This window comes from Blautia sp. AF19-13LB (genome assembly GCF_003479105.1).
GTDB classification, from domain to species: Bacteria; Bacillota; Clostridia; order Lachnospirales; family Lachnospiraceae; genus Fusicatenibacter; species Fusicatenibacter saccharivorans.
Genome location: NZ_QUGO01000009.1, coordinates 57,672 through 115,342 on the forward strand (window position 1 = coordinate 57,672; position 57,671 = coordinate 115,342).

Genomic DNA, 57,671 nt, shown 5'->3' on the forward strand with positions numbered 1-57,671 from the left:
AAGTTATTAACAGTTAAATAAAAAAGAGTTGCCAGACAAATGAACACTATAAGTACCTTGCTACGAGTTTTATTTTCGTAGCAAAGTACAAGATAGTACAGAGATAAAAATATGTCTCATTTGTCGTTTAACTCTTTACATTGCGCTTTTATTTCTTCTATCGAATCCTTCAATAACTTTAATCTGGCAGGCTACTTTCTAAACAAAGTCGTCCCCATCCCACCCGCCTGTTCGGGTATTCGCTCTCGGATGCGATGGGTTTTGTGCCTGCGATGAGATAAGCTTTCAGCTTTTCACCATATAAAAACGGGTCATTTCCGCGCAGAATACCCCATTCCATCATAAGAGCGGCGCTTCCCGATACAAAAGGCGTGGCAAACGAGGTGCCGGTGAAGGAAGCATAGCCGCCGCCGGAACGGGGAGCTGGGATATTGACACCCGGGGCGGCGAGATCAGGTTTAATTTCGTGGAGAATACGGGTATAGCCGCGGCCGGAGAAGCTGGCATAGGAGGAAAGGCGGGGATCGTAGGCACCGACCGTGATGGCGGAGCGGGCGGTGGAAGGGATGGTGAGTGTGGTGTCGGCAGTGGGGGAGAAGAAGCGGGTCTGTGAACCGACGGCGTTTCCGCCGGGAAGCCAGAGGTCAAAGGAACCGGAGATCAGGCGGCCGGGGGTGAGACGCAAGGTCCAGATGCCGTTTTCGACGGACAGATGGTTTCCTGCGCCCTGAAAGGTCAGGTAAATTTCCTGCGCCTGGCTGTAGGGGGATGGCATGCCATAAAACAGGAGAAGTTCTGTCGGACCAAGCGTCAGACGCGCCGTGCCGAGGACAGGAGAGAGCGTGCCGGAGCGGATGCCGCCGGGGGAAATCAGTTCGATCGAGATTTCATCCCCATAAACCTTCCAGATCTGGAGACTGAACGAGGATTCATAAGCACCGACCTGAAATTCAACGGAGACAGCGCGGTCAGCCGTTGCCGAGACCGCAGACGTCGCAGCCGGATCAGATGTCGCACGGACTGTTTGCGTCTGACCGGACGACTTGCGATCCGACTTTAGGTTCCCGGCATAATGGCGTCCGGTATCCCCTTCATTTCCTGCCCCGATACAGATCACGTTCTGCCCTAAATTTGACACTGCATTCAAATACGTTTCAAGTAAGGAATCCCCGCTGTGCGAACCGTAATTATTCCCGAAGCTCAAATTAGTCACAAGCGGCCGCTCCACCAGAAGTGCATATCTTACGCAGAAATCCACCGCCTGCAGCAATTGCGATGTCCGCGGCAGATCCGCCGGATCAGGATTCCCAAGCTTTACGACCACGAGTGTTGCTTCCGGTGCCACGCCCCGCATGGCCGCATCTGCCGAGGATCTCCCATTTCCCGCTGCGATTCCGAGCACCGCTGTCCCATGCCCCGTCACATCGCGGGACGGCACGAGGGCAAACCGTTCTTCCGGCGTAGAAGATGCAAGTGCCTCATTGATCTGCTGCCGTGTATATACCGACCCAAGAGCATACCCCATCGGAGGATTCCCCGGAATCGTCTGATCCCATAAAATTGCAATTCGGCTTGTCCCGTCCGGTGCGCAGAAATCAGGATGCGCATAGTCCACGCCTGAATCAATGCATGCAAGCAGCACCCCATTCCCAGACAGACCCATAACCCCCTCCTGCACAGGCGTAATACAGGATATGCTCCGCACAAATGCATCTGCGAAATAAAGTAATTTCGGTTTCTCCAGATAGGTAATCTGCGGCAGTCCTGTCACGTAATCCATCAGGGACTCCGGAACCAGAAGAATGGCATACGAAAACAGCAGCAGCGTCACACGAACTCCCTGCTCCTCCAGAAAAGCCAGGTCTCCCTGATACTGTACAATTACTTCCCATGTTTTGCTGTAAGAGTTATAACCTGCCGAAAGCTCCGGCACACGCCGCCGTTCGACTTCCGTTGCGGCCAGCGCAAGGTTCAACAGGTTTTCCCTTTTTTGATCAATCATTACAAAAACTCCGTCCAAAATGTTGTTAAAATCTATTCCGCTTTTCCTGGAAATATGATATAATCGCCATCGTACAATAGGGGTACAGATCTGCTTTTTGGAGTGCATCGAAAAATGGTTTTACGATGCCGCCTGGCGGGTCTTTACTATTTTACGCGAAATGCTTTTGCATTGAAGGGAGAGAACATGAAAATTATCATTGTGGGCTGCGGAAAAGTCGGAGCCGCACTGACCGCCCAGCTGAGCCGCGAGGACAACCTTGTGACGGTCATCGACACAGACAGTATTGTCGTCCGCAACGTCTCCAACACCTATGACGTTATGGGAATTGTAGGAAACGGAGCAAGCTATCAGGTGCTTCAGGAGGCGGATATTGAGCATGCGGATCTGATGATTGCCGTAACCAAAAGTGATGAAATGAACCTGCTTTGTTGTGTCATCGCCAAACAGGCAGCAGACTGTCACACCATCGCCAGAGTTCGAAATCCGATGTATCGGGAGGAGAGAGAATTTATCCGTAAAAAGCTGGGTCTGTCCATGATCATCAACCCGGAGCACGCGGCCGCCATGGAAATGGCAAGACTGCTGCGGTTCCCATCTGCGATTGAGATCGACAGCTTTTCCCGCGGAAGAATCGAAATGCTGCGCTTTAAAGTGCCGGAAACATCGAAAATTGTCCATATGTCGCTGCGTGAGCTGGCCGGAGCGCTTCAGTACAGTCTGCTGGTCTGTGCTGTTGAGCGAAACGGCGAGGTTTACATACCGGATGGAAATTTTGTGATCCAGGCAAAAGACAGCCTTTCCATCATTACCACACCGCAGAACGCAGAGAGCCTGTTTAAGAAAATCGGTGTTCATACAAACAAGGTACACAATACGATGATTGTTGGCGGCGGTGAAATTACGTATTATCTCGCAAAATCACTGGCAAATATGAACGTCGATGTCAAGATTATCGAGAAAAATAAGGATCGCTGTGAGGTTTTAAGCGAAGCACTGCCAGATGCAACCGTTATTTACGGTGACGGAAGTGACCAGGAGCTCTTAAAAGAGGAGCGCATCCAGAATATGGATTCCTTTGTGGCCTGCACCGATATGGATGAGGAAAACATCATTCTGTCGCTGTATGCGAAAGAGAAGGTATCCTCAAAGGTTGTAACGAAAATCAACCATCTGGAATTTAATGATGTTATCCACAGCCTGAACCTGGACAGCCTGATCTACCCGAAACACATCACCGCAGAGTACATTCTGCAGTATGTCCGGGCAATGAAAAACTCCATCGGAAGCAACGTTGAGACGCTGTATAAGCTGATGGAAGACCGTGTGGAGGCTCTTGAGTTTATCGTGAACCAGAATTGCCGTATGATCGGCATCCGTCTGCAGGATATGAAAACACGGCCAAACCTTCTGGTAGCAGCGATTAACAGACAGGGAAAGGTCATCATTCCGGGTGGACAGGATTCCTTTGAGGCAGGAGATTCCGTCATTATCGTAACAACGGAAACCGGTCTTCAGGATATCCATGAGATTCTGGCAGAGTAACGGGGGAAGCGGATTATGAACTATAAAATGATTCGTTTTGTCATCAGCTGGGTGCTGAAAGTGGAAGGTATGCTGATGCTGTTTCCGGCGCTGGTCGGAGCCATGTATCAGGAAAAGACAGGCTTTGCGTATCTTATCTGGGGACTGCTCTGCATTGCGGCCGGTCTGATCCTCTGCTTCAGAAAACCGTCCAATATGGAAATCTATTCCCGCGACGGATTTGTCTGCGTTTCGTTAAGCTGGGTTGTCCTTGGTGTTTTCGGAGCGGTGCCGTTTGTAATTACGGGGGAAATTCCGTTTTATATCAATGCGCTGTTTGAGATCGTTTCCGGTTTTACAACGACAGGAGCCAGCATTTTGAGTGATGTGGAAGCCCTTTCACACGCCAGCCTGTTCTGGAGAAGCTTTTCCCACTGGATTGGCGGTATGGGCGTTCTTGTGTTCATTCTTGCATTGCTTCCGATGAAGGGCGGTTCCGTCATGAACCTGATGAAGGCAGAGAGCCCGGGACCGACCGTTTCCAAATTTGTTCCGAGAGTGCGCGGAACCGCTAAAATTCTGTATCAGATTTATCTTGGCATGACACTTTTTACCATTGCTGCCCTGCTGCTTTCCGGCATGAAGACATTTGATTCTGTCACACTCGCCATGGGAGCTGCCGGAACAGGAGGCTTTGCCGTGTTGAACAGCGGCTGTGCAGTGTACACACCACTGCAGCAGTGGATTCTGACAATCGCCATGATTGCGTTCGGTGTGAATTTTAACTTTTATTATCTGATGCTTTGCAAAAAGGGAAAGGCCGCCATTTCGTCCCAGGAGGTAAGAGCGTATATCCTGATTATTCTTCTGGCAGGAGGCGTGATTTCCTGGAATATCTATCCGATGTACCATTCCATCGGTGAGACAGTACGGACCGCCTTTTTCCAGGTCGGATCGATTATCACGACAACGGGTTATTCCACGACGGACTTTGATCTCTGGCCGGAGCTGTCAAAATGTATTCTGGTGATGCTGATGTTCATCGGAGCCTGCGCCGGTTCAACGGGAGGCGGAATCAAGGTTTCGCGAATCCTGATCCTCTTAAAAACCGTGAAAAAAGAGCTTGGTTCGATCGTACATCCGCGCAGTATCAAACGCATCCGTTTCGATGATCACCCGGTAGAGCATGAGGTTCTGCGGGCGATCAACGTATTTTTGATTGTTTATCTTGTGATCTACAGCTTTTCCATGCTGATCATCAGTGTGGATGGATTTTCCTTCGAGACAAACTTCACGGCAGTTGCCGCAACGCTGAACAACATCGGACCTGGTCTTGACCAGGTAGGACCGACCAGCAATTTCTTTGGATACGGTCCGGTTTCCAAGCTGATTCTGATTTTTGATATGCTGGCAGGCCGTCTGGAACTGTTTCCGATGCTGATTCTTTTCTATCCGTCTACCTGGAAGAAGAGAGGATAAAGCGGTTCACCGGGAAAAAGAGGGACTTTGCGTCGGCGGGAAACTGCCGGAGCAGAAGGAAAAGAAAAAATGGTTACGATTCACAGGGTTTTCCAAAAAAACAGAAAGACGGAATAAAGTCAGGGTGCATTTCCTGACCACAGGCAGAAAGGAAGGAACTTATGAGTAACTGGGAAAAGAATGTAAGAAAAGTTGTGCCGTATGTACCGGGCGAGCAGCCGCATGAGGCTGACATGATCAAGCTGAATACGAATGAGAATCCGTATCCGCCGTCACCAAAAGCCGCAGAGGCGATCAGACGGGTAGCAGAAGAGGATACCCTCCGTCTCTATCCGGATCCGACCGCGGCAGAACTGGTGCAGGCGATTGCGGATGTCTACCACGTAAGCACAAAGCAGGTTTTTGTCGGCGTTGGTTCGGATGATGTTCTGGCGATGGCGTTTATGACGTATTTTAACTCTGACAAACCGATTCTTTTCCCGGACATTACGTATTCCTTCTACGATGTCTGGGCGGAGGAATTCCGCATTCCGTACGAGCAGATCCCGCTCGATGAAAATTTCTGCATTGTGCCGGAGCAGTATTTTGCAGAAAACCATCCAAATGGCGGAATCGTGTTCCCGAACCCGAATGCACCGACGGGTGTGGAGCTTTCACTTTCTGCGATCGAATCGATATTACAGCACAACCCGGATGTGGTTGTAATTGTGGATGAGGCATATGTGGATTTCGGAGCAGCCACTGCGCAGCCGCTGTTGGAAAAATATGAAAATCTGCTGGTTGTGCAGACAACATCAAAATCCCGTTCGCTTGCCGGCATGCGCATCGGCTATGCAATCGGAAATGAGAAGATGATTTCGTATCTGAACGATGTGAAATATTCCTTCAATTCGTATACCATGAATCAGACCACGATCGCAGCCGGAGCCGCAGCGATCCGCGATGTGGAATATTTCCGCAAGACGGTGAAAAAAGTGATGGAAACGAGAGAGTGGTCGAAGGAGGAGCTGAAAAAGCTGGGATTTTCTTTCGAAGATTCGAAATCGAACTTTATTTTCGCAACGCACAAAAGCGTACCGGCCGGGAAGATTTTTCAGGCACTCCGGGAACGCCATATTTATGTGCGGTATTTTGAGAAACCCCGCATTGACAATTATTTGCGTATTACGATTGGCACGCGGGAAGAAATGCAGACGCTGTTTGATTTTTTGAAAGATTACTTAACCGAATCAAGCAAGTAGCGAAGCGGATTGCAAATATCCGCTTGCCAAGAGGGATGAAGCAGCTGAAAATATAAAACAGAAGAAGAGTATCTGCAGAGGAGCAGAAGAAAATTTTAAAGGGGGACTGCCGTCGGAATCAGCCATGAGATCCGGCGGCAGTTTTAGAAGGTATTTGGGTATGAACAAAGAGAAGAAAGAAGTAGTAAAGGTAAATCAGATTACGGAAGGTGTTATCTGGCAGCAGATTCTGATCTTTTTCCTGCCGATTCTGTTCGGAACGTTTTTCCAACAGCTTTACAACACGGCAGATGCCATGATTGTCGGACACTTTCTTGGAAAACAGGCACTTGCGGCGGTCGGCGGAACGACAGGTACACTGATCAATCTGCTGGTCGGATTTTTCGTCGGCCTTTCGAGTGGTGCGACAGTTGTTATTTCACAGCATTACGGAGCCAATAAAGAGGACAAGGTTCAGTGGGCAGTGCACACTTCTATTGCCTTTTCCATTCTCGGAGGTATTGTGCTGACAGTAGTCGGCATTGGCTGTTCGAGATGGATGCTCGATCTGATGAACACGCCGGATGACGTTGTAAACTATGCGCTGATTTATATGCGTGTCTATTTCCTTGGAACCATCGGAAACCTGATTTACAACATGGGTTCCGGTATTCTGCGTGCGGTCGGCGATTCGAAACGTCCGCTGCTGTATCTGATCATCTGCTGTATGACCAATATCGCGCTTGACTTTTTATTTGTTGTCGGTTTGCAGATGGGTGTTATGGGCGCGGCGCTTGCGACCATTCTGTCGCAGATCATCAGTGCGGTTCTTGTTATGGGCTCTCTGATGCGGACCAGAGATATTTACCGGCTTCATCTGCGGAAAATCAGCATTGACTGGATTATGCTGAAACGAATTATCCGCATTGGCTTTCCGGCAGGAGTACAGTCGATTCTGTACTCGGTATCGAACGTGATCATTCAGTCTGCTGTCAACTCGCTGGGAACCAACAATGTGGCTGCGTGGGCGGCTTACGGAAAGGTGGACGGTCTTTTCTGGATGATGATCAATGCGCTCGGTATTGCGGCGACAACCTTTGTCGGTCAGAACTACGGTGCGAAAAAGATGGATCGTGTACACCGCGGTGTGCGCACCAGCATGATCATGGCATTCCTGATGACGGGTCTGATGGTTGTGTTTATGTGGTTTATCGGTGATACACTGATTTCTCTGTTTACCACAGATACGGCGGTGCGTGAAATCTGTCACGGACTGATCCATTTCCTGGTGCCGACCTTCTTCACCTATATTTCCATCGAAATCCTTTCCGGTGCACTCCGTGGTGTCGGAGATGCATGGATTCCGATGTTTATCACCGGAATAGGAATCTGTGGAGTACGTATCGTGTGGATGACGGCGGTTTTGCCGCATTTCCACTCCTTAAAAGGAGCGGCCTTCTGCTATCCGCTGTCGTGGGTGATCACAACGATTGCGTACTTTATTTATTACCTGTTCTTCAGTCAGCTGAGTAAGAGGAAAGAATTGAGGAGTATCTAACAGAATGTTCAAACTGTATTAACAAAACTGTGCTATCATGAAAATATCAGTGTCAAAAGGTCAAAAAACCGATGCAGGAGGATTTTTGAACTCGGGACACGGCAAAAAATGAGTAAGTAGCCATTTTTCAAAGAAAAATGAGCGGATTACAAAGGAAAGACAGGTGGAACGTAAGATGGTAAGTGAAAAAGTAACGATTGTCAATCCGTCAGGTCTGCATCTTTTAAACGCGGTAAATTTGTCAAACAGTGTAAGCCGGTACAAATCTTCCATGTCGTTTACCTATGAAAACAACGGGATGCAGGGAACGGTTAATTTAAAGAGTATTTTGAGTATCGTAGCTGCAGGAATCAAGCAGGGAGAAACCATTGAGATCTGCAGCAGCGGGGAGGATGAAGAGGAGGCACTTCGGGCGGCTGTTGCCGCAATTAAAAGCGGGCTCGGAGAGACGCCGGAGTGAGGAGATAGGAACATAGAATAGAAATAAAGAAAAGGACCTCGCTTTTTGAAAAAACGGAATGGGAAACCGGACCGTATTTCAAAAAGCGAGGTTTTTTTTGTGGCGGCAGATAAAAGATTCCTGCCTTCGGGGGGGATTTCGAAAGCAGGGATGAAAAGATAAGCTGCGAAGCAGCTCTTCGGCTATGAGCAAGCAGCGAAGCGGATTGCTCATAGCCGTTTGACAACAGGAGGTATAAGGCCGGAAAAAAGTGTCTACACTCTGGATAAAGCAAAAATGCAGAGAAAAGGAGTGTAGAAAAAATGGCAAGGCAGAAGAAAATTGATCTGGAACATATGACGGAGAAGGAGAAAATGAAATACGAAATCGCAGGTGAGCTGGGGCTTTTAGAACGCGTGCTGAATGACGGCTGGCGATCACTCACGGCAAAAGAAACGGGACGGATCGGTGGCCTTGTGACACGGAGGAAGCGGCAGATGGCGGCGGAAGGAAAGAACGAAAACGAAGAAAAATAAGCGGTACCGCAATTTTTGCAATATCCTCAACAGTTTTGACCATAGATTTTTCCTGTGAAAGCGTTATAATAAAAACAAGGAATGGGTGGTGCCGCGCCAAAGTCCGTGTCTGCACGAGACCCGGCGACTGCCGCGATACCCTGAGAAACTCGCAGAGCGTGTTTCGGATCGTTTGGAGAAGTGAGGGAAAAGTTTATGGAAGCAAAAAAAGAGAAAAAGTATATGTCGGATATCCATCTCGAGGATTATACCGAACAGTACGAAACGGGATTTGCCACAGTGGACACGATGATATTTGAAGGGGGAAGAAGAGAGGAGCTGCTGAACGGCGGCTGGCATTATGCAGTCGATCAGTACGATACCTGTCTGCGCCAGAAATGGTACAAAGAGAGATACCGCGACGAAAAAGGCTTCACTGTGCCAATCGACTATTCCTTTGACGAGTGGCCGGTGATGCAGCTTCCGTGCAGCTGGAATACCATCGATCCGATGTATCTCCTGTATGAGGGAAGCATGATCTTTACGAGAAAAATTTCCTATATCGCAGAAAGAGAGGAAACAGTTTTTCTGAAGGTGGGCGCAGCCAATTATCTGTGCCGCGTTTTCTTAAACGGAAAATACGTCGGTATGCATCGCGGCGGATCGACACCGGCGTTCTGGAATATCACAGAATACCTGAAAGCGGAGAACCGCATCGTGCTTGCTGTTGACGGAACGAGACGGCCGGAGCAGGTGCCGACCGAGAATACCGACTGGTTCAACTACTGCGGCGTATACCGCGATATCGCACTGATCCGTGTTCCGAAATGCCATATCAAAACTTTTAAAATTGCGCTTGTGCCGGACGGAACATTTGGACATGTTATGGCGAAAGTGACACTGTCGGAAAAAATCACAGCCAAGGCAGAGCTTGTCATCGAGGAGCTTGGCGTGAGCCGGAAAATCCAGCTGGAAAACGGAGCCGGAGAAGTTGTTTTTGATGCAAAACCGGAGCTTTGGACACCGGAAAAACCGAAGCTGTATGATGTAAAAGTAACCTGTGGAACCGATACCGTCAGCGACCGGGTCGGCTTTCGTGAAATTCGCGTGAACGGCAGAGACATTCTGCTGAACGGAGAGCCCGTTTTCCTGCGTGGTATCAGTTGCCACGAAGACAGCGTGGAAAACGGAAAAGGCCTGACAAGAGAGGAACGGATCGAAAATATCCGCATTGCGAAAGAACTGGGATGCAACTTCATGCGCCTTGCACATTACCCGCATAACGAAGAAATGGCAAAACTCGCCGACGAGCTTGGGCTTCTTTTGTGGGAGGAAATTCCGGTTTACTGGGCAATTCGTTTTGAACGTGAAAAAACATATGAGGATGCCCAGAATCAGCTCCGCGAACTCATCAACCGTGACTGGAACCGCGCGAGCGTGATCATCTGGTCTGTCGGAAATGAGAATGCCGATACGGATGAACGGCTGAAATTCATGAGCGCACTGGCAGAATGCGCGCATCGGGAAGATGAGACGCGAATGGTGTCTGCGGCCTGCCTGGTTAATGCTGCGAAAAATAAGATTGAGGACCGTCTGATGGAATACCTTGACATCATCGGCATCAACGAGTACTGCGGCTGGTACACCCCGGATTTTGCGATGCTGCCGGCACTGATGGAAAACAGCCAGCCGGACAAGCCGGTTATCGTAACGGAGTTCGGCGCAGACGCGCTGCCGCATCACCATGGAACCATCTCGGACAAAGGAACCGAGGAGTGCCAGGCGGATGTGTACGAAAAACAGATTGCAACGCTGCGGAACATTGACTACATCAAGGGCATGACCCCCTGGATTCTCTACGACTTCCGCTGCCCGCGCAGAACAAGCCTGATCCAGAAATATTATAACCGAAAGGGGCTGCTCTCTGAGGACAAAAAGTACCGCAAACCGGCATTTTATGTGCTGCAGAAATTTTATGAAGAGCTGAAAAGAAAAGAACAGTAGGGGCAAGAGCTTTTCGAAAAGATCAGCCGACTTGCACGGTTGACGATATCAAACGGAACAGAGAAAAAAAGACAAGAACAGACAAAAACAGATGGTATGAAATCAGCTTTGAAGTCCGATTTCATACCATCTGTTTTTTTCACTGCAACAATCCGCCGTAGGCGGAGAATCCGGCAAGTGCTGTGTTATGCTTTTTTCTGTGCAGCCATCCACTCCAGAATCGGAGTCTCTTTTCCGTCCGTCATAACCGGTTTGCCGTCATAATCGAGGACACACTCATCGTTCAGCATCGGGATCCAGGACCAGTGGCCGATGTATTCGAATGGGGTGCCATCCGCATTTTTCTGTGTTCCGGTGTGATCGAGTACCTTGTCCCAGTAGGTGAAGTGTGCATTCGGGTTGACCTTTGCCAGACGCTCATAGGTTGGAACGACAAAATCATCCGGAACGACAACGGGGTCGGTTTTTGCGTGTGTAAACCAGATCGGCAGATCTTTGAGCTTCAGAATATCTTCATCGGAGATAAATGCATCCGCCAGAGCCTCGCAGACCGGATATGCGGCAGCGTAGCGGGACGGGTTGAAAATGATCTGTTTCATGGTCATAAAGCCACCGTTGGAGCAGCCGCCGATGTAGATGCGGGAGCGGTCAATCTGCGGATGGGCATCCACGAAAGCACCGATCAGGGCATCGAGAACTTCGGTATATTTGGAAGAACCGTCTTTGGTATATTCGCCGGTTCCGTCATCCATCCACATGGTTGGAGCCTGTGGAGCGAGCAGGTAGGTCTTGCCGCCGAAAATTTTCTGAACCTTTGGGGAAATCAGGTTTACAACTTTATTTCCGATTGCTGCAATCGGCGGTTCCTGTCCGCCCTCACCTGCGCCGTGCAGCCAGATGATCAGCGGGATTTTCTCATCCGCATCCATTTCCGGCTCGTAGTAAACGTAAGAGAGCGGAATCTGCGGATCCTCGTAGCGGTCTTCTTTGAGCCATTCACCGTAGATGACGCGGTTTCCGCCGTCTACGTCGAACGTCTGCGGAGAAATGGCATCATCGTCTGTTGCAATTTCAGAGACTTGTGTTACATCGTAAGCAACATTGACAAATACATTAAAATTACCGTTGAATTTGATGATGGAGCCGATTCCTTCCATGATGAAACACGGCAGCTCCAGCGTCAGACAGGTACCGTCCTCGCACGGTGCACCGGTTTTGTCAGAAACGTAAACGTTCGAAACGCGGCGTGTGCCGTCCATGGAATCATCCGGTTTGTCACCCATGAAATTCGGCCAGACAAAGTTCTCACCCTCGGTGGATGTACGGGTAACGTGTACCGTAAACTGCTCCGGAGATGGGGCCGCACCCGTCATGCTTTTGCCATAATCCAGAATTATTTTCGAAATATGCGGACCGAAATCAAAAACTTCGGTAATGGTATAATAAGTTCCGTTCATTTGTAAAAACCCTCCTTTTGTACGGAATGTACGCTCAGAGTCTTTCTGCATTTGCTTTTGCGACTGACAAAAATCATCTCACAAAATCAGGTACAGAAAAAGCTTGAGAGTACAGTTGTTTGCATGGGCAGAAAAGACGGTATTGGGAATGATAGATTTTTTCTGCCCTACAATACCAGTCTACTACAGACATTCCGAAAGAAAAAGTACAAATCAGAGATAAATTTGCACGGAGATGCTTTTTCGTTGCTGCTTACTCAGCAGTGAAACACTTGCTGTTTCGCTGCGTAAGAAAGTGATTCAGGCGTGAGCAGTCCTCCATTTGCGAAGCAAAACTTTAAATGAGGGCTGCGAATGTTACAGTTCGCCGGGCACCAGTGAACTGTAACGCTTTTTCTGCGTTTTTGTTTCCGGAACGGAAAAAGTCTGATCGAAACAGAAACAGCAGAAAAGTGTCAAAAAACAGCAGAATCGTTGTTTTTCGTATTGGAGCCGTATGGAATAATAAAATCATACAAGGAAAAAGGGAGGTTTTATGAGATGATTACAAGACTAGAGGAGATTCCGGTAACGAAAGAAAGCTATCCGTTTGCCAGTGCGGAGCGTTACCTGAAGCTGTCGGAGCGCGGCTATGTGGAGAAGGAATATTATATGTATGGAACGGCAAATGTCTACGAGACAGCCGACGAGCGCGGCGGCGTCTGTGTGCGCACTGCAGATGCACCATACACAAACCGCATCATCGTCCGCGCGCCGCAGGACACTGCAAAATGCAGCGGAAACGTTGTAGTGGAGATCATCAACCCAACGAGTTTTATGGAGATTGACCGCATGTGGATTCTCGGCTGGAAGAAATTTGTACGGGACGGCGATATCTATTTGGGAATCACAAGCAAACCGAATACCATCGCTAAAATGGTAGAGTTTGATGAAAAGCGTTACGGCCGTCTTTCCTGGGCCAACCCGACGCCGGATGTGCCGTTCTCGGAGCGACTGCAGGTCACAGGCGGACTCGGCGATCTGAATCATGATTACGAAACGGGTCTTTTCTGGGACATGCTGACAGACCTGGCGTGGCTGCTGCGCGGCGATGAGGAGCAGAATCCGATTCGGGAATATAAGAGAGAATACGTCTATTTGACGGGCTGGTCACAGTCGGGTTCGTATCTGTTCCGCTATCTGAACAGCTTTGCGTATCGTCCGGAGGTGGCACGCGGTGCGTGTGTATTTGATGGCTACCTTTCCGGAGGAGGAGTCCATTCCCTTGGTATTCCGGTCAACCAGTATGAAACCATGGCTCCGTACCATTACAGTCTGACACGTGTGGAAAAGGCGCGCGAGCCGTTTATCGCTGTGCAGACGGAGAGTGAAAACGGAAGAATGGAAGCATGGCGCATTGCCCAGCAGGACAGCGATGATCCGGAGTTCCTGTTCCGCCAGTATGATGTGACGGGTGCAAGCCATGACACTTCCTATAGCTATGTGGACTACTATCAGAACGATCCGGATCTGGTGCGGATCAACCATCTGCCATTCTATATGGGAAAAAATGAGGAAGGAAACGACTATCCGTCCCAGATTCTTTTTGCGGCAGCATTTCGGAATCTCTTTACCTGGGTACGGACAGGCGCAGCTCCGGCGCACTGTGACCGGATTGCGATTGACAGCGACGGAGAAAACAAAAAGGATGCGTTCGGAAATACGATCGGTGGACTGCGTACCTGCCTCCTTGACTATCCAACCGGAAGATACAGCAATACCAGCGACATTGAAAAAGGCCAGAATTTCCTGGATCCGGAATCGGAAAAGGAAGGATTGTTCGGTTATCAGCAGGCGTTTTCGAAAGAAATGATAAAAGAGCTGTACGGAACATTGGCACATTACCGGGAAATGGCGGAGAAAAACACGAAAGAGCAGGTAACGAAAGGCTTTGTCTGCCGCGAGGATGCGGCGGAGCTGGTTGAGATTGCCGTGCAGCTTGCAAAGAAACGCGGACTGGAATAAAAAACAATAAACAATAAACAGTTACAGTAAAATCAGATTCGAGGAGCGTGCCCGAAAAAAACCGGGCGCGCTCTGCGCAGATAAAGGAGAAAATAAAATGGGGATGAAAGCAGAACAGTGGCGACAAATTATTTTATCATTTGAGAGCAAGAAAACATACAACAATCCATTCCTCGATGTTTCCATCTGGAGTGTTTTTACGGGACCGTCGGGAAGAAGGATCAGAAGAGAAGCATACTGGGACGGCGGAAATACCTATCGGATTGCCTTTGCGCCGACCGAAACCGGAATGTGGAGTTATAGGTTGGAAGCACCGGAGGAGACGGGACTTTCCGGAGTGCAGGGAACGATCGAATGTATTCCATACGAAGGAAATCTTGCTATCTATCAGCACGGATTTCTGAAAGTGCATCCATCAGGAAGATATCTGACGTATGCAGACGGAACACCGTTTTTCTGGCTCGGCGATACGCACTGGGCATTTGCCTTTGGTGAGCGGTGGGACGAGTCGAACCATCCACAGATGACGAGCATGTTCCGCGGCATGGCGGACCGCAGGAAGGAACAGGGTTATAACGTTTATCAGACAAACCTTCGAAGCGACAGCTGGAAGGAGCACAAGAGCCGTTACTGGAAAACGGATGCCGCAGATGATGTGCCGGATGTGGCATTTTACCAGAACGAACTCGACCGCCGCATGCAGTATCTCGCTGACCTCGGCTTTATCAACGCGCTCGGTTTTGCCTGGTCCGGCTCGATCGAGCAGGGTGTGGAGCACCAGAAACATCTGGCGCGCTATATCATTGCCCGCTATGGTGCCCTTCCGGTTGTGTGGACGCTGGCAGGCGAAGTGGCAGGCTACTTCCCGGGAAAGCCGCGGGAAACAGCCATCAAAGGCTGGCGCGAGGTCGCAAAGTATGTGGAAAAAATGGACGGATATGGAACACTGCAGACCGCACATTATACGAATGAGCGTCCGTTTGCAGATTACTATTATGACGAATCGTGGTTTGATTTTGTGCTGAATCAGGCCGGACACGGCGATTTTCCGATCAATCCGTCCTGGTACCGTACCTATTGGAAGGAACACGGAACAAAACCGTTCATTGAAGGAGAGTCTCTGTATGAATACTGTTCCACACTGGAAGAAAACGGAACCCGGCTCTGCACCGATGCAATGCTGCGCCGCGTGGCATATATGGCAGTCCAGACCGGCGGCTGCGGCTATACGTACGGTGCGCAGGGAATCTGGGATAATATCTGGGAGGTAAGTGACATCAACCCGGATTTTAATGCATTCAACAAATTTGGCATCATCTGGGCGAAAGCCATTGACGGCCCCGGAGGCGCACAGATGGGATATCTGAAACGTTTCTATGAGGAACATCATTTTGAGGAGATGGTGCCTTACGATCCGGCAGAAGCAGAGGAGAGTATCAGCCCGTTTGTCAATAAGCTTGCGATTGCCACGATCAGCCGGGATAAAACAAGAGCACTGATTTATTACGGAGAGATGGATGGCACGAGTACACCGCTCGCAGGCCTTTGCGACGGAATCTATGCAATTTCTTGGTTTGATCCGAGAACGGGACAGACAGAAAAAGCAGAAATCCAGGTGGAAGTGCGTGGAAAGTCGTGCATTATGCCAAAGAAACCGGCGGCGGGAGACTGGATGCTGATAGCAGAATGCATAGAAAAAACTGAAAAGTGATCATAAACTATACAAAATGCGGAAAGAAACCGCAGAAAAGTGCAAATTCATCGCAGGATTGTTCTTTTTTGGAGGTAAGAAAGCAGATATAATAAGATCATCAAATGAGTCACGGCCGAAACTCAGAAACGAAATAAAGCAGCAAGACAAAAAGATAAAAAGCGAGGACGAAAGAATGAAAAAGAAAGTAGCAGCGATTTTCATGGCATCCATTATGGCATGCTCCATGGCTGCATGCGGAAGCAGCGGCGGAAGTTCAGATTCCGGAAAGACAGATTCTAAGGATAAGAGTACCGCATCCAGTACAGCAGAGAACGGAAGCGGAGAAGTGGAAAAAATCATCGTAAGCTTCCCGACCTGGACGGGTGCTCCGGCAGACACGGAGAAAGTACAGGAAGCCATCAATGATATCACAAGAGATAAGATTGGTGTTGAAATTGAGCTTTCCATTACTGATTACGGTTCCTTTAACCAGAACACGACGCTGGCGCTTTCCGCAAACGAGGAAGTCGACGTGCTTGTTTGTGTAGGATTCCCATATCAGACCGGAATTCAGCAGGGATATCTTTCCGATCTGGAAGAGAACGATCTTCTTGCAACGTATGGACCGGACATCGCAGAAGCAGTTGGACAGGATAACATTGATGCCTGCCGTGTGAACGGAGTTCTCTATGGTCTTCCAAGCAACCGGGACATTGCACAGGGACGTGGATGCGCAGCGATCGCAACCGAGTATCTCGATGGTATTGGCTACGAAGCAAACACAGACGATGAGATCGTAAAAATCAGTCTGGATGAATTAAATGACATTTATGCACAGCTGCATGAGAAGTATCCGGACAAAGAGGTTTATCGTCCGACAACAGGTTCTATGTCGCAGTTCTCTAACGTAGACTCCCTTGGAGGAAATGTGTTCGGTGTTCTGCTTGACTATGGCCAGAACCTTGATGTTGTAAATCTCTTTGAGAGCGATTTCTACAAGGATTATTGTGCAAGACTGTATGACTACAATCAGAAAGGCTATATCAGTGCCGATGCATCGACCGATACAACAGCAGTCGGAGAGCTTGTAAAAGCCGGAACTCTGATGAGCTATACCACAGGCGGAAAGCCTGGCATCAAAGCGCAGGAGACTACACTGACCGGTCGCGATATGACCATCTTCCAGACACTGGATGACTATATCAGTTCCACATCTGTGGCTAGTATGCCTTGGACCATTCCGATCTCTGCACAGCATAAAGAAGCAGCCATGAAATTCCTGAATGAGTGCTACACAAATGCCGATATCGCAAACCTTCTGGCATGGGGCATCGAGGGAACACATTATAAAATTGGCGATGACGGACTTGCTACTTATGCAGACGGTGTAGATGCATCCAACTCCGGATGGAATCATTCCATGGGATGGATGATGCCGAACCAGTTCCTGACCCATGTATGGGAAGGAAATGATCCGGATCTGTGGACAGAGATGAAAGAGTTTAACACCAATGCAAAGGTTTCCAAAGCAAGCGGTTTCTCCTTTGACAGCACAAATGTGGCAAACGAGCTCACAGCAGTACAGAACGTATACAACGAGTATCAGACCAGCGTAGAGTACGGCTTTGTAGACCCGGAGACCGGAATTGCTGAGATGAACGATAAGATGATGACTGCAGGCCTTCAGAAGATTATCGACGAGAAAAAGGCACAGCTTGCAGCGTGGCAGGAAGCAAACAAATAAAGTTTAAGAATTTAGATCAAAAAATGACTGCGCCGTCCCAAAAACAGGACGGCGCAGGTTGTAAGAAGAGAAAAATCTGTCAAAACCGGAACGCTTTGGGACCGGCTGCGGATAAGAAAAAAAAGGAGAAGGAAAAACATGGCAAGAGTGAAAAGTCAGAAGAGCCAGAAAAGACGAAAAACATTTGTACGTTTTCTGCCGATCTATATTCTGATGCTGCCGGGTCTCATTTATCTGTTTATCAACAATTACATGCCTCTGCCGGGTCTTGTGATTGCATTCAAACAGTACAATGCCGGAAAAGGCATCTACGGAAGTCCATGGGTAGGACTGAAAAACTTTGAATATCTGTTTACGACAAGCGATGCCTTTGTTATTACACGAAATACCATTCTCTACAATGTGGCATTTATCGTAATCAACACAACACTGGCAATCGCAGTAGCTATTGTCTTGAGTGAACTGGAAGGAAAACGGAAGAAAGTTTACCAGAGTGCAATCCTTCTTCCGAACCTCCTCTCCACCGTTATCATCGGATATCTTGTTTTTGCATTCTTCAGTGTAGAAAACGGATTCATTAACAACACGATTTTAAAGGCGCTGGGAAAAGATCCGGTTTCCTGGTATTCGGAACCGAAATACTGGCCGTTTATCCTGGTTTTTGTCAGTGCATGGAAGTCGGTTGGCTACAACTGTATTGTGTATCTGGCAACACTGATGGGATTTGATAAATCCTTCTATGAGTCAGCCAAGATCGATGGTGCAACGAGATGGCAGCAGATCAAATATATCACCCTGCCGCTTTTGCGTCCGACCATTATCATGCTGACCATGATGGCAATCGGAAGAATTTTCTACTCTGACTTCGGTCTCTTTTATCAGGTGCCGATGAACCAGGGAGCTTTGTATTCCACAACAAACACAATTGATACCTACGTATACCGCGGACTGCTTCAGATGGGCAATGTTTCGATGTCTGCCGCAGCCGGTGTTTACCAGTCGATCGTAGGATTTATTCTGGTGCTTGGCGCCAACCTGCTGGTACGTAAAATTGACCGCGACAGCGCGCTGATCTAGGAGGAACGGTATGAAAACAAGAGAAGATAAAATTTATAGCTTTTTCGGCCATCTGATCATGACAATCCTGACACTGCTCGCGATCATTCCGATTCTGCTGATGTTCATTTCCTCATTGACTGACAATGCAACCCTGCTACAGAATGGCTACTCTTTCCTGCCGGAAAAGTGGAGTACCTACGCTTATGAGTGGGTATTCACATCCAGCAGTTCCATGGTAATCAAAGCCTATGGAATGTCCTTTATCCTGACCGCAACCGGCGTTGTATGCAGCCTTGCACTGACAACCTGTCTGGCCTACGGCCTTTCGAAAAAGGGTCTGCCGGGACGAAATGTCCTGACCTTCCTGGTATTCTTTACCATGCTGTTTAATGGAGGCCTTGTACCGACTTATATCAATTACACGACCGTATTCCATGTGAAAGATACGTTCTTCGGGCTACTGGTTCCGTCTCTGATGATGAGCGCATTCAACGTTCTCCTGATGAAGAGCTACTTTGTCACCGGTGTGCCGGATGAAATTCTTGAGGCTGCCTATATTGACGGTGCAAACGAATTCCAGACTATGTGGAAGATCGCCATTCCGCTGTCCAAACCGATTATTACCACCGTTGCCATGTTCTCCGGTATCGCTTACTGGAATGACTGGAACAATGGTTATATCTATCTGACAAAGAGAACGGATCTCTACAGTATCCAGAACCTGCTGAACCGTCTGATGCAGAATATTCAGGCGCTGACGCAGAACGCCAACAACATGGCGCAGGCAGGCGAAGGCCTCTCCCAGATCCCATCCGGAACGGTTCGTATGGCGATGGCAGCACTTGGTATTCTGCCGATCATGATCATTTATCCGTTCATCCAGAAAAACTTTGTAAAAGGTATTACCCTTGGCGGCGTGAAGGGCTGATAAAAAAGTAAGTGAATCCAAAAAATCCGGCTTTCCGATATGCAAAAGGAAGGCCGGATTTTTTTAATTTCTAAACTGCCGTGGTGTCATGCCCGTCGATTTTTTAAACTGGCGGGAGAAGTACGAAATATTCTGGAAGCCGCAGGTGATGGCAATGTCGCGGATGCTCATTTCGCCCTTTGCGAGAAGCTCCTTGGAGCGCGCAATCCGGCGATCGATGACGTAGTTGATGAGAGAACTTCCCGTGTCTTTTTTGAAGAGATGGGACAGATAATCGGCGTTCAGGTATACCATGGCTGCAAGCGTATCGCGATCCAGCTCGTCGGAGAGGTGCGATTCGATATATGCTTTCACGGTGGCAACAGCCGTGTCCTGGGAAGCGGCTGCCTGACGGCTTTGTATGAACAGCAGAAGACTGTTGGAAATCCATTCTCGTAAAGCACCAAACGAGGAGAAGGTCTGCTCCGGGGAAGCAACGGTAATCTGGCGGCGGAAGGCTTCGTCTTCGCTGCCCGGATGATCCATCTGGCGGAACAGCAGCTGCAGGAACTGATAGTAAAAGCCGGTCAGAAATTCCCGTGTAGCAGTGCCGGAGCTTTTCGTCTGATTTAAGAAAGCGAAAACCTCAATCTGAAGCTGTTCCGTTTTTACGGATGTGAGAAGATCGGACCAGCGGTCAGATGGAATCGGCTGAAAAGGCGTCTGAACAGGAGCTTCGGTTTCAGCGGCAAGATCGAAAACGTGATTTTCGTAGGTGACGTTCTTTCCGGCGAAGGCTTTCATGGAAAGAAAAGCTTTTCGCAGGTCTTCCGGGAGACAGACCTTCTGATCAACGAAAAAGTTGATCGAGAACGGAAAATGTGTCACAAAGTCGGTCAGGGCCTGACGGCATCGGCCAATCACGGCGTCCCGAGAGTGTGTGGAGGCCGGGAGAAGCAGAAGATAAAAACCATCAAGCACACGGATCGTCAGCGGCAGCTCGCCGGGTTCAAAAAAATATTCCCGGGCAATATTTTTTAAGGCAAATTCATACAGGGTACGGTTGTCGGTCGGAGAAAAGGAGTTCGTCTGTCCGGTCTGGATCAGAAGCGGGCAGAAGGGCTGATGAATCAGTTTGACATCCAGACGGCGATAGCGGATTTCATCCATCACTTCGGGAGGAGCAGAGGAAATACTGCCATTTAACAGGTCGAGGAAAAACTGTTCCGCAAGCGGGAGCTCACTTTCCTTCCAGTAATTGGCATGAAGGGTGTTGACGTGGTCCTTCTGCTGCTTTTCACATTGCGCACAGGCTTTGTCAAGAGCTTCCAGAAGAGCATGGTCGTCCAGCGGCTTCAACAGATAGTCACTGCTGGAAAGCTTCATAGCGCGGGAAATATATTCAAATTTTGCATAGGCGGTCAGAAAAATGCAGACGGTTTCGTAGTGTGCCTGGCGGATCTGGTCCAGCAGTTCGAGGCCGGAACCGCCGGGCATCTCGATATCACAAATCATCAGATCAATCGGATGCGCGGAAAAGGCTTCCAATGCCTGTGTCAGATTGTAGGCACAGAAAATCTCAAAAAAGTCCGGGCGTAGTGTGCGGATTTTGTTGGAAATGCTTTCGACGGTATAATATTCATCGTCTACAATTAACAGGTTCATAATAACCTCCCAAAACATATTTTTAGCTGTTCCGGTTATCCGTCGATGCGGAAAAAGGGAACGTAAGGAAAATCAATGGTAATCTGAGCGCCTGCGCCGGGGCGGTTGCCAAAAGCAAAAGCTGCGTCGGGAAAAATCTGGCGGAGGCGGAGCACCACGTTTGTGATGCCGATGTGTTCCTGCTCGGAGTTTACATAGGTATCAAGCTTTTGCAGCACGGCAAGTATATCCTCGGAAAAACCGCATCCGGTATCCCAGATACAGATATGAAGACGGGTACACTGATTTTCTTCCTGCGCGGTGATATCGATATGCATGTCCAGCACTTTCCCCATAACGACCTCATATTTGATCGTGTTTTCCACAAAGTTCAGGAGTATAAGCGGCACAACCGTTGCATTTTGCAGCGATTCTTCGCAGGAAGGGAGCAGGCGCAGCGCGCCGGGATAGCGGATGGAGGAAAGCTCCACGTAGTTTTTTACAAGGTTTAGCTCTTCTAAAAGCGAGACGGTCTGGCCGGAGGAAAGCGTATAGCGCAGATGTACACTCAGGTTCTGAAGCATCTGCCGTGCCAGGTCCGCATGGTTATTTTCAGTCAGCTGATAAATGGTGTTCAGGCAGTTGATCATAAAATGCGGCGTGATCTGCTGCTTCAGGTAAAGCGCTTCCAGCTTCTGACGGGCGAGCTGTTTTTCGTAATTCGCGATTTTCAGATCATCGATCTCTTCGACCATATCGTTGAAAGCGGTCGTCATTTTCCGGAATTCGTCGAGCATAGCGTCATCCGGAATCCGCACCTTGAGATCACCGCCGCGGAGCTGTTCCAGCGCATGCGTCAGCATGTGAACCGGGTGAAGAACCCAGCGGTGCAGGGAAGCAGACAGGAGCAGCCAGATTACGAACAGACCGAGCGAAACGATCAGGGCGAGAAGATAAAAGCTGCTCTGATATTTGGTGTATTCCGAAGCCTTTAAAAGCAGGGTCAGCGACAGCGGTGTTTCGTTCAGTTCATGTGAAACAGCCATCCAGGAGGTTCCATCAATGTCGTAGGAAGGATATCGTCGCCATTTCAAGCGGGGAGCCTCCAGGCGGACATCGTTTGACGGGGTGCGCAGAAGAAGGGGACCATCGGAAAAATACAGAAGACTGTCCTGCGTTTTTGTATCGACCAGAGTGCCAAGGAGTGTATCCGTGGAAATGTACGCGCCGAGCAGATATCCGTTCAGGTTCAGAATACGGACAAGGTAATATTTCCCGTTGATTTCGTTGAGATTCCATACAGAGGACGGATCCTCTGTTTTGGCGATTTCACGGATATAGTTCCAGAGGAACGGTGTCGGGTTGGTGGTCTGGTCATAGAGGACCAGGGCATCTGTGGCTTCCTGATAGCAGAAAAAGCCGTCTACGGTATAGTTTGGCGTTGCGTTTTCAAAGCTTTTTTTGATTCGGTTTAATGTGATATACCAGTTGGTTGTCTGTGGTTCTGCTGCGCGGAGGGAAAGAAGATCGGCATCATTTAATGCGAAAACATAGAGGTAGGTTTCCGTGCGGGAAAGATTTTCATCCAGGCTTTTCTGGTACAGAACCAGTGTATTTTCCGAGTTCTCATGGATCCGCTCAAGCATCAGACCGAAAGCGGCTGTGTTGTTGTACGCGACAAGCGCGCAAAAAAGGACGATCATGACTGCAAGCAGAACAAAAATACGAAAACCAAGTGAGTGTATGGAAATTTTGGAAAAGCGTTTTTTCAAAGGACCATCTCCTCTCCTGTACATGTTAGATATATGCTGAATTTTGAGCCAGATAAAAAGAAAATGCCGGAACTGTTCAGCAAAAGGTCCGGCAGACTCTATGGGAAAGTTTACAATAAAAGTGAAAAAACGTCAATAAATACAAGGAAAAAAGAAATAGATATCGGCAAAAGTGATAAAAAAACAACTGAATTATTGTTTAAAAGTTTAATTTAAAAAGATTGACTATTCAAAATACATTTAGTAAAATTAAATTATCGCGATACGAAGCAATACTTATTTTAGAAAGGTGGAACGTATGTTACAGTCTTATACCGAATATGTAAAACGATATGGAATTGCAGAACTGGTTTTCCGGGGACCGTCCGAGGGAAATCCGTTTGCGGAGCAGTGGGTGAAAGGAACGATGGCAGGCCAGGCAGAGGAAAAGCGTGCCGAGGGCTTTTATGATGGAAACGGCGTATACAAACTGCGCTTTATGCCATCCTGCGAAGGAACGTATGAGATTACCGCAGTAACAAGCTGGGGCGATGAGGCAAAGGTGACGGTGGAGGTCAGCGCAGCCGATGAAAACTGCCACGGTCCGGTCCGGGTAGCAAACACCTATCATTTTGCTTACGATGACGGAAAGGAATACTACCCGTGCGGTACGACCTGCTATGTGTGGGAGCTGCAGAGTAAGGAGACTCAGGAGAAAACGTATGAAAGCCTTGCTGCTTCTCCGTTTAATAAGATCCGCTTCTGCGTTTTCCCGAAGCACTATGTCTACAATTTAAAAGAGCCGGCACAGTATCCGTTTGAAATTCGTGAAAATTCTCCGTGGTCTCCGTCTGACTTTGAGACAGAGAAGCTGGAAAAAGCGCCGCGCAATATGTTCGGCGGCATTGATGCCATGATCGAAAACCCGGATGAAGTATGGGATTATACCCGTCCAAATCCTTCTTATTTTGAACACATAGAAAATACGATCGTACGCCTTGGCACCATGGGAATCCAGGCTGATCTGATTTTGTTCCATCCGTACGACCGCTGGGGCTATTCACGCATGAATCTGGAGCAGCAGAACTTTTATTTAAGATACGTTGTTAACCGTTTCAGCGCATACCACAATGTATGGTGGGCTATGGCAAATGAATTTGACCTGTTCCGCTGGAAACCAGTATCCGAGTGGGAGTCCAATGCAGAAACCGTCTGCCGTCAGGATCCGTACCGCCATCTGCGCTCCATTCACAACTGTATGACCATGTACGATCATTCCAGGGGATGGATCACGCACTGCAGTCTGCAGAGAATCGATCTGTACCGTACCGCAGAAAATGTGGAAATCTGGCGCCCGCAGTATGGAAAACCGTGCGTACTCGATGAGATTGCATATGAAGGAAATCTTCCGTTCGGCTGGGGAAATATCAGCGGCGAGGAGATGACACGCCGGTTCTGGGAGGCATATACCAGAGGTGGATATGGCCAGCACGGCGAGACGTATGAAAATGAAAACGGTGTGATCTGGTGGTCACACGGCGGAGAGCTGAGGGGCGGCAGCCCGGCGCGTATTCAGTTCCTGCTGGACATTATGGAAGAAAACGGAGGCTATATGGAGCCGCTTCCGGCATTCTTTGATGAGACTTGCTGCACGAACGGCGCAAGCCATCCGAGAAAAGACTGTATCATGTACTATTTCGGAGCCAACCGCCCATGCCGTCGCCCGTTCCACATGCCGGAAGGCCAGGAGTTTGATGTGGAAGTCATCGACACCTGGAACATGACCATCACCCCGGCAGGCCGCCACAGCGAAGAATTCACGATCGACATGCCGTCAAGACCGTATATGGCTGTGCGACTGGTGAAAGTGAAATAAAAATGTGGGAGAGGAATCTTGAAATTCGGTTCTGCATATGATATACTTGCCGTAGGCAAAGCGAAGCTAAAAGGTTTCAACAACGAAAACCCCGGAGATGGCAGTCTCCGGGTTTTTCTATTCCGTAAAGCGGCTTAAACTTTTGGGCTGGTTGTCCTTCTAATCGTTTTCGTCCAACCATTTGCAGATGAGGTGGCAAATCACACCTGCCATAACGGAAACAATAAGCGAAGTAATAGGCTCCAACAACGTCACCTCCTTTCCAAGTTGCCTTGGTGTAGGTGAGACAACAAAATAAGTATAACATGATATGTGTAGAAACGGTTTGAAAAAACAGAACGTATATTTTGATGAAGTGTTACAGTTCACAGATTCCCTGCGAACTGTAACATTCGCAGCCCTCATTTAAAGTTTTGCTTCGCAAAAGGAGGGCTGCTCACTCCTGAATCACTTTCTTACGCAGCGAAACAGCAGGTGTTTCACTGCTGAGTGAACAGTAACGATGAAGTTGCACAAATATGAAAAAAGTTTATTTTGATCTTGACAACCCTCATCACATATGATAATATACCATCTGTATCACGCCGAAGACAGCAGGTGCCGCAAGGCGTAAGTTTCAAACGCCTGCCGAGGAGAAGTTACACAAGGTTCATGTTATGGAATTTTGAGATCTCTTCGCCAATCTTCGCGAAGAGCTTTTTTTATACTTCCAAAGCGTAGGTACGAAATACTACAAGGAGGTGCAATCATGGCAATCAATGCAAAAATCGATCTGAAGAAGCCGGTCCTGGAAGAGATCAGCGCACAGGTAGAAGGCGCACAGTGCGTGCTGCTGGTAAACTACAGCGGATTAACCGTTGCTCAGGATACTCAGCTGCGTAAAGAGTTAAGAGAAGCAGGCGTTCATTACAAAGTATACAAAAATACAATGATGAAACGTGCATTCGCTGGTACTGCTTTCGAGTCTCTTACCAAAGACCTGGATGGCACAAACGCTATCGCAATCAGCAAGGACGATGCAACAGCTCCGGCAAGAATCATCGCTAAATTTGCAAAAACCGCTCCGAAGCTGGAGATGGTTTCTGGTGTTGTAGAAGGAAACTACTACGACAAAGCTGGAATGGAAGCACTGGCAAACGTTCCGTCAAGAGAAGAACTTCTTGGCAAACTGCTTGGAAGCATCCAGTCCCCGATCGCAAACCTGGCTCGCGTCCTCAACCAGATCGCAGAGTCCAAAGGCGGCGCAGCAGAGGCCTAAGCCTCAAGCGGGCAGCGTGAAATACGCAGCCTGAGAACATTATTCAGAAAATATCCAAGGAGGAAAATAAAATGGCAAAGTTAACAACCGCAGAGTTTATTGACGCTATCAAAGAGTTATCTGTATTAGAGTTAAACGATCTTGTAAAAGCATGTGAGGAAGAGTTCGGCGTATCCGCAGCAGCAGGCGTTGTAGTTGCAGCAGCAGCAGGCGATGCAGCAGCAGCTGAGGAGAAAGACGAGTTCGACGTAGAGCTGACAGAGGTTGGCCCGAACAAAGTTAAAGTTATCAAAGTTGTACGTGAAGCTACAGGACTTGGCCTGAAAGAAGCTAAAGAAGTAGTTGACGGTGCTCCGAAAGTCCTCAAAGAGGGTGCTTCCAAAGCAGAAGCTGAAGAGCTCAAAACTAAACTTGAGGCTGAAGGCGCTAAAGTTACTCTTAAATAATTTAAGCGTAAATCAGAATCTATGGACGCACGGCGGGATTTCCTGCCGTGCGTTTTTTTGGACTGAGTCCATACTTTGTGGCAATAAAGTTAAAAATTGCCGGAAGGTATGGTGATGCCATGTGGTATCAAAATGTAATTGCGACCGTGGAGATAAAATTGAGAATGTGATCTATTTATACAAGACATTTACGGAGGAGTATAAGGGCTAAATATCCCCATGACAGAAAGACTCCGAGAGTACAGAAAGAGAAAACGGGAGGAACGAAAAATGCAGGTACATTCCGTTCTGGAATCTCTACAGCAGGGAATCCTGATCTGCGATCAGCACAGCAGGATTGTGTTCTTTAATCAAGTCTACAGCGATTTCATCGGCGTTCCGCTTGAAATCGCGAAAGGTCATAAAATCACGGAGTACCGCAAATCTGCCATTGCTCCGGAAGTCATTTGGAGCGGCATCCCGGTCGAGGGAATGGTGCGGAGAGAGGGAACACAGGAATACTTTGCAAGTGTTTATCCGATATGGGAAGAGCATCATATCCGCGGAAGCATCTCAATTGTGACGAGTCTCGTACAGTTTGAAAAACGGGAATCAGAGGCTCACATGACGCTGGAAGAGCGGGTGCGCCGCTTTGAACGGCAGGAGATCAAAAATACGTTGTTGCTGTACGGACGGGATATGGAAGGGAAGCAAAAAGCGGCAAAGGAACTCGGAATTTCGCTGGCAACGTTATACAATAAAATCAAAGAATAAGACAGAAGGAGAATGAAATGCCGGAATTTCTGCAGCTTTGGAGCTTTGTGGTATTTTCTGTCTTTGCTGTAACAGAACTCACATAAAAGAGGGATCATGATTTCTAAAATTTTAGAAATTACGATCCCTTTTGTAGTATCTGCCCGGATATCGCATTACAATGATCTCAGATCAAAGAAAGCGAGGCCATAGAACATGAAAAAAATCAGAATCGGAAGCGGCGCAGGCTATGCGGGAGACCGCATTGAGCCGGCAGTGGAGCTGATGGAAAAAGGAAATCTGGACTACATTATTTTCGAGTGTCTGGCGGAGCGCACCGTTGCGATCGGACAGCAGGACAAAGAGAAAGATCCGTCGAAGGGATATAACCAGCTGCTCGACTACCGAATGGAAAAAATTCTCCCGCTGATGGCGAAAAACAAAGTAAAAGTCATTACCAATATGGGAGCTGCCAACCCGGTATCTGCTGCCGAACGGACGTGTGAAATTGCCAGAAAACTGGGTGTCGGAGGATTGAAAATTGCCTGTGTGACCGGCGATGATATTACAGAAGAGCTGGACAAATATGAAAATGAGAAGGTGCTGGAGGATGGCACGCTGTTAAAAGAGAAAAAAGATGTTCTGATTTCCGCAAATGTCTATATGGGCGCAGAAGGCATCACAAAAGCGTTGAAAGAGGGCGCCAATCTTGTCATTACCGGTCGCGTTTCCGATCCTGCACTGACGATCGGACCGCTGGTATATGAATTTGGGTGGAACATTGACGACAACCCGGATCAGATGGGACAGGCGGTTCTCGCAGGCCATCTGCTGGAGTGTGCCGGACAGGTGACAGGCGGCTATTTTGCGGATCCGGGCTACAAGGATGTGCCGGATCTGTGGAAACTTGGATTCCCGCTCCTTGAGATTGACGAGACAGGCGCATTTACCGTGACAAAGGTCGAGGGAAGTGGCGGACTGGTGAGCGTGGATACCTGTAAAGAGCAGATGATCTACGAAATCCACAACCCAGAGGCTTACCTGACCCCGGATGCAACAGCGGACTTTTCAAAGGTGACGTTCCGGCAGGTCGGGGAAAACCAGGTTCGCGCCGAGCATGCGACAACGCATGGAAGACCGGAAACTTTGAAAGTGAGTGTCGGCTACAAGGACTGCTTCATCGGTGAGGGTGAAATTTCCTACGGCGGAAGCAACTGTATGGCACGGGCGGAGCTGGCGGCGGAGATTCTGGAGAAGCGGATTGCACTGACAGGCATCGAACTGGAAGAGTACCGTACTGATTTTATCGGATGCAATTCCCTGTATCGTGATACAATTTCCAAGGAGATCGGAAGTGGAACTCCGTGTGAAGTGCGTCTCCGCGCCGCAGGCAGAACGAAAGACCGGAAAAATGCCGTTCTGCTGGCAAATGAAGTCGAAGCTCTCTACACCAACGGTCCGGCAGGAGGAGGCGGAGCTGTGAAACGGGTGTCCGAGGTTGTCTCGGTCTGCTCAATTTTTGTACCGCGGGATGACGTAACACAGAAGATTCGGTATTTTGAAGTTTGATCGATGCCTCTGATCTTACGGTCAGCAGGAGAAGAGCTGGGATTGTTATAAAACGAAGAGATTGCCGGAACGTGTCTGGAAAACCATTTTCCGCAATCGACAGACAGTAACGAAGGACAGGAAAGGAAGAAGTATGAAATTAAAAGAAATTGCACATGCAAGAACGGGTGACAAAGGCGAGATCTCCAATATTTCGGTGATCCCATATGATGAGAACAATTATGAAATGCTGAAAGAAAAAGTAACAGAAGCACGCGTAGCAGAATACTTCCGCGAAATCTGTCACGGAAAAGTAACCCGCTACGAACTGGACGGAATCCATGCGCTGAACTTTGTCCTCGACAAGACACTCGGCGGCGGTGTCACAAGATCGCTGGCGTTGGATAAACATGGAAAGACACTCGGTATGGCACTGCTGGAAATGGAGGTTTAGGGCAATGGCAGAAGATTTTATGGCGGCAGTGGTGAAACACGTGGAGGAACAGTTTGCGAAAAGCGGCGTTTCCGAAAGCTGTGCAGCATTTGAAAGAAAAGACAGCCAGATCGAGATGCGCGATGGTGTGAAGCTGCATACAATCTATTATTTTCCAAGGGAAGGCGGATCAGGAGAAAACAAGAAATATCCCGTCATCCTGACTCGTACCTGCTATCCGGGAAACGACCGTATTCACCGTGCCTACGGTGAGGGACTGGCGCGCAGAGGTTATGTGTATGTCTACCAGTATTGCCGCGGCAGAGAGCAGTCGGAAGGAAAATGGGAGCCAAACATCAATGAGCGGAACGATGGCATTGACACCATGGATTACCTTGTGGAGCAGCCATGGTGCGAAATCTTAGGCTACTGGGGCCATTCCTACACAAGCATGACCGGCTGGGCGTTCGCTGATGCCGCGGAGGGGAAAGTTGCCGCAATGTTTCTGGAGGACTATGGAACGGATCGTTTTGTATCAGCCTACGAGAAGGGCTGCTTCCGCCACGATATCCTGACCGCATGGTCGATGGAAAATGCGGAAAAACCAGTGAATGCTGACTATCGCGAAAGCTGCCGTTATCTGCCGCAGATTGAAGTGGACGAGGCGCTGTGGGGACAGCGTGTTCCGGCCTACCGCGAATACATCACAAGCCCGAGCCCGGATGCGGCACTCTGGCAGACGAGCTGGTGGAAACAGTTGCGGGAAATTCCATCAAAAACGAAGGTTCCGATTTATCTTTTAAGCGGCTGGTACGATCATCACCACGGCAGCAGTATGAAAACGTGGGAGCGGCTGAATGAGGAGACGAAACAGCACAGCTGGCTCGAAATCGGCGCCTGGAACCACTTTTTCCAGATCTGCCTCGAGGGCAAAGAGGTGCTGCACCCGCAGAATGAAGAAATTCCAAAGATGCTGGAATGGTTTGAGCTGACGCTGAAACAAAAAGAAATTCCGACGCAGCGGATCCGTGCCTATGAGATCGGCGCAGACCGGTGGATTGACATCGTGTCCGACAGACTGGGAGAAAAAGGAACTGCGGGAAGCATGACGCTGTATCTGGATGAGAAAACACTGCGGACAGACACGCCGGAACAGGAAAAAACGAGAAACTACACGTTTGACCCGGCCACTCCCGTCGAGAGCATCGGCGGAGAAGCCCTTCTGCATACGATGCCGCAGATCGGCAGTCATCTCCAGCCGGAACCGGACTATCGTGAGGATGTCCTGAGTTTTGTATCAGAACCGCTGGAAGAAACTTTCACGCTGAACGGAAAAGCTTCCGTCCGTCTGTTCGTGGAAAGTGATTGCGAGGATACGGCATTTACCGCTAAAATCATGGAGGTAACGCCGGAAGGAAAAGCGTACAACATTCGTTCCTCGATTGCAACATTGGAGCAGGGAAAAACGGAGGCCGGAGCCTATGAGGCGGGCAGCGTGGCAGAGGTACAGATTACTATGTGGAATATTGTATACACGATTCCAAAGGGTTCCTGCATTCGTGTAGATGTTTCCTCCTCCGACTTCCCGCAGTACCATGTCCACAGCAATCAGAAAGGGCTGTGGTCGGAAAAAACGGAAAATAAAATTGCACATCAGACCATTCATATGGGCAGAAAAGCTGCTTCCTGCGTGATTTTGCCGCTGATGAAAAAACAGTGAACCGTAACGGTAAAGCGGACATCGGGAAAAATCAAAAAGAAAAAGTAGCATAATCCATTCTTTTGTGATATAGTGGAAACACTATAGGTTTTGCGGTAAACCTAAAGAACGGCCCGCATTATAAAAACAAAATGAACAGGAGAAGAGTAATGGAGAAAAAGTGGTGGCACAAAACGGTCGGATATCAGATTTACCCGAAGAGTTTTCAGGATACCAATGGAGACGGCATAGGAGATCTGAAAGGCGTGATCCGTCATCTTGACAAAATAGAAAAACTGGGAGCCAATGTCATCTGGCTCTGTCCGGTGTTTGCATCCCCGATGGTGGATAACGGATACGATATTTCCGATTACATGGATATCGACCCGTCGTTTGGAACGATGGAGGACATGAAGGAGCTGATTGCGGAGGCAAAAAAACGCGGCATCCGCATTCTGATGGACCTTGTCGTGAATCATTCCTCTGACCGGCATGCGTGGTTTCAGGCGGCACTCAAAGATCCGTTTGGAAAGTACGGAAAGTATTATGTGTTCCGGGAAGGAAAAGACGGCAAAGAGCCGAACAACTGGCGGTCGATTTTTGGCGGCAGCGCGTGGGAGAAAGTACCGGGATATGATAAACTGTATTACCTCCACATCTTCACAAAAGAGCAGCCGGATCTCAATTGGGAGAATCCCAAATTGCGGGAAGAAATTTATGAGATGATTTTAAAATGGATGGATCTGGGACTTGGCGGATTCCGTCTTGATGCGATCAGCCATCTGAAAAAGAATTATCAGTACACCAACCTTCCGCCGGATGGACCGGACGAGTACAATATGGCGTTCGAGTATTTCAACAATGTAGACGGTCTTGCCGATATCTTGTGTGAAATGAAGGAGCGCACCTTTGCGCCGACCGATGCGCTGACGATCGGAGAGTACGATCACATGGGACCGGAGGATGTGGAGGATGTGATTGGGGAAAACGGCAGTTTCTCGTCCGTTTTCGATTTTTGTCACACCCTCGACAATGTGCGTAATCCGAAATGGGGCAATACCGTGGCGCTGTTTGACGATTATCGCGATCAGCTTTTTGCGGCACAGAAAATCGTGGATGGCCGCGGCATGCTCTGTAATTTCCTTGAAAATCATGACAAACCGCGCAGCATCGACCGGTTCCTGATGCCGGAGGATCAGAACCTCTACAGCGAAAAAATGCTTCCGGTCACTAATTTCTTCCTGCCGGGTATTGTGTTCCTGTATCAGGGACAGGAAATCGGCATGCGCGACGACCCGAAACAGTCCATTCAGGGATTCGTTGATAAACCGACCTTTGCTATTTACGACCGCCTGATTGCCGAAGGAAAAACGGATGCGGAAGCGCTCGAGCAGATCAACTGCGAGAGTCGCGAGCACAGCAGAACTCCGATGCAGTGGGATGCATCTGCCGAGGCGGGATTCACAACAGGTACGCCGTGGTTCCCGGTGAATAAAAACTATACGGAACTGAACTATGAGGCCGAGGAAAAAGATCCTGATTCCCTGCTGTGGTTCTACCGCAAAATGGTGGCAGTAAGACGACGTGAAGATCTGGAAGAAACCTTCCTCTACGGAACGCTGATTCCGGAATACGAGACGGTAAGCGGCGTTCTGGCGTACCGCAGGAAGGATGAGAAGAATAATGTTCTGATCCTTACTACTTCTCTTGCGGATGGCATTACATTGCCATTTACAGATACAATCGAAGAAGTACTTCTGAATAACTATGACACCTGCGAGGCAGGCGAGGAAACGATCCGTCTGCAGCCGTATCAGTGTCTGGTGCTGAAGGTGAAGGAATAATTGCAAAAACTAAAACAAAAACCGAAAAATCGGTCCCACAAAAGGAGAAGATCTTTTTGTGGGATCTTTTTTGTGGTACAATACAACAGAAAAAATCTATTATGAGGTGTGGAATGGAAAGAGACGAAGAAATAATGATGAGAGGAACAAAACAGGAAATGCCGGGATTTCGTTTTCGGCTACTCCGGCCGGAGAAGAAACGGGAACTGTGGAATCCGGATTTTGAACTTTTATTTCTGCTTCGTGGGAGCGGAAGAGTCAGCTACGAGGACGGGGAAGTTCACAATCTCCCGATGGGATCTATCTTTGCGATCAACCGGTTTCAGATCTGTGACCTGGATCTGGACGAAGACGGACTTGCTCTGTCGCTCTGCGTTTCAGCGGAGACGATTGATTCATTTCACATTAAGCTGCTGAAATGTGAAGTCAAATGTCAGTCGTTTTTTTATATGGAAGATCAGCAGGAAAAATTTGATTTGATCCGGCGGGATATGGCACGGATCTTTCTTGAGATGTACAAGAATAATGAGGAACAACCGATCTATATGAAAAGCCGTGTGACGGCGCTTCTGGAGGATCTGCTTTTTTACTTTACATCCGGGGAAAAGGTGGAACAGGGCCGGGGCGGAAGGGAACGCATTCAGCGGGCATCAGACTATATTCTGCAGCATTGCCGGGAAGAGATTACGCTGGAGGATCTGGCGGATCATCTTTATCTGAGCCGTGCCTATATTTCACGGAGCTTTCCGCAGTATTTCGGTGTATCATTTCGGGAGTACGTGACGCAGGTGCGCCTGGCGCATGCCGTACAGGAAATGCACAGCGGCGCAACGCTGACGGAGATTGCCTATCACAATGGATTTGTCAATGAGACGGCGATGATCCGCGCATTCCGCAAATACCGCGGTATGACACCGAGCGAATACCGGAAGCAGATGGAATATACAGTAAAACAGCGTGAAAAGAAAGGAAAAGAGCGGGAAGAGGCGGCGGGAGACCATGATATTTTCCAGAGTCTCCTGCAGTATGCAGCGGTCACGGAGCAGGAGATTGAGACGATAAATGAGAGTGCCGTTTCCGTGACAGCGGCAGTAAACGGACGGAAACCAAGAGTGGCAGGCCACTGGAAGCGCGTGATCAATGCTGGTTATGCGGCAAGTGTGCTGAACCGCGAGGTGCAGGATGAGCTGGAACAGCTGGTGCAGGAGCTCGGCTATGAGCTGATCCGCGTAAAAGGAATTCTTGATGATGATATGTGCGTACTTCGGCGGAATATGTGGGGCGAGATTCAGTTCTGCTGGAACTATATTGATGAGGTGATCGATTTCATCCTTTCCACGGGAGCGAAGCCGTTGCTGGAATTCGGCCATATGCCGTTGCTGCTGGCAAAAACAGACCCGGGAAGAACGATGCGTCCGGCGCTAAGCAGCTCTCCGCGGGATCTGGCTGAGTGGCGCATGCTGATTAAAAACCTGATGGAACATCTAAGGGAACGGTATGGAATCAACCAGATGCGGCGCTGGATTTTCAACCCGTGGATCAGCGGAGACGTGATCACGATTGATGGAGGAGATGAGTTCTTTGGGACGTGGAAAGCATCGTACGAGGAGATGAAACGTGTGAGCCCGGATCTTGTAACATGTCTTTCCTTTGGTCTTGGACCGGAGGAACATCTCAAAGCCTTTATCGAAACTATGAAGGAAAAGGAATGTGTGCCGGAAATTTTTGCATTCCGCTCGTTTGGCACGGTGATCTATGGAGAGGAAGAGGAGAAAATGAATCTGATCCAGAACAACGAGAGCATCAATATGATTGTGAGCCGCGACCCGGATTTTCTGCGGAACCGCGGGGAGAAGGTAAAAGGTCTGCTGCAGAAGGCTGGGCTTGGTGCACTGCCGGTTCTGGTGGATGAGTGCAGCAGCAACATCTGGCAGAGGGATCTGTGCAACGATACCTGTTATAAAGCGGCATGGCTGTTTAAAAATCTTCTGGAAAATGAAGAGGCGCTGCAGGGAATTGCGTATTTCTCGGTCAATGACCGTTTGGATGAAGTATTTCCGGCGCGGGAAACGTATCATGGAGGTTTTGGGCTGTTCACGATGAACGGCATTCCAAAGGCGGTCTGCACTGCGCTGCGGCTGCTCGGCAGAATGGGATCTCGTCTGGTGAAGCGTGGGGACGGCTATTTTATCAGCACAGAGCCGGAGAAAAACCAAAGCCAGATTTACCTTTACAACTATGTTCACTACGATATGCTGTACCGCTACCGCCATGCCGTGAATATTTCCCGCACGGACCGTTACCGCGTATTCAATATAGGGGAAATCCGGACCTTTTCAGTGAAGCTGACCGGACTGGAACCGGGAAAATATTGCCTGCGGCTGTATAAAGTGACGAAAGAGCACGGCAGCAGCTACGATGCGTGGGTGCGGATGGGAGCTCCGGAGCGGATGAACCGGATGGAGCGCGCGATGCTGTGCCACAGTGCGGACCCGGAATACCGTGTCTGGGAGCAGGAAACCGACCCGGAAGGCAGCCTCACGGTGCAGGAACGCCTGGAGCCGCACGAGACGGCGCTGATTGAGGTGGAGCAGATTCTGTAAAATCTTCAAAAAATTGCACTCGCGGTGGGAGAATACAGAGAAAGAGTGGAAAAAAAGCAACAATATAAGAAGATCTTGCGGCAATTCGAGTAGAAAAGGACGAAAATATTGTTTATACTGAAAACAACATAAATGCTAAATTCTACAGAAAAGAGGTATTTCAAAATGGGGAAAATATTTGATTACGATGGCGTGCCGGTGCTGCATACCACATCCGGCGATTTAAAAGGTTATTTTTATGACGGTGTTTACATTTACAAAGGAATTCCGTATGCATACGCAGACCGTTTCCAGATGCCGGTTCCGTCCAAATGGGATGGCGTGAAGGATGCGACAAACTACGGCTTTGTATGCCCGCTTCAGAACCAAGATACACCGAACGGCGAGCTTATGGTTCCGCACCGCTACTGGCCGCAGGATGAGCACTGCCAGTCCTTAAATATCTGGACAAACAAACTTGATCCGGAAGCCAAAAAACCGGTTCTCGTATGGTTCCACGGCGGTGGATACGCAGCGGGATCTTCCATCGAGCAGGTTGCGTATGACGGCGTCAGCATCGCAAAGAAAGGTGATTCGATTCTTGTTTCTGTCAACCACAGACTGAATATTTTAGGATATCTGGATCTGTCTCCGTTTGGGGAAAAATACAAAAACTCCGCAAACGCAGGCCACGCCGATATGGTGGCAGCCCTGCAGTGGGTACATGACAATATTGCCCTGTTCGGCGGCGATCCGGAGAATGTAACCATTTTCGGCCAGTCCGGCGGCGGAATGAAGGTGACTGACCTGATGCAGATTCCATCAGCAGACGGTCTGTTCCAGAAAGGTCTTGTCATGAGCGGTGTTATGGAGGACGATCCGCTCGGCGCAGGAGAGAAAGACGGCACGGAGATTATTACGGCAATGATGAAAGCGCTCGGCTTTGACGATGTGGCTCAGCTGGAAACTGTACCGTATCCGCAGCTTGCTGCTGCATATGCAAAAGTGGCTCCGGCGATTGCACAGAGTGGCGGCTACATCGGCGGCGGCCCGAAAAAGGGCGATTACTTCTATGGAAATCCATTCGACGCAGGCTTCCGTGAGCATGCACATCAGATTCCGATGATGATCGGAACCGTATACGGCGAGTTCGCAACGTTTGCACCGGCAGCTTATGATAAGAACAAACTGACAGCGGAAGAGATTCTGGAAATCCTCAAAAAGGTTTATGGAGACAATGCCGAAAAGGTTCTGGACGCTTTCAAAGAAGCATATCCGGAGAAGAACGGCGTAGATGTTCTTGCCATCGACCGTGCAATGCGTGAGCCGACCGTAAAACTTGCCAAACTGTTCGCAAAAGGCGGCGGCAAAGCATATCTCTACAACTTCGCTCTGGAATTCCCGTTCCAGCACGGCAAGCCGGCATGGCACTGCTCCGATATCCCATATTTCTTCGGAAACGCAGATCTCGTAGAAATTTGTGGCATCCCGGATGTCAGCGATAAACTGGAAAGCGAAATCTTCGGAGCACTTCTCGCCTTCGCAAAGAACGGCACCCCGGATCATGCCGGACTCCCGCACTGGCCGGAAGTAGAAGCAGAGGATGCGGATACCATGGTGTTTGACCGCAAAACGGAAGTAAAACACAACTACGATGATAAAGTGTTTGCAGAGATCAACAAAGTTCTGAAACCATGGAGCTTTATGGACATGATGGCTGACAATATTCAGCATTAAAAAGAACGATTCGACGCGGCATAAGCGAAATCGGGATGGAGCTCTGAAATATTAAAAAATTAGAATAAAAAAACCGCCTGTTTGATTTGAAAAATAAAAAAATCAAACAGGCGGTTTTTTCTGAAAATTCGGTGCTTTCAATCACATCTAAAGTATTATTCTAACAGGGTCACGGAAGAAAAACCAGTAAAAAACGGATTGTACTGAAAAAAATACAATCTGTTTTGTTGACACACTTGAAAAAACATGATAATCTAGAAAATGCACTATTATGGCAAGATATGCCTAAAACCTTTTGTTCAGGCATGAGCGGTAATAAATATATTATAACACAAGGGGTGACAACGTCAATGGAGAAAAACAGAATACGTCCGATACCTACCGGAAAAAGTATGCGAATGAGTTACCAGAGACAAAAAGAAGTATTGGAAATGCCCAACTTGATTGAAGTCCAGAAGGATTCCTATGACTGGTTCCTGAGAAGCGGACTCAAGGAAGTCTTTGATGACATTTCACCAATCTCCGACTACGGCGGACGGCTGAGCCTTGAATTCGTAGACTTTACACTGTGTGAAGATGACGTAAAATACTCAATCGAAGAGTGTAAACAGCGTGACGCTACTTATGCGGCACCGTTAAAGGTAAAAGTAAGATTATATAATAAGGAAAAAGACGAGATCACAGAGCACGAAATTTTCATGGGTGATCTGCCGTTGATGACAGCAACAGGAACATTCGTTATCAATGGTGCAGAGCGAGTAATCGTCAGCCAGCTGGTACGTTCCCCTGGTATTTATTACGGCATCGCACATGATAAGCTCGGAAAGAGACTGTTCTCCTGTACCGTAATCCCGAACCGTGGAGCATGGCTGGAGTACGAGACCGATTCCAACGACGTCTTCTATGTCCGCGTAGACCGTACCAGAAAAGTTCCGATCACAGTCCTCATCCGTGCACTTGGAGTAAGCTCCAATGCAGAGATCGTAGAGCTGTTCGGTGAAGAGCCGAAGATTCTTGCAAGCTTCACCAAAGATACTTCCACCAACTATCAGGAAGGTCTTCTCGAGCTGTACAAGAAAATTCGTCCGGGCGAGCCTCTCGCAGTAGAAAATGCAGAGAGCCTCATCATGAGCATGTTCTTTGACCCGCGTCGCTATGACCTGGCAAAGGTAGGCCGTTATAAATTCAACAAGAAACTTGCACTGCGCAGCCGTATCCGCAACCAGATCCTCGCTGAGGATGTTGTAGATCCGTCCACCGGTGAAATCCTTGCAGAAAAAGGTACCACCGTTACTCTGGAACTCGCAGACAAGATTCAGAACGCAGCAGTACCGTATGTATGGATCCAGACCGAGGAGAGAAACGTAAAAGTTCTTTCCAACTTAATGGTAGATCTGAAAGCATGGGTAGATGTTGACGAGGAAGAACTTGGCATCAACGAGAAAGTATACTATCCGGTTCTGGAAAAGATCCTGGAGGAGAATACCGATATCGAAGAGATCAAACAGGCGATCAAACGTGACATCCACGACCTGATTCCGAAACATATCACAAAGGAAGATATTTTCGCTTCCATCAACTACAACATGCATCTGGAATACGGCGCAGGAAATGCCGATGATATCGACCACCTGGGCAACCGTAGAATCCGTGCTGTAGGTGAGCTGCTTCAGAACCAGTACCGCATCGGTCTGTCACGTATGGAGCGTGTGGTACGTGAGCGTATGACAACACAGGACATCGACGGAATTTCTCCGCAGTCCCTGATCAATATCAAACCGGTTACAGCTGCAATCAAAGAGTTCTTCGGATCTTCCCAGCTGTCCCAGTTCATGGATCAGAATAACCCGCTTGGAGAGCTGACGCACAAGAGACGTCTTTCTGCCCTTGGACCTGGCGGTCTGTCCCGTGACCGTGCCGGATTCGAGGTTCGAGACGTTCACTACTCCCATTACGGAAGAATGTGCCCGATCGAGACTCCTGAGGGACCGAACATCGGTCTGATCAACTCTCTGGCATCGTATGCGCGCATCAACGAGTATGGCTTCGTTGAGGCTCCATACAGAAGAATTGACAAATCAGATCCGAAAAATCCGCGTGTTACCGACGAAGTAGTCTACATGACCGCAGATGAAGAGGATAATTACCATGTAGCACAGGCAAATGAGCCGCTGGATGCGGAAGGACACTTCCTCAACAAGAACGTTTCCGGACGTTATCTGGATGAGACCCAGTCCTACGAGCCGCACATGTTTGATTACATGGACGTGTCTCCGAAGATGGTATTCTCCGTTGCTACGGCGTTGATCCCGTTCCTTCAGAACGACGATGCGAACCGTGCGCTGATGGGATCCAACATGCAGCGTCAGGCCGTACCGCTGATGATCACCGATGCTCCTGTTGTAGGAACCGGTATCGAAGCAAAAGCAGCCGTAGACTCCGGTGTCTGCGTCGTTGCAAAAAAAGCAGGAACCATTTCCTATTCCTGCTCCAACGAGATCCGCATGAACAATGATGACGGAACAAAAGATGTTTACCATCTGACCAAATTCATGCGAAGCAACCAGAGCAACTGCTACAACCAGAAACCGATCGTATTTAAAGGTGACCATGTAGAGGCCGGCGAAGTAATCGCAGACGGTCCGTCTACTTACCAGGGCGAGCTTGCTCTTGGTAAAAACCCGCTGATCGGATTTATGACCTGGGAAGGATATAACTACGAGGACGCCGTACTCTTAAGCGAGCGTCTGGTACAGGATGATGTTTACACTTCCATCCACATCGAGGAGTACGAGGCAGAGGCCCGTGACACCAAGCTTGGACCGGAAGAGATCACAAAAGACGTTCCGGGCGTCGGCGATGAAGCCTTAAAAGACCTGGACGAGCGTGGAATCATCCGCATCGGTGCAGAGGTACGTGCCGGTGATATTCTGGTCGGAAAAGTAACTCCGAAGGGAGAAACCGAGCTGACCGCAGAGGAGCGTCTGCTCCGTGCCATCTTTGGCGAGAAAGCAAGAGAAGTACGTGATACTTCCCTGAAAGTACCGCACGGTGAGTATGGTATCATCGTGGACGCCAAAGTATTTACCCGTGAAAACGGCGACGAACTTTCTCCTGGAGTAAACCAGGCAGTCCGCATCTACATCGCACAGAAGAGAAAAATCTCTGTCGGCGATAAGATGGCTGGTCGTCACGGAAACAAGGGTGTCGTTTCCCGTGTACTTCCTGTAGAGGATATGCCGTTCCTGCCGAACGGACGTCCGCTGGACATCGTGCTGAATCCTCTGGGTGTGCCGTCCCGTATGAACATCGGACAGGTGCTGGAGATCCACTTAAGCCTTGCAGCAGCAGCGCTTGGATTCAACGTTTCCACTCCGATCTTCGACGGCGCAAACGAGAAAGATATTCAGGATACCCTGGAACTGGCAAACGATTATGTAAACATGGAATGGGATGCATTCTCCGAGAAATATAAAGATATTCTGCTTCCGGAAGTATATCAGTATCTGGAAGAGCATCTGGATCACAGAGAACTGTGGAAGGGTGTTGATATCGCAAGAGACGGTAAGGTACAGCTCCGCGACGGACGTACCGGTGAGCCGTTCGATGGAAGAACGACAATCGGACACATGCATTACCTGAAACTGCATCACCTGGTAGACGATAAGATTCATGCCCGTTCTACCGGCCCATACTCCCTCGTTACACAGCAGCCTCTGGGTGGTAAAGCTCAGTTCGGTGGACAGCGTTTCGGAGAGATGGAGGTTTGGGCTCTTGAGGCGTACGGTGCATCCTACACGCTGCAGGAGATCCTGACTGTGAAGTCTGACGATGTGGTTGGCCGTGTGAAGACATACGAAGCCATCATCAAGGGCGACAATATTCCGGAGCCTGGTATTCCGGAATCCTTCAAAGTATTGTTGAAAGAGCTGCAGTCCCTGGCACTCGATGTCCGCGTACTGCGTGATGACAATACCGAAGTTAAAATTATGGAATCAGTTGATTACGGTGATACCAACCTGAACCACATCATCGAGGGAGACCGTTACTCTGACAGAGAGGACGAGAGATTTGGTGACTATGGATTCTCCAAGAAAGAATTTGACGGAGAAGAAATGGTAGATGTGGAAGAGGATGAAGAAGAAGACTCTTATCTTGATCTGGATGAAAGTTCAGATGATGACATGTAACTTGTAGATCTTCGCTTTGCGAGGAAAGGGGTAATCAAATGCCAGAAACAGCAAAAAAAGAAAATTACCAGATGAGCTTTGATGCCATCAAAATAGGACTTGCCTCCCCGGAGAAAATCCGGGAGTGGTCCCATGGCGAGGTAAAAAAACCGGAGACCATCAACTACAGAACGCTGAAGCCGGAAAAAGACGGTCTGTTCTGTGAAAGAATCTTCGGACCAAGCAAAGACTGGGAGTGCCATTGCGGTAAATATAAGAAAATTCGCTACAAAGGCGTAATCTGCGACCGATGCGGCGTAGAAGTAACAAAATCCAGTGTGCGCCGTGAGCGTATGGGACACATTGAGCTGGCAGCTCCGGTATCCCACATCTGGTATTTCAAAGGAATTCCGTCCCGTATGGGACTGATCCTGGATCTGTCTCCGAGAACTCTGGAAAAGGTTCTGTATTTCGCAAACTACATCGTTCTTGATGCAGGCGATACCAAATTACAGTACAAACAGGTTCTGACTGAGAAAGAATACCAGGATGCCAGAGAGGAGTTCGGAAACAGCTTCCGTGCAGGTATGGGTGCGGAATCCATCAAAGAGCTTCTGATGGCAATCGATCTGGAAAAAGAGTCTGCTGAATTAAAGGCAGGTCTTAAAGATTCTACCGGACAGAAGAGAGCCCGCATCATCAAGAGACTTGAGGTTGTTGAGGCATTCCGTGAGTCCGGAAACCGTCCGGAGTGGATGATCCTCGATGCGGTTCCGGTTATTCCGCCGGATCTGCGTCCTATGGTACAGCTCGACGGCGGACGTTTTGCAACATCTGACCTGAATGACCTGTACCGCCGTATCATCAACCGTAACAACCGTCTGAAGAGACTGCTGGAACTCGGTGCACCGGATATCATCGTGCGCAACGAGAAACGTATGCTTCAGGAGGCAGTTGATGCCCTGATCGACAACGGACGCCGTGGCCGTCCGGTTACCGGTCCTGGAAACCGTCCGCTGAAATCTCTGTCTGACATGCTGAAGGGTAAATCCGGCCGTTTCCGTCAGAACCTTCTTGGTAAACGTGTTGACTATTCCGGCCGTTCCGTTATCGTCGTAGGACCGGAACTGAAGATTTACCAGTGCGGTCTGCCGAAAGAAATGGCAATCGAGCTGTTCAAACCGTTCGTTATGAAAGAGCTGGTTTCCAACGGTACTGCACACAACATCAAAAACGCAAAGAAAATGGTCGAGAAACTCGAGCCGCAGGTATGGGACGTTCTCGAGGACGTCATCAAAGAGCATCCGGTTATGCTGAACCGTGCCCCTACACTGCATCGTCTGGGTATCCAGGCGTTCGAGCCGATTCTGGTAGAAGGTAAAGCGATTAAGCTGCACCCGCTGGTTTGTACCGCATTCAACGCCGACTTCGACGGTGACCAGATGGCTGTCCATCTGCCGCTGTCTGTAGAAGCGCAGGCAGAGTGCCGTTTCATGCTTCTTTCTCCGAACAACCTGCTGAAACCGTCCGATGGTGGTCCGGTAGCCGTTCCTTCCCAGGATATGGTTCTTGGTATCTACTATCTGACACAGGAGCGTCCGGGCGAGAAGGGCGAAGGAAGCTTCTTCCGCGATATGAACGAAGCCATCCTGGCATACGAGAACGGATACATTACCCTGCAGACCAAGATTACCATCCGCTGCGAAAAAGAGATGGAAGATGGTACTGTAATGCAGCAGAACGTAAGCTCCACACTCGGAAGATTCCTCTTCAATGAGATTCTGCCGCAGGATCTGGGATACGTAGACCGTACGGTTCCGGGTAATGAGCTTGCTCTTGAGGTTGATTTCCTCGTTGCAAAGAAACAGCTGAAACAGATTCTGGAAAAAGTCATCAATACACACGGAGCTACCAAAACCGCAGAGGTTCTGGACTATATCAAGGCAACCGGATATAAATATTCCACCCGTGCAGCCATGACCGTATCCATTTCCGATATGACCGTGCCGCCGCAGAAGCCGGAGATGCTCGCCGAAGCACAGGCAACGGTAGACAAGATTACAAGAAACTTCAAACGTGGTCTGATTACAGACGAAGAGCGTTACAAAGAGGTTGTAGATACCTGGAAGAAGACCGACGATGCGCTGACAAAAGCACTGCTCGACGGACTGGATAAATACAACAACATCTTCATGATGGCTGACTCCGGAGCCCGTGGTTCCGATAAGCAGATCAAACAGCTGGCCGGTATGCGAGGACTGATGGCCGATACAACCGGACATACCATCGAGCTGCCGATCAAGTCAAACTTCCGTGAAGGTCTTCAGGTACTGGAATACTTCATGTCCGCACATGGAGCACGAAAAGGTATGTCCGATACCGCGCTTCGTACCGCCGACTCCGGTTACCTGACCCGTCGTCTGGTAGACGTTTCTCAGGACCTGATCATCCGTGAAATCGACTGTGCCGAGGGCAAGGACGAAATTCCGGGTATGTGGGTCAGCGAGTTCACAGACGGAAAAGAGCAGATCGAGAGTCTGCAGGATCGTATCACAGGCCGTTTCTCCTGCGAGACGATCAAAGACAAGGACGGCAACGTCATTGTAAAAGCAAACCATATGATCACCCCGAAACGTGCTGCCCGTGTCATCAAAGACGGCATCAACGAGAACGGTGAGCATTATACAAAAGTAAAAATCCGTACCATTCTTACCTGCCGTTCCGGTAACGGAATCTGCGCAAAATGCTATGGTGCCAACATGGCAACCGGCGAGGCAGTACAGGTTGGTGAGTCTGTCGGAATTATCGCAGCACAGTCGATCGGTGAGCCTGGTACACAGCTGACCATGCGTACCTTCCATACCGGTGGTGTTGCCGGTGGAGATATCACACAGGGTCTTCCTCGTGTCGAGGAGCTTTTCGAGGCAAGAAAGCCGAAAGGACTTGCCATCATCACCGAAATCGCCGGTGTTGCACAGATCAAAGACACCAAGAAGAAACGCGAAATCGTTGTTACCAATCCGGAAGACGGCGTATCCAAGACATACCTGATCCCTTACGGATCCCGTATTAAGATCGCAGACGGAACTGTTCTGGAAGCCGGAGACGAGCTGACCGAAGGTTCTGTCAACCCGCATGATATCCTGAAGATCAAAGGTGTACGTGCCGTTCAGGATTACATGATCCGCGAGGTACAGAGAGTTTACCGTCTGCAGGGTGTAGAAATCAACGATAAGCATATCGAGGTTATCGTTCGCCAGATGCTGAAGAAGATCCGCATCGAGGAAAACGGAGATACCGAATTCCTTCCGGGCGACATGGTAGACTTCCTGGATTACGACGAGACCAACAAAGCTCTGATCGCAGAAGGCAAAGAGCCGGCAGAAGGAAAACAGGTACTGCTTGGTATCACCAAAGCATCCCTGGCATCCGATTCCTTCCTGTCCGCAGCATCCTTCCAGGAGACCACCAAGGTTCTGACCGACGCTGCTATCAAGGGTAAGGTTGACCATCTGGTAGGCCTGAAAGAGAACGTTATCATCGGTAAACCGATCCCGGCCGGTACCGGTATGAAGTGCTACAGCAACATTCATCTGAATACCGACAGCATGATCGAGGAAGAAGAGGACGAGGATCTGATTCTGACCGAAGATCTTGAGGACGATGCTCCGGCAGCTCCGATGGCAGAAGCTCCGGTTGAAGAACCGTCAGCTGAAGAGGAAGAGCCGATGCTCGACTTCGACTTTGAGGAAATGATTCCGTCAAAGGATGATACCGAGGAGTAAACCCTTCAACAAATAATAGCAAGGATTCTCCCACCTCTATAGGTGGTGAGATGAATTGCAAATAAGAAAGTTAACGGCAGTGGCGGGCGGAGAGAAATCGGTATCCCCCACTGACATGAGGCAAACCACAGTCAGCATTCTGCTGACATGTCAGACTCTGTGAAATTACCGACTGTGGATTGAAACAAGGTTAAAAAATAAATATGTCATTTGTGAAAAGCAGAGAATTTTCGGTTCGCCGGGGTCTCTGCTTTCCTTGTGTTTTCGGGAGCATTTTGTTACAATGGAGACAGAAAAGAGGGAAGCCTATGTGGATAAAAAAATTACCTGGCATCGTGGCAAATGCGGCGGTACTGATTCTGGATATATTTGTGATTCTGATGATTGCAGCGCTGTTTCTCCACCAGCAAACGGCGGGAGAGCGTGTGAAAGAGACGATTACGCGTTTTTCCACGACATCGGAGGAGTATTATTCCGAGGGAGAGGCATACAGCCAGAAGAGCGACCGGGTGCATACGTATGCGGTGAAAGAACAGTCTAAATAAGAGGAAAAGATGAGGTAAACTATGCTCCAGAAGTGGAAAAGAAAAGGAAAAAGATTCCGCCATGTGGAAAAAGACGGAGAAGAGACGACGGAGCTTTCTGTGAAAATACGGGCGGCAAAATTTCGTGATCTGCCGATGAGTCTGCGGATTCTGATCGTGAATCTCAGTCTGTTTCTGATTCTGTGCGCCGTATTTTTTATGGCAGGCGCGTATCTGTATGCGCCGCAGGCGGCAGGACGGAATTACGTGGAAGCATGCCTGGCAGGAGACTGGAACAGTGCATACGATGTATGCCAGTTCCCGGACAGCACGTTTCTGTCGCGGAAGAACTACGTCAATGCAATGACCTGGAAAGCAAAACAGGACGGCACTGACGGGCAGGAAACACCGGAGATCAAGAGCTTTTTCATGCGCAGAAAACAGAATCTTGAGACCGGGGAAAACAGGATTTATACTGTGCGGTACACGTTAAAAGGCATGAGCGACTCGCAGGAAGAAACATTGGAGATCGCCGTCGGGGATACCGTAAAATGGAACTTCAAAGAGTGGTACGTTGTGCCGAAAGACAGCTGCGTGACGGATGTCGAAATCACCGTCCCGGCGGATGCCTCGTTCTATCTGGACGGCGTGCAGGTCGGGAAAAAGTATTTAAAAGAGACAGCAGATAACGTCAGCATCTACAAAATCCCGTATCTCTTCCTCGGCGGCCACACCATTGAACTGACCGAAAAACAGAAAGACCCATACCGCGAGATCGTCCTCGTGCAGGACAACAGCAGCATGGAATTCCTGCCGGATTTAAAACTCAACGATTCCACCGGCAAAACCATCGCCGACCGCGCAGAAGAGTCCCTGGACAAGGTATTCACAGCCGCAGCCGCCGGAAAATCCTTCAGCACCATCAAAAATGAATTTTCCGCCGACACCGCCGTACAGAAAACCGCCAAAGAACAGTACCAGCAGCTCTGCGATGCCTACCTGAACAGCGACACCAACACCGGAATCACCAGCATCACCGTGAGCAGCGTCTCCACAACCGTAACCAACGAATCCAACCAGATGAAGATCGAAACCAACGTGACCGCTGCGATCGAGCGACGAACCCGTTTCCTCCATTTCTTCCGCAAAACCAAAATAGAGACCGTCACCTGGAAACTCGAGTCCGTTGTGACGCTGGAAAACGAAAAATGGGTGATGGGCAGCGATTTCCTGACTAAAATAGGACATGAGGCATAAGGTGTTTGCTTCCGTTGTTCTGGCAACGTTAAAACTTTGCAGTTACTCTTAAGCAGAGAGGATAATCAGGCTGGACAGGTGAAAGACCTGTGATTTGGTGGCAAAGCACCAGAAAGAAACCAGGTTTTTTAAAAGAGAGTGACAAAGAGTGATTTTGTATCCGCTTTTACCATGGGTGCAGAGTCACTCTTTTTTGTGACAAGATGTTAAGAAACGATAAACATTAATTTACCAGAAGTGGAAAAATGTAAGAATTTGTGCCTTGCATCTTAGGTCAGATCACGTTATGATAGTAAGTAGAAAAATGTCGAAAAACGTTTGTGTTACGATGGAAGAAAGTTCCGCAAAGGGGCGGGACGATGGAGTATAAACAGATCATATGGAAAGAAAATCATTGAAACAGAGAAGAAAGCAGATGCGCCGCAGACAGATGATGCAGAAAGTATCACGGATTTCCCTGTGTGTGGTAATCGGCCTTCTTTTTCTTGCGCTTATCTGGAAATTTGCGGGAGCGCAGCTTGCGAAAAAAGGAATTGTACTGAGTAATGACACAGCCGCAAAGACGGTGAGCGAGACGGCGCCAGAGGCGGAGGACGGATCGGGAAATGCGGGAATTAAGAAGCTTGCGGAGACCACGCCGCCGAATGAGACGCCGGGATGGCAGTACAGCTCGTCGGGCTGGTGGTACGCAACGGATGCCACAACGTACTACGTCAACGGCTGGGCAGATATCGACGGAAACCAGTACCATTTTGATTCCAATGGTTACATGGCGACCGGCTGGAAAGCGATCGGCGGAAAAGGCTGTTACTTTGATGACCAGGGTGTTTACCAGCCAGACCGCAACGGCTCGATGATGGTAGCCCTGACCTTTGATGACGGCCCAGGCGTCTATACCAGCACGCTTCTCGATACGCTGGAGCAGTACGGGGCACAGGCGACGTTCTTTATGCTCGGCAGCAATGTGGAAAAATACGGTGCAGATGTGATCCCGCGCATGGCGGCGATCGGCTGTGAGCTTGGAAACCACTCCTATGCGCATCCGAATATGAAAGAACTGAGCACCGACGACGGCCTTGCCCAGTTCCAGATGACGGATGATCTGATCGCCCAGTACAACAACGGACAGGGTGCAACTGTCATCCGTTTCCCGTATGGAAACAGCACCGATGAACTGCTCGCATCTATCGGCCGCCCGAGCATCATGTGGGATGTCGATACCCTGGACTGGCAGACAAAAAATGTACAGGCAAACATCAGCGCCGTTCTCGACAGTGTAAGCCCGGGAGACATTATCCTGATGCATGATATCCACGAGACGACCGTAGAATCGTGTGCAACGATCGTGCCGGAGCTGATCAACCGCGGGTATGAGCTTGTCACGATTCATACTCTTGCAGCGGCAAACGGCGTGGATCTTGCAGCGGGAGAGACGTATTACGGCTTCCATGGCGGAACGACAAACGAATAGAAAACAGAATAGAAAAACGACAAAGAACCGCCGGTTTACTCTCAAATCAAGAGTGAACCGGCGGTTCTTATGTCATTTTATGAAAATTTATTTCATTGCCGCTCTCTTACGAAGTCTGGAATCCAGCTCTTTCTTACGGATACGTAAGGAAACCGGAGTAACCTCAAGAAGCTCGTCCTTGTCGATGAAGTCCAGAGCCTGCTCCAGGGAAAGGATTCTCGGCGGAGTCAGACGCAGTGCCTCGTCGGAGGAAGAAGTACGGGTGTTGGTCAGGTGTTTCGTCTTGCAGACGTTCAGCTCGATATCCTCGGCCTTACCGTTCTGTCCGATAACCATACCGGCGTAAACCTTCTCGCCAGGTCCGATGAACAGAGTACCGCGCTCCTGTGCGGAGTACAGACCGTAGGTAACGGACTCGCCTGCCTCGAAAGCGATCAGGGAACCCTGTTTGCGGTATTCGATGTCGCCCTTGTACGGTGCGTAATCTTCAAACTCGGTGTTCAGGATACCAGTTCCTTTGGTGGAGGTCATGAAGATTCCACGGAAACCAATCAGGCCTCGTGCCGGGATTTCGAACTCCAGACGGGTGGAACCATCGCTTGCGCGGCTCATGCCGTGAAGCTCGCCTTTACGCTCGCTGAGGAGCTGGATGACAGTACCGGAGAACTCGTCCGGAACGTCAACGTATGCGATTTCCATTGGCTCGAGTTTGCGTCCGCGCTCGTCCTCTTTGTAGATAACCTCTGCCTTACTTACTGCGAACTCATATCCCTCACGGCGCATGTTTTCGATCAGGACGGACAGATGCAGCTCACCACGGCCGGAAACCTTGAAGCAGTCTGCGGAATCAGTCTCCTCGACGCGGAGAGAAACGTCAGTGTTCAGCTCACGCATCAGACGGTCACGCAGGTGGCGGGAAGTTACGTATTTACCTTCTTTACCGGCCAGCGGGCTGTCGTTTACGATGAAGTTCATGGAAATAGTCGGCTCGGAGATTTTCTGGAACGGGATGGAAACCGGGTTGTCCAGATCGCCGCAGAGAGTATCTCCGATGTGGATATCCGGGATACCGGAAACAGCAACGATAGAACCGATGCCTGCCTCAGTAACCTCTACTTTTTTCAGTCCGTCAAATTCATACAGTTTGCTGACCTTTACTTTTTTCTTCTTGGTCAGATCGTGGTGGTTGACCAGCATAACGTCCTGGTTCACGCGGATCGTTCCGTTTTCAACTTTGCCGACACCGATACGTCCAACGTATTCGTTGTAGTCGATGGTACTGATCAGAAGCTGTGTGCCAGCTTCCGGATCGCCGGTCGGAGCCGGGATGTATTTCAGGATGGTCTCGAACAGAGGAGTCATATCCTTCGGGGTATCGTTCAGATCGAGTACCGCATGACCCATCTTTGCGGATGCGTACAGAAACGGACAGTCAAGCTGTTCGTCAGATGCATCGAGGTCCATCAGAAGCTCGAGCACTTCGTCGATAACTTCATCCGGGCGGGCTTCCGGGCGGTCGATCTTGTTGATGCAGACGATAACGGACAGATCCAGCTCGAGTGCTTTTTTCAGCACGAATTTGGTCTGCGGCATAGCGCCCTCGAATGCGTCTACAACCAGAATAACGCCGTCTACCATTTTCAGAACTCGCTCAACCTCGCCGCCGAAGTCCGCATGGCCTGGGGTGTCGATGATGTTGATTTTCGTTCCTTTGTAGTAAACTGCTGTATTTTTGGAAAGAATGGTGATTCCACGCTCACGCTCGATATCGTTCGAGTCCATGACACGTTCCTGAACCTCCTGATTGGCACGGAAAACGCCGCTCTGTTTCAGAAGCTCGTCTACCAGTGTAGTTTTACCATGATCGACATGGGCGATGATGGCAACGTTTCTTACATCTTCTCTCGTTGTTTTCATTTCTTCATTCCTCTTCCTATGAGTTGACCCTGCCGGGTTCAATTTTTCAAAATTTCAAGCCGGCCGGGAATGTTTATCACAGCACAAAGGCAGGTGCCTTGCCGTTTTGTCTCTGCTGGATGCCTGCCTATCTGAACTATTATAGCACAGAACAGAGAAAAAAAACAGGGAAGATGTGACATTTTTTGTATTGCAATGGTAGAAAATACGAAGCATGTGGTGCGGTTTTTACAGAAACATATACAAAAAATTGGGCAGAATGCTGATTTGAATAGAAATAAAAAAATCTGGAAAAAAGTGGTTCTGAAAAAGAAATGTGGTTCATACATTAGGATTATAGATCAGCAAAGTACCGATCAGAAATCAATATTCAGAAAGAAAAGACAAAGGAAGGGGATTTTCATTATGGCAGACAAGATGATTGAAAACAATCAGGTGGTTATCATGGGAGAGATTGTCTCCCCGTTTACATTCAGCCATCAGGTATTCGGAGAGGGCTTTTACCTCGTCGATGTGATGGTCAAGCGGTTGAGTGAATCGCAGGACATCATTCCGGTGATGGTCTCCGAGCGGCTGGTGGACGTATCACAGGATTACCAGGGTGAGTGGATCTGCATCAGCGGTCAGTTCCGGTCCTACAACCGCCACGAGGAGAAGAAGAACCGTCTGGTACTCTCCGTATTTGCGCGGGAATTAAGCTTCGTGGAGGAAGAGGACGATTCCGTCAAATCCAACCAGATTTACCTCGATGGATACATATGTAAACCGCCGGTCTACCGGAAAACACCTCTGGGAAGAGAGATCGCCGACCTTCTGATCGCGGTCAACCGTCCGTATGGAAAATCAGATTATATCCCGTGCATCTGCTGGGGACGGAATGCGCGGTATGCCTCTGCGTTTGCCGTGGGCGGCCACGTTCTCATCTGGGGACGGATCCAGAGCCGGGAATATATGAAGCGGCTGAGCGAGACGGAAATGGAAAAGCGGACCGCATATGAGGTTTCGGTGAGCAAGCTGGAATATAGTGAGAGTTAAAGCGCGATCCGCTGTTGACAAGAAAATTTAATGATGCTATAGTAAAAGCAGAACTGAAGTGGATAGAGGTCGCATTACTTCAAGAGTACCTTTTCGGATGCCTCAGCAGCAAAAGAAGAAGAGGAAAAGGGAAGAATGCCGAAGGACATCCGGCGCTGAACCGGTATGCTCCTGGGCGCAGGTTGAAAAAATCTGCGACTGTCATCGAGAGATGGAGAGCTATCTGATCATAGATACTGCGTATGTGTGAATTTGGAGGCGATCTTATCTGGGATGAGGCGCCTCTTTTTTTAACGGAAAGTGAAATTTTCCGTGGGAGATAAGCTCCGGCGACTGATTTCTTATGGTTTTATCTGACACAACATACAGGAGGAAAAGAGAATGTCTATTTTTAAAGGTGCAGCTGTTGCAATTATCACACCGATGACCGAAACACAGGAAGTGAATTACGAAAAACTCGGAGAACTGATTGAGGAGCAGATCGCCGGCGGAACCGACGCCATCGTTATCTGCGGAACCACCGGTGAGGCTTCGACCCTGTCCCATGAGGAGCATCTGGATGCCATCAAATATACCGTGGAAAAAGTAAATCACAGAATCCCGGTAATTGCAGGAACCGGCTCCAACAGCACGGAGACAGCAATTTATCTGTCTCAGGAAGCAGAAAAATACGGCGTGGACGGACTTCTTCTCGTTTCTCCGTATTACAATAAAGCAACACAGAAGGGCTTGATTGCACACTTTACCGCAATCGCAGACAGCGTCAAAGTGCCGGTCATCCTTTACAACATTCAGGGCAGAACCGGCGTAAACATTGCACCGGAAACGATCGTCTATCTGTTCAACAACGTTGAGAATATCGTTGCAGTCAAAGAGGCTTCCGGAAACATTTCCCAGGTCGCAAAAATTATGCAGCTGACCGATGGAAAGATCGATCTGTACTCCGGAAACGACGATCAGGTTGTGCCGATCCTTTCCCTTGGCGGAAGCGGTGTAATCTCCGTTCTTTCCAACGTAGCACCGCGTGAGACCCACGACATGGTACAGAAATTCCTCGACGGCGATGTGGCCGGATCCAGAGAAATCCAGCTGAGAGCACTGCCGCTCATCGATGCGCTGTTCTGCGAAGTAAACCCGATTCCGGTAAAAGCAGCGCTGAACCTGATGGGCAAAGAGGTTGGACCGCTTCGTCTGCCGCTGACCGAGATGGAGCCGCAGAACCAGGAGCGCCTGGCAAAGGCTATGAAAGATTTTGGAATCAAACTGGCTTAAGTTAAGAATACACGAAGTAAAGAAGGAAAAAGACAATGGTTAAAATTATTATGCATGGCTGCAACGGCCATATGGGACAGGTCATCACCGGCCTGGTAAAAGAAGATGCAAATGCAGAAATCATAGCCGGAATCGATATGAACGACAACGGCCAGAACGATTACCCGGTATTCAAAAGCCTGGCAGAATGCGATGTTCCGGCAGACGTAGTCGTTGACTTTTCTTCCTACAAGGCAGCCGACGCACTGCTCGATGCCTGCAAGGAGAAAAAACTTCCACTCGTCCTCTGCACCACAGGCCTCACCGAGGATCAGCTCAAAAAAGTGCAGGAGACCAGCAAAGAAATCCCGGTTCTCCGCTCTGCAAATATGTCCCTTGGTGTGAATACGCTGATGAAACTGGTACAGGCAGCTGCAAAAGTGCTTGCCGAAGCAGGCTTTGATATGGAGATCGTGGAGAAACACCACAAACTGAAATGCGACGCTCCAAGCGGAACCGCCATCGCCCTGGCAGACAGCCTGAACGCGGCAATGGACAACCAGTACCACTACGTATACGACAGAAGCCAGCGCCACGAGCAGCGTGACCCGAAAGAAATCGGAATCTCTGCTGTACGCGGCGGCACCATCGTCGGAGATCACGACGTCATCTTCGCAGGCCCGGACGAGGTTGTTACCCTGTCCCACAGGGCATATTCCAAGGGAGTTTTTGGAAAAGGTGCTGTAGAGGCCGCAAAATTCCTGGCTGGAAAGCCAGCCGGTATGTATGATATGCAGGATGTGATTGCTGCGAAGTAAGGCAGAAGCAGGAAATAGAAAAGATAAAAAAGAAGGCAGGCTGTGTGCAGTTGCACAGCCTGCCTTCTTTTTTATCTTTTCTGTTTTAGCCAATGAGTTTTTTCACTTATGCAGTGTAATAGGAATACGTTCCTCTGTCAAAAAATCTATTTCAGCTCCCGTTCCGCTTTTTCCCAGAGCTCTTCATCAAGATCAGTCAGCGCCAGTGCATCCGCAAGTTCCCGCACCCGTTTTACCGTGAGATAAAAGTAATTGATACCGCAGGTCAGCGTCCGCTTTAAGGAGCGGGCAAGTACACTGCCGTGGGTTTCCAGTTCGGCACGGTCGAACTCGGCGAGATAGCCCTCGAGATCATAGGGGATCTGAAAACATTCGATCTGCCATGTGCTGTTTTCCAACGTCAGAATTGCGAAGTGCGCATGGCCGCCGACATCATCAAGCGCAAGCCCAAGGGATCCTGGATTCAGATACGTTTTTCCTGCGTATTCTTTCTGTTCCTGCTTGTGGCTGTGGCCGCCAAGCAGGATGGAGGCATCGAGATTTTCCAGATGAGAAAGCAGGAGCTCCGGATGCAGCCCGAAATTCCCTCGGATTTCACCAGGTGCGCCGTGGCAGAGCCGAAGTGCCGGGAAAAGGGATTCACGGCAGGTGTCCGGTGTAACTTCTTCCTGCGGCACAAAAACGGGAACCAGTTTCCCGGCTTCATCCAGCTTTCCAATCAGAACACCGTCTGTCGGCAGCTGCTCAAAAAATTTTAGATCCTGATCGGTAAGATTCCGAAACGTGTAATCCAGAAGCCCGCTCGTCGAAGAACCCGCTTTCCAGTTCTGCGGCTGCCAGAGATTCTCAAGCAGATATTCCTCCCGGTTGCCGCGCACCAGATAGCACGGAAACTCCTCCTGCATTTCGCGGAGCACCCCCATCATCCTCTGCGGAAACGGCCCATCCGTCACAAAATCCCCCAGCCCGATGATACCGTCAATTTGCTGCCTGCGAAGAAACTCCATCACCTCCGAGAGTGCATAATAATTCCCATGAAGATCACTGATTACTGCTAATTTCATGTGTTTTCCTTTCTATGTCAAAATCATAAAATGCGAGATACTGTCTTGATTTTATCAAATGGTGAGAAGGAACGCAATTTATAAAAATATAAGCCAGGCAATTGATGAAATGATGGAAGACAGCAAAACGGAAGGCATTGAAAAAGGCAAACTTGAGGTGTTATCAAATTTATTAAAAAAAGGAACGATCAGCATTCAGGATGCCGCCGACTGTATGGCAGTGTCTGTGGCGGAATTTAAGAAGCTGGTCAATAAGTATCCCATCTGATTCCGAAAAACCTGCTGACAGAAAAAGCATGTTATGATAAGATCAAAGGCAGAGAGTTTCGAATATATTTACTGTCGGAGGGAATGTATGATTAATCGGGAAGACATGCTGGAGCTGACGAGGAGGATGACGCCGGCGCGGACTTCGTTTGTGCGGATGGCGGGTTGCTATACGGATTCGGATGGGGAGTATGACGGCAGTTTCAACATTCATTTTCTGAAACTGTCCGGTTCGGAAAAGGCCAGGAATCTGGCGATTGCCAAGAAAATTCCGTTTGCGGAATCGAATGAGAAGCTGCGGGAATACCGTTTTCCGGAAACATCCCAGGGGCCGGGCAGTATCTGGCAGATGCTGATGGCGCTGCGGGAATGCGGACTGAAGAACGATGCGCTGTTGGAAACGTTCTATGATATCCTGATCGAAGGATTGCAGATTCACGGGGCTTATGCCATTTACATGTTTTATGACCGGTATGATATTCCTGCAAAGGCTTCCGATAAAGAGCGCCTGGGGGAATCCGAGGAGATGTTCCCCTATCTGATCTGCGCTGTCTGCCCGTTGGTTGGAGAATACGAGCCGGGAAATCCTATCTGTGGATTTCTGTTCCCTGCCTTTGTGGACCGGAGCGGAGATCTGGAACGGGTTGATATTTATGCAGAGCGTGCAGCGTGGGGCGATCAGATGGCCAGCATTCTTGGCGCGAAGGGCAGAAAATTCAGATGCGGTCTGTAAAAGAAAAAATCGAAAGTGACGGATCAAACCAGGTGCTGATGTGCCTGGCAGTAAAAAAACTTCCCGGCGAACCTGCATATATCGTTCGCCAAGGGAAGTTTTTTAGATACGGGAGCAGCAGAAGTGCATATTTACTGTGCCATCCCCGCTCCATTCTGTGTAGTTGCTCCGTTTTCCTGCGGATTCTGCGTCTCATTGTCGCCGCCGCTTACCACATCGTCCACCGCGCGGCCGACATCCTCAACGCCCTCACCGACACCACGGGTCACATCTTCAGCGGCGTCGCCGACATCATCTCCAAGGGTATTTCTATCCCCGGTATTTGTACCGTTCGTACCGTTGGCATTCCCATCGGTGCCCTCCGTCACATCATTTACATTGTCGTTTGACGGCATCTCTGTCGTATTGACATCGTTTCTGTTATCCGTCTGTCCCATGTCGCTCTCCGTGTTGGTATTGCCATTTCCGGTGTCGTTCGTGGTGTTGTTTCCACAGGCCGTCATCCCGGCCAGTAATACCGCCAATGCCAGCGTCATACACACTCTTCTGATTTTTCTCATCTTCAAAATCTCCTTTCCCTAACAGTGTCTGGACAGTTGCTAGTATTTGAAAAATGCCGGAAAATATACGGAAAAAAGAGGCTTTTGGAAATCTTGACAAAGGAAGAAAAAAACACTAAAACAAAAAGTACGAAAACGGACTAAAAACGAAAACAGGATATATCGAAATGGAAGTCAATCCGGCAAACCGGCGGGAAAAAATCATCAGTCTGACTGAAACGGGAAAACAGTATGCGAGAGAGCTGGTTCTTCCGCTGTTTCAGTCCGAGGAGGAAGCTGCGGCGCAGTTTACGGAGCAGGAGATGAAAGAAGTAATCCGGATGCAGGAAAAATTTGCCGATGCACTGGCAAAGAGTATGGAGGAAAAGGTATCCATAGTTCACAATCTGTCCGCTTCGTGATATGATAACAGCAGAATTCGAAAAGGAGAGAAAGAGAATGAAAGAAGAACTGAAGAAATCCCTTCGCACCTACGGCGCCCTGCTGCTGCTCGGTGTGACCGGCGTTCCGCTCGGTGCGGCAGTCGGTCTGATTGAGGCGCTGTTCTGCCGTCTGCTTTTGAAAGTCACGGCTGTTCGCGTGGCACATCTTTTCTGGTGTCTGCCGTTTCTCGCTATGGCAGGTCTTGTGATCGTGGCAGTCAATCAGAAATTCGGTGGCAGGGGAAAAGGAGGCATGAGTCTGATTTTTGGTGTAGCGTATGAGGAGGAGACAGAGCTTCCGCTTCGCATGATTCCGCTGGCAATGCTCTCAACGGCGTTGACGCATCTGTTCGGTGGAAGTGCCGGCCGCGAGGGCGTTGCCGTTCAGATCGGTGCTGTGTTTTCCTATTTTGCTGGCAAAAAATTACCGTTTAAAAACGCGCCCGGTATCTTTCTGGTAACCGGTATGGCCGCCGGCTTTGCGGGCATGTTCGGAACGCCGATTGCAGCTGTGATCTTTGCGGTAGAGGTGCTCGCTGCGGGTGAAATGCGGTACGAGGCACTGCTTCCGGCGTTTACCGCATCTTTCTCTGCGAGCGCTGTAGCTTCCCTGCTTGGAATCCGCAAAGAAAATCTGGCTGTCCACATCAGCGAAAGCCTGACACCGTTCCTGCTGGTGCGTCTGATTACACTTGGTATTATTTTTGGAATCACAGGCGGCCTCTTCGCCTGGTGCTTAAAGCACACGAAAAAATATCTCGGCGAAAAAATCAAAAATCCGCTGGTACGTGTTTTCTCCATCGGTGTTATCCTTAGCATTCTGTTCCTGCTTCTGTACCGAGGACGGTATTGCGGCTTTGGAACGAATCTGGTGGAAGCGGTATTTCATGGGGAAAAGGTATATGCATATGACTGGGCGCTGAAATTTATCCTGACAATTCTGACACTGTCCGCCGGGTTTCAGGGCGGCGAGGTAACACCGCTGTTTACCATCGGAGCAACCCTGGGAGCAGTCCTTGGCAATCTGTTCGGTATTCCGGTGGAGCTTTCCGCGGCGCTTGGCTATGCGGCGGTTTTCGGTGGCGGAACCAATACCTTACTGGCGGCTATTTTCATCGGCGGCGAGATTTTTGGCTACGATTATCTGCCATATTTCTTTATTGTCTGCACCGCGGCCTACGTATTCAACCGCAACAGCTCGATCTATTCCCGCCAGAAACTGACGAAATACAGCTGCTGATAA

Annotated in this window: 41 protein-coding genes, 1 riboswitch and 1 other annotated feature; of the genes, 34 read left to right on the forward strand and 7 right to left on the reverse strand. The window is 49.2% G+C overall.

What is annotated here, in order from left to right; all coding sequences use genetic code 11:
• Positions 1–178: 178 nt before the first annotated feature.
• Complete coding sequence (locus DWX32_RS10835) at positions 179–2,002, reverse strand: S8 family peptidase (RefSeq protein WP_118595909.1); 1,824 nt, start codon at positions 2,000–2,002, stop codon at positions 179–181.
• A gap of 114 nt (positions 2,003–2,116) precedes the next feature.
• Here DWX32_RS10835 and trkA point away from each other — a divergent pair, with 114 nt between their 5' ends.
• From trkA to DWX32_RS10870, 7 genes are all read left to right on the forward strand, one after another.
• Positions 2,117–3,547 carry a Trk system potassium transporter TrkA gene (gene trkA, locus DWX32_RS10840; RefSeq protein WP_256359696.1) on the forward strand — a complete coding sequence of 477 codons (1,431 nt, stop codon included), beginning with the start codon at positions 2,117–2,119 and terminating at the stop codon, positions 3,545–3,547.
• A gap of 15 nt (positions 3,548–3,562) precedes the next feature.
• On the forward strand, positions 3,563–5,005 hold the full coding sequence (locus DWX32_RS10845; RefSeq protein ID WP_118601097.1) for a TrkH family potassium uptake protein: 1,443 nt from the start codon (positions 3,563–3,565) through the stop codon (positions 5,003–5,005).
• A 161-nt stretch (positions 5,006–5,166) separates the two neighbouring features.
• Positions 5,167–6,246 (forward strand): histidinol-phosphate transaminase, encoded by a 1,080-nt coding sequence (gene hisC, locus DWX32_RS10850; protein WP_118595907.1) that lies wholly within the window; start codon positions 5,167–5,169, stop codon positions 6,244–6,246.
• Positions 6,247–6,406: 160 nt separating this feature from the next.
• On the forward strand, positions 6,407–7,783 hold the full coding sequence (locus DWX32_RS10855) for an MATE family efflux transporter (protein ID WP_117510359.1): 1,377 nt from the start codon (positions 6,407–6,409) through the stop codon (positions 7,781–7,783).
• A gap of 175 nt (positions 7,784–7,958) precedes the next feature.
• Entirely contained in the window at positions 7,959–8,243 is a 285-nt protein-coding gene (locus DWX32_RS10860) for an HPr family phosphocarrier protein (RefSeq protein ID WP_055227790.1), read from the forward strand.
• A gap of 302 nt (positions 8,244–8,545) precedes the next feature.
• On the forward strand, positions 8,546–8,758 hold the full coding sequence (locus DWX32_RS10865; RefSeq protein WP_055220834.1) for a small, acid-soluble spore protein, alpha/beta type: 213 nt from the start codon (positions 8,546–8,548) through the stop codon (positions 8,756–8,758).
• Between the two features lie 195 nt (positions 8,759–8,953).
• Entirely contained in the window at positions 8,954–10,741 is a 1,788-nt protein-coding gene (locus tag DWX32_RS10870) for a glycoside hydrolase family 2 protein (protein ID WP_118601096.1), read from the forward strand.
• A gap of 185 nt (positions 10,742–10,926) precedes the next feature.
• Here the strand turns inward: DWX32_RS10870 and DWX32_RS10875 are convergent, their stop codons facing one another.
• A complete protein-coding gene (locus DWX32_RS10875; protein ID WP_118601095.1) occupies positions 10,927–12,198 on the reverse strand; it encodes a prolyl oligopeptidase family serine peptidase in 1,272 nt (423 codons plus the stop codon).
• Positions 12,199–12,738: 540 nt separating this feature from the next.
• On the opposite strand from DWX32_RS10875, the gene DWX32_RS10885 reads away from it, so the two are divergent.
• From DWX32_RS10885 to DWX32_RS10905, 5 genes are all read left to right on the forward strand, one after another.
• On the forward strand, positions 12,739–14,202 hold the full coding sequence (locus DWX32_RS10885; protein WP_118601093.1) for an alpha/beta hydrolase domain-containing protein: 1,464 nt from the start codon (positions 12,739–12,741) through the stop codon (positions 14,200–14,202).
• Positions 14,203–14,299: 97 nt separating this feature from the next.
• Positions 14,300–15,913: an apiosidase-like domain-containing protein gene (locus DWX32_RS10890; protein ID WP_118601092.1), complete on the forward strand. Its 1,614-nt coding sequence runs from the start codon at positions 14,300–14,302 to the stop codon at positions 15,911–15,913.
• Between the two features lie 175 nt (positions 15,914–16,088).
• Complete coding sequence (locus DWX32_RS10895) at positions 16,089–17,639, forward strand: ABC transporter substrate-binding protein (protein ID WP_158579574.1); 1,551 nt, start codon at positions 16,089–16,091, stop codon at positions 17,637–17,639.
• A gap of 138 nt (positions 17,640–17,777) precedes the next feature.
• Complete coding sequence (locus tag DWX32_RS10900; RefSeq protein WP_117510352.1) at positions 17,778–18,716, forward strand: ABC transporter permease; 939 nt, start codon at positions 17,778–17,780, stop codon at positions 18,714–18,716.
• Between the two features lie 10 nt (positions 18,717–18,726).
• The gene (locus DWX32_RS10905; RefSeq protein WP_055266923.1) at positions 18,727–19,626 is read left to right on the forward strand and encodes a carbohydrate ABC transporter permease; all 900 of its coding nucleotides are present in this window, start codon (positions 18,727–18,729) and stop codon (positions 19,624–19,626) included.
• Positions 19,627–19,689: 63 nt separating this feature from the next.
• Here the strand turns inward: DWX32_RS10905 and DWX32_RS10910 are convergent, their stop codons facing one another.
• Positions 19,690–21,270, reverse strand: a complete 1,581-nt coding sequence (locus DWX32_RS10910) for a response regulator transcription factor (RefSeq protein WP_158579575.1) — start codon at positions 21,268–21,270, stop codon at positions 19,690–19,692.
• A 35-nt stretch (positions 21,271–21,305) separates the two neighbouring features.
• Positions 21,306–23,021, reverse strand: coding sequence for a sensor histidine kinase (locus DWX32_RS10915; RefSeq protein ID WP_055266927.1), 1,716 nt, complete (start codon positions 23,019–23,021; stop codon positions 21,306–21,308).
• A 298-nt stretch (positions 23,022–23,319) separates the two neighbouring features.
• Between DWX32_RS10915 and DWX32_RS10920 the strand changes: the two genes are divergently transcribed.
• From DWX32_RS10920 to DWX32_RS10990, 15 genes are all read left to right on the forward strand, one after another.
• Entirely contained in the window at positions 23,320–24,876 is a 1,557-nt protein-coding gene (locus tag DWX32_RS10920; RefSeq protein WP_118601089.1) for a DUF5605 domain-containing protein, read from the forward strand.
• A 566-nt stretch (positions 24,877–25,442) separates the two neighbouring features.
• Positions 25,443–25,587 (forward strand) — a sequence feature (ribosomal protein L10 leader region).
• A 37-nt stretch (positions 25,588–25,624) separates the two neighbouring features.
• On the forward strand, positions 25,625–26,134 hold the full coding sequence (rplJ, locus tag DWX32_RS10925) for a 50S ribosomal protein L10 (RefSeq protein ID WP_055227784.1): 510 nt from the start codon (positions 25,625–25,627) through the stop codon (positions 26,132–26,134).
• Between the two features lie 71 nt (positions 26,135–26,205).
• Positions 26,206–26,580, forward strand: a complete 375-nt coding sequence (gene rplL / locus DWX32_RS10930; protein WP_022462823.1) for a 50S ribosomal protein L7/L12 — start codon at positions 26,206–26,208, stop codon at positions 26,578–26,580.
• A gap of 270 nt (positions 26,581–26,850) precedes the next feature.
• Positions 26,851–27,333, forward strand: a complete 483-nt coding sequence (locus DWX32_RS10935; protein ID WP_158579576.1) for a helix-turn-helix domain-containing protein — start codon at positions 26,851–26,853, stop codon at positions 27,331–27,333.
• 195 nt (positions 27,334–27,528) lie between these two features.
• A complete protein-coding gene (locus tag DWX32_RS10940; RefSeq protein ID WP_118660020.1) occupies positions 27,529–28,881 on the forward strand; it encodes an acyclic terpene utilization AtuA family protein in 1,353 nt (450 codons plus the stop codon).
• 133 nt (positions 28,882–29,014) lie between these two features.
• On the forward strand, positions 29,015–29,314 hold the full coding sequence (locus tag DWX32_RS10945; RefSeq protein ID WP_022462826.1) for an AtuA-related protein: 300 nt from the start codon (positions 29,015–29,017) through the stop codon (positions 29,312–29,314).
• A 4-nt stretch (positions 29,315–29,318) separates the two neighbouring features.
• Positions 29,319–31,013 carry a CocE/NonD family hydrolase gene (locus DWX32_RS10950; protein WP_158579577.1) on the forward strand — a complete coding sequence of 565 codons (1,695 nt, stop codon included), beginning with the start codon at positions 29,319–29,321 and terminating at the stop codon, positions 31,011–31,013.
• Between the two features lie 149 nt (positions 31,014–31,162).
• Complete coding sequence (locus tag DWX32_RS10955; RefSeq protein ID WP_118660024.1) at positions 31,163–32,836, forward strand: alpha-glucosidase; 1,674 nt, start codon at positions 31,163–31,165, stop codon at positions 32,834–32,836.
• Between the two features lie 113 nt (positions 32,837–32,949).
• Entirely contained in the window at positions 32,950–35,439 is a 2,490-nt protein-coding gene (locus tag DWX32_RS10960) for a GH39 family glycosyl hydrolase (RefSeq protein ID WP_158579578.1), read from the forward strand.
• Positions 35,440–35,604: 165 nt separating this feature from the next.
• Complete coding sequence (locus DWX32_RS10965; RefSeq protein WP_055227769.1) at positions 35,605–37,155, forward strand: carboxylesterase/lipase family protein; 1,551 nt, start codon at positions 35,605–35,607, stop codon at positions 37,153–37,155.
• Between the two features lie 350 nt (positions 37,156–37,505).
• Positions 37,506–41,345 carry a DNA-directed RNA polymerase subunit beta gene (rpoB, locus tag DWX32_RS10970; protein ID WP_117510452.1) on the forward strand — a complete coding sequence of 1,280 codons (3,840 nt, stop codon included), beginning with the start codon at positions 37,506–37,508 and terminating at the stop codon, positions 41,343–41,345.
• A 38-nt stretch (positions 41,346–41,383) separates the two neighbouring features.
• Entirely contained in the window at positions 41,384–45,109 is a 3,726-nt protein-coding gene (gene rpoC / locus DWX32_RS10975) for a DNA-directed RNA polymerase subunit beta' (protein WP_117510453.1), read from the forward strand.
• Between the two features lie 308 nt (positions 45,110–45,417).
• Positions 45,418–45,654, forward strand: coding sequence for a hypothetical protein (locus DWX32_RS10980; protein ID WP_055266947.1), 237 nt, complete (start codon positions 45,418–45,420; stop codon positions 45,652–45,654).
• Positions 45,655–45,675: 21 nt separating this feature from the next.
• Entirely contained in the window at positions 45,676–46,890 is a 1,215-nt protein-coding gene (locus DWX32_RS10985; protein ID WP_118660028.1) for a hypothetical protein, read from the forward strand.
• Between the two features lie 379 nt (positions 46,891–47,269).
• Complete coding sequence (locus DWX32_RS10990) at positions 47,270–48,361, forward strand: polysaccharide deacetylase family protein (RefSeq protein WP_117761431.1); 1,092 nt, start codon at positions 47,270–47,272, stop codon at positions 48,359–48,361.
• An 87-nt stretch (positions 48,362–48,448) separates the two neighbouring features.
• Here the strand turns inward: DWX32_RS10990 and typA are convergent, their stop codons facing one another.
• Complete coding sequence (gene typA / locus DWX32_RS10995) at positions 48,449–50,278, reverse strand: translational GTPase TypA (protein ID WP_055220803.1); 1,830 nt, start codon at positions 50,276–50,278, stop codon at positions 48,449–48,451.
• 405 nt (positions 50,279–50,683) lie between these two features.
• Here typA and DWX32_RS11000 point away from each other — a divergent pair, with 405 nt between their 5' ends.
• The 3 genes from DWX32_RS11000 to dapB all read left to right on the forward strand — a co-directional run bounded on the left by DWX32_RS11000 (position 50,684) and on the right by dapB (position 53,382).
• A complete protein-coding gene (locus tag DWX32_RS11000; protein ID WP_055220802.1) occupies positions 50,684–51,313 on the forward strand; it encodes a single-stranded DNA-binding protein in 630 nt (209 codons plus the stop codon).
• A 55-nt stretch (positions 51,314–51,368) separates the two neighbouring features.
• A riboswitch (Lysine riboswitch) is annotated at positions 51,369–51,543 on the forward strand.
• A 151-nt stretch (positions 51,544–51,694) separates the two neighbouring features.
• Complete coding sequence (dapA, locus tag DWX32_RS11005) at positions 51,695–52,585, forward strand: 4-hydroxy-tetrahydrodipicolinate synthase (protein ID WP_022461866.1); 891 nt, start codon at positions 51,695–51,697, stop codon at positions 52,583–52,585.
• 35 nt (positions 52,586–52,620) lie between these two features.
• Complete coding sequence (dapB, locus tag DWX32_RS11010) at positions 52,621–53,382, forward strand: 4-hydroxy-tetrahydrodipicolinate reductase (RefSeq protein WP_117510456.1); 762 nt, start codon at positions 52,621–52,623, stop codon at positions 53,380–53,382.
• Between the two features lie 146 nt (positions 53,383–53,528).
• On the opposite strand, the gene DWX32_RS11015 is transcribed toward dapB, so the two are convergent.
• Complete coding sequence (locus tag DWX32_RS11015; protein WP_118660030.1) at positions 53,529–54,446, reverse strand: metallophosphoesterase family protein; 918 nt, start codon at positions 54,444–54,446, stop codon at positions 53,529–53,531.
• Between the two features lie 109 nt (positions 54,447–54,555).
• Here DWX32_RS11015 and DWX32_RS19635 point away from each other — a divergent pair, with 109 nt between their 5' ends.
• Both DWX32_RS19635 and DWX32_RS11025 read left to right on the forward strand, forming a co-directional pair.
• Positions 54,556–54,714: a hypothetical protein gene (locus DWX32_RS19635; protein WP_158565022.1), complete on the forward strand. Its 159-nt coding sequence runs from the start codon at positions 54,556–54,558 to the stop codon at positions 54,712–54,714.
• A gap of 87 nt (positions 54,715–54,801) precedes the next feature.
• Positions 54,802–55,446 carry a DUF4317 family protein gene (locus tag DWX32_RS11025; RefSeq protein ID WP_055220785.1) on the forward strand — a complete coding sequence of 215 codons (645 nt, stop codon included), beginning with the start codon at positions 54,802–54,804 and terminating at the stop codon, positions 55,444–55,446.
• A gap of 131 nt (positions 55,447–55,577) precedes the next feature.
• Here DWX32_RS11025 and DWX32_RS11030 read toward each other — a convergent pair whose 3' ends face one another.
• A complete protein-coding gene (locus DWX32_RS11030; RefSeq protein WP_117510459.1) occupies positions 55,578–56,006 on the reverse strand; it encodes a hypothetical protein in 429 nt (142 codons plus the stop codon).
• Positions 56,007–56,173: 167 nt separating this feature from the next.
• Between DWX32_RS11030 and DWX32_RS11035 the strand changes: the two genes are divergently transcribed.
• Both DWX32_RS11035 and DWX32_RS11040 read left to right on the forward strand, forming a co-directional pair.
• The gene (locus DWX32_RS11035; protein ID WP_117801352.1) at positions 56,174–56,407 is read left to right on the forward strand and encodes a hypothetical protein; all 234 of its coding nucleotides are present in this window, start codon (positions 56,174–56,176) and stop codon (positions 56,405–56,407) included.
• Positions 56,408–56,444: 37 nt separating this feature from the next.
• On the forward strand, positions 56,445–57,668 hold the full coding sequence (locus DWX32_RS11040; RefSeq protein ID WP_118660032.1) for a chloride channel protein: 1,224 nt from the start codon (positions 56,445–56,447) through the stop codon (positions 57,666–57,668).
• The last annotated feature ends 3 nt before the right edge of the window (positions 57,669–57,671 follow it).

Bases quoted from the DNA above. Each gene is read 5' to 3' on its own strand.
- DWX32_RS10895 (WP_158579574.1), top strand. From the start codon at position 16,089: ATGAAAAAGAAAGTAGCAGCGATTTTCATGGCATCCATTATGGCATGC.
- hisC (WP_118595907.1), top strand. From the start codon at position 5,167: ATGAGTAACTGGGAAAAGAATGTAAGAAAAGTTGTGCCGTATGTACCG.
- rpoC (WP_117510453.1), top strand. From the start codon at position 41,384: ATGCCAGAAACAGCAAAAAAAGAAAATTACCAGATGAGCTTTGATGCC.
- DWX32_RS10955 (WP_118660024.1), top strand. From the start codon at position 31,163: ATGGAGAAAAAGTGGTGGCACAAAACGGTCGGATATCAGATTTACCCG.
- DWX32_RS10905 (WP_055266923.1), top strand. From the start codon at position 18,727: ATGAAAACAAGAGAAGATAAAATTTATAGCTTTTTCGGCCATCTGATC.
- DWX32_RS10945 (WP_022462826.1), top strand. From the start codon at position 29,015: ATGAAATTAAAAGAAATTGCACATGCAAGAACGGGTGACAAAGGCGAG.
- DWX32_RS10845 (WP_118601097.1), top strand. From the start codon at position 3,563: ATGAACTATAAAATGATTCGTTTTGTCATCAGCTGGGTGCTGAAAGTG.
- DWX32_RS10900 (WP_117510352.1), top strand. From the start codon at position 17,778: ATGGCAAGAGTGAAAAGTCAGAAGAGCCAGAAAAGACGAAAAACATTT.
- rplJ (WP_055227784.1), top strand. From the start codon at position 25,625: ATGGCAATCAATGCAAAAATCGATCTGAAGAAGCCGGTCCTGGAAGAG.
- typA (WP_055220803.1), bottom strand. From the start codon at position 50,278: ATGAAAACAACGAGAGAAGATGTAAGAAACGTTGCCATCATCGCCCAT.
- DWX32_RS10875 (WP_118601095.1), bottom strand. From the start codon at position 12,198: ATGAACGGAACTTATTATACCATTACCGAAGTTTTTGATTTCGGTCCG.
- DWX32_RS10920 (WP_118601089.1), top strand. From the start codon at position 23,320: ATGTTACAGTCTTATACCGAATATGTAAAACGATATGGAATTGCAGAA.
- DWX32_RS10980 (WP_055266947.1), top strand. From the start codon at position 45,418: ATGTGGATAAAAAAATTACCTGGCATCGTGGCAAATGCGGCGGTACTG.
- DWX32_RS10835 (WP_118595909.1), bottom strand. From the start codon at position 2,002: ATGATTGATCAAAAAAGGGAAAACCTGTTGAACCTTGCGCTGGCCGCA.
- DWX32_RS10935 (WP_158579576.1), top strand. From the start codon at position 26,851: ATGCAGGTACATTCCGTTCTGGAATCTCTACAGCAGGGAATCCTGATC.
- DWX32_RS10940 (WP_118660020.1), top strand. From the start codon at position 27,529: ATGAAAAAAATCAGAATCGGAAGCGGCGCAGGCTATGCGGGAGACCGC.
- dapA (WP_022461866.1), top strand. From the start codon at position 51,695: ATGTCTATTTTTAAAGGTGCAGCTGTTGCAATTATCACACCGATGACC.
- DWX32_RS10860 (WP_055227790.1), top strand. From the start codon at position 7,959: ATGGTAAGTGAAAAAGTAACGATTGTCAATCCGTCAGGTCTGCATCTT.
- DWX32_RS10865 (WP_055220834.1), top strand. From the start codon at position 8,546: ATGGCAAGGCAGAAGAAAATTGATCTGGAACATATGACGGAGAAGGAG.
- DWX32_RS11000 (WP_055220802.1), top strand. From the start codon at position 50,684: ATGGCAGACAAGATGATTGAAAACAATCAGGTGGTTATCATGGGAGAG.
- DWX32_RS10855 (WP_117510359.1), top strand. From the start codon at position 6,407: ATGAACAAAGAGAAGAAAGAAGTAGTAAAGGTAAATCAGATTACGGAA.
- DWX32_RS10870 (WP_118601096.1), top strand. From the start codon at position 8,954: ATGGAAGCAAAAAAAGAGAAAAAGTATATGTCGGATATCCATCTCGAG.
- DWX32_RS10910 (WP_158579575.1), bottom strand. From the start codon at position 21,270: ATGAACCTGTTAATTGTAGACGATGAATATTATACCGTCGAAAGCATT.
- DWX32_RS10985 (WP_118660028.1), top strand. From the start codon at position 45,676: ATGCTCCAGAAGTGGAAAAGAAAAGGAAAAAGATTCCGCCATGTGGAA.
- rplL (WP_022462823.1), top strand. From the start codon at position 26,206: ATGGCAAAGTTAACAACCGCAGAGTTTATTGACGCTATCAAAGAGTTA.
- DWX32_RS10990 (WP_117761431.1), top strand. From the start codon at position 47,270: ATGGAAAGAAAATCATTGAAACAGAGAAGAAAGCAGATGCGCCGCAGA.
- rpoB (WP_117510452.1), top strand. From the start codon at position 37,506: ATGGAGAAAAACAGAATACGTCCGATACCTACCGGAAAAAGTATGCGA.
- DWX32_RS19635 (WP_158565022.1), top strand. From the start codon at position 54,556: ATGATGGAAGACAGCAAAACGGAAGGCATTGAAAAAGGCAAACTTGAG.
- trkA (WP_256359696.1), top strand. From the start codon at position 2,117: ATGGTTTTACGATGCCGCCTGGCGGGTCTTTACTATTTTACGCGAAAT.
- DWX32_RS11015 (WP_118660030.1), bottom strand. From the start codon at position 54,446: ATGAAATTAGCAGTAATCAGTGATCTTCATGGGAATTATTATGCACTC.
- DWX32_RS10960 (WP_158579578.1), top strand. From the start codon at position 32,950: ATGGAAAGAGACGAAGAAATAATGATGAGAGGAACAAAACAGGAAATG.
- DWX32_RS11035 (WP_117801352.1), top strand. From the start codon at position 56,174: ATGGAAGTCAATCCGGCAAACCGGCGGGAAAAAATCATCAGTCTGACT.
- DWX32_RS10950 (WP_158579577.1), top strand. From the start codon at position 29,319: ATGGCAGAAGATTTTATGGCGGCAGTGGTGAAACACGTGGAGGAACAG.
- DWX32_RS11040 (WP_118660032.1), top strand. From the start codon at position 56,445: ATGAAAGAAGAACTGAAGAAATCCCTTCGCACCTACGGCGCCCTGCTG.
- DWX32_RS10885 (WP_118601093.1), top strand. From the start codon at position 12,739: ATGATTACAAGACTAGAGGAGATTCCGGTAACGAAAGAAAGCTATCCG.
- DWX32_RS10890 (WP_118601092.1), top strand. From the start codon at position 14,300: ATGGGGATGAAAGCAGAACAGTGGCGACAAATTATTTTATCATTTGAG.
- dapB (WP_117510456.1), top strand. From the start codon at position 52,621: ATGGTTAAAATTATTATGCATGGCTGCAACGGCCATATGGGACAGGTC.
- DWX32_RS11025 (WP_055220785.1), top strand. From the start codon at position 54,802: ATGATTAATCGGGAAGACATGCTGGAGCTGACGAGGAGGATGACGCCG.
- DWX32_RS10965 (WP_055227769.1), top strand. From the start codon at position 35,605: ATGGGGAAAATATTTGATTACGATGGCGTGCCGGTGCTGCATACCACA.
- DWX32_RS11030 (WP_117510459.1), bottom strand. From the start codon at position 56,006: ATGAGAAAAATCAGAAGAGTGTGTATGACGCTGGCATTGGCGGTATTA.